This window comes from Streptomyces sp. NBC_01334 (assembly GCF_035983595.1).
GTDB classification, from domain to species: domain Bacteria; phylum Actinomycetota; class Actinomycetes; order Streptomycetales; family Streptomycetaceae; genus Streptomyces; species Streptomyces coriariae.
Genome location: NZ_CP130718.1, coordinates 5,486,947 through 5,543,524 on the forward strand (window position 1 = coordinate 5,486,947; position 56,578 = coordinate 5,543,524).

Genomic DNA, 56,578 nt, shown 5'->3' on the forward strand with positions numbered 1-56,578 from the left:
CAGGGGCTGCTGCGCGAGCACGAGACGGCCCCGTCCACCGCGGGCGGCCCGCCGCGCACCGAGTACGAGATCACCGAGGCCGGTACCGAGGAGTACTTCAGGCTGCTGCGCGACGCCCTGACCTCGTACGACCAGAAGACGGACGTGAAGTCGGCGGCCATCGGCTTCGTGGTCGACCTCCCGCGCGCGGAGGCCGTGTCGCTCCTGAAGGAGCGCATCCACGGCATCGAGGAGTGGCGCTCCGCCGTCACCGAGCACTACGTCCCCGAGGACGGGCCGGAGCAACTGGGCCACATCGGGGAGATCATGAACCTCTGGATCCACACGGCCGACGCCGAGGCCACGTGGACGCGGGGCCTGATCGCGCGGATCGAGCGCGGCGCGTACACCTTCGCGGGGGAGGGCGAGCCGTTCGTCGGCGTCCTCGCGGAGGGCGAGGAGAACCCGTACGCCACGGATGAGCGGCATCCGGGAGATGCCCGCTAATCAAGTTTGACGAGCCCGGCCCGTGGCGTTACCTTGCCTCAGTAGTCAAGTTTGATTAGCGGATGGGTTGGGGGACTTTCGTGGCCGACACGGCGATCACGGTCGAAGGCGTACGCAAGAGGTACGGCGACACACAGGCACTGGACGGGCTCGACCTCACGGTGGCCCGCGGCACCGTGCACGGGGTACTCGGGCCGAACGGCGCGGGCAAGACGACCCTGGTCAGGATCCTGTCCACGCTGCTGCGGCCGGACTCCGGACGCGTCGAGGTGGCCGGCCACGACGTCGTGCGCCAGGCCAGGGAGGTCCGCCTGCGCATCGGACTGCTCGGCCAGCACGCCGCCCTCGACGAGGAGCTGGGCGGCCGTCAGAACCTGGAGATGTTCGGCCGCCTCCACCACCTGGGCGCCCGCCACGCGCGCGTGCGCGCCGACGAACTCCTGGAGCGCTTCGACCTCACCGCCACCGGCCGCAAGCCGGTCCGCGCCTACAGCGGAGGCATGCGCCGCCGGCTCGACCTGGCCGCCTCCCTCATCGGGAACCGGCACGGCACCGACCCGGAGGTGCTCTTCCTGGACGAGCCGACCACCGGCCTCGACCCGCGCGGGCGCGCCGAGGTGTGGTCCGCGGTCCGCTCGCTGGTCGGCGGCGGCACGACGGTCGTGCTCACCACCCAGTACCTGGAGGAGGCCGACCAGCTCGCCGACCGGATCTCCGTCGTCGACCGGGGCCGCGTGATCGCCGACGGCACGGCGGACGAGCTGAAGGCGCTGACCGGCGGCGACCGCATCGACGTCGTCCTGCGCGACGCGGGCCTGCTGGGCGCGGCCCTCGCACTGCTGCCCCTGCCCAAGGAGGACGTCACCGTCGACCCCGACCGCCGCCTGCTCAGTGCCCCGGTCACCGACCGTATGGCCGCCCTCTCCGCCGTCGTCCGCGCCCTGGAGGAGGCCGGCGTCGAGGCGGAGGACGTGGCCCTGCGCCGCCCCACGCTGGACGAGGTGTTCCTGCACCTGACCGGGCAGGACGACCGTACGAAGGAGACCGTGTGAGTACGTACGCGCTGACCGATTCCTGGACCATGACCCGGCGTGAACTCGCCCACTGGGCACGGCAGCCGGGCCGCCTGGTCGTCGGGCTCGTCTTCCCCGTGATGCTGCTGCTGATGTTCGGCTACCTGGTCGGCGGCGGCCGCGGGGTGAGCGGCGACTACCTCGACTACCTGATGCCCGGCATGCTCGCGCTCACCATGGCCTTCGGCCTGGAGGGCACGATGCTCGCCGTCACCCAGGATCTCAACAAGGGTGTCATCGACCGGTTCCGCGCCATGCCGATGGCCGACGGCGCGGTCCTGGTGGGCCGTTCGGCGGCCGACATGCTCCAGTCGGCCGTGGGCCTGGCGGTGCTGATCGTCGTCGGCCTCGCGCTCGGCTGGCGGCCCCAGGGCGGGCCGGGCGCCTTCCTGGCCGCGGTGGGCCTGCTCCTCCTCTTCCGCTTCGCGATGCTGTGGATCGGCATCCATCTGGCGCTGGTGGCCGGCAAACCGGAGATGGTGCAGGCCGTGCAGATCCTGGTCTGGCCGGTCGGCTTCCTCTCCAACGCCCTCGCCGCCCCCGCCGCGATGCCCGGCTGGCTGGGCACCGCCGTCGAGTGGAACCCGATGTCCCGGACGGCGACCGCGGTACGCGACCTGTTCGGCGGCCTGGGCGCCGATCCGGCCCACCTGTGGGCGGCCACCGCCTGGCCCCTGGCCCTGCTGGCGGTCTTCTTCCCCCTGGCAGTCCGGAAGTTCGCCCGCATGAGCCACTGAGCGGGGTGGCCCGGGCAGGCCCTAGTGGTGGAACCCGGTCGCCGCGGTCTTGTCCCGGGTCCGCGGCGCCGACTGCCGGCGGAGCTCGGGCAGCAGCCGGGACAGGTCCTCCACGAACATGTCGGCGAGGTCCTCCGAGAAGCCGTTTCTGCACACGACCCGCAGGACGGACAGGTCCTCCCGGTTCGGCGGGAACGTGTACGCGGGCACCAGCCAGCCGCTCTCGCGCAGCCGCCGTGACACGTCGAAGACGTCGTACGAGTCCACGCCCGGGGCCGTCGTGAAGGCGAACACCGGCAGCTCGTCGCCCCGGGTGAGGAGCCGGAAGTCGCCGAGCGCCTCCACCCGCTCGGCGATGCCCCGGGCCACGTCCCGCGTGGTCTGCTGCACCGCCCGAAAGCCCGCGCGGCCCAGCCGCAGCAGCGTGTAGTACTGCGCGACGACCTGGGCGCCCGGCCGGGAGAAGTTGAGGGCGAAGGTCGGCATGTCGCCGCCCAGGTAGTTCACCCGGAAGACCAGCTCCTCCGGCAGGGCATCCTTGTCCCGCCACAGCGCCCAGCCGACGCCCGGGTACACCAGCCCGTACTTGTGCCCTGAGGTGTTGATCGAGGTCACCCTCGGGAGGCGGAAGTCCCACACCAGGTCCTCGTCGAGGAAGGGGGCGATCATCGCGCCGGACGCGCCGTCCACATGCACCGGGATGTCGAGTCCGGTGCGCTCCTCAAGGGCGTCGAGGGCAGCGCAGAGATCCGCGATCGGTTCGTAGGAGCCGTCGAAGGTGGAGCCGAGGATGCCGACGACGCCGATGGTGTTCTCGTCGCACAGCTCGGCCGCGGCCTGCGGATCGAGGTGGAAGCGCTCGCCCTCCATGGGAACCAGGCGGGCCTCCACCTCCCAGAAGTTGCAGAACTTGTCCCAACAGACCTGGACGTTGACGCCCATCACGAGGTTGGGCCGGGCACCCGGGTAGCGGTCGGCGTTGCGCTGCGCCCACCGCCGCTTCATCGCCATCCCGGCGAGCATGCACGCCTCGCTCGACCCGGTCGTCGAACAGCCCACGGCCGCCGACGGGTCGGGCGCGTTCCACAGGTCGGCGAGCATCGCCACGCAGCGCCGCTCCAGTTCCGCGGTGCGCGGGTACTCGTCCTTGTCGATCATGTTCTTGTCCCGGCACTCCGCCATCAGGATGCCGGCCTGCGGCTCCATCCAGGTGGTGACGAAGGTGGCCAGGTTGAGCCGTGAATTGCCGTCCAGCATCAGCTCGTCGTGCACCAGCTGGTACGCCGCCGACGGTGGCGTCGGGCCGTCCGGCAGCCGGTGCTTGGGCGGCGCCTCGATCATGCCGCTGACCGGATCGGCCTCACCGTAGAAGGGGTTCACGGACAGGGGACGCTCGTCGGACTTCTGGGGACCCTTGTGCAACGCCATGGGAGTGCCTCCTGATGGATCGAACGGGTGTCAGCGGACCGAAGTTCCGTCCGCGCGCAACTGCATCTGCGGCCGTCCCGTCACCAGCAGCCAGGCCGGCAGCGAGGCGATGCAGAGCAGGGCGATGATCGACGGCGAGGCGACCAGGACGGCGGCGACGAAAAGGCTCACCCAGCCCTGCCGGGTGATGGCCAGGAGGATGCCCAGCACGCCGGTGGCCACGCCCACCGCCGGATGGACGCCCGGCACGAGCGCATGGGCGGTGAGACCGAGGGCGGAGCCCACGAACACGGCAGGGAAGATCCGCCCGCCCCGGAATCCGGAGGTCGCGGCGACGACCAGCGCGGCCATCTTCACCACCGTCATCGTGGCGAACTGCCCGGCCGTCCAGCCGTCGGGGTCGGCGGCGAGCTCCGCGACCTCGTCCAGCCCCTTGAAGAGCGTCAGATGGCCGCCCAGGGCCGCCAGCAGCCCCAGCACGACCCCGCCGGCCGGGAGGATCAGCATCGGGTGCCGCAGCCGCGCGAAGGCGCCGTGCAGGTACGGGAAGGCGTACACGCCGCACATGCCGAGCACCGCGCCCGCCGACGCGACCACGATCGCCGCCAGCAGGTCGTCCCAACCGGGCTGTCCGAACGGGGGCAGGTGCATGTCGAAGCTCGGATGGGCCACCAAGGTGGTCGTCATCGCGCCGGCCGCGGCGGCGACCAGCGGTGTGAAGACGCTGTCCCACAGCGGCCCCTTGGTCTGCCGCCCCGCCAGCGCCTCGGAGATCAGCAGCGCCGCCGCCACCGGCGTACCGAACAGCGCGCCGATGGTCGCCGCCTCCGCGAGCATCACCCACACCGCGCCCGGCGCCTGCGGCCGGAACCGGTGGCCCAGCCAGAAGACGACCGCCACGTTCACGGCGATGATCGGGTTCTCCGGGCCCAGGCTGGGTCCGCCCGCCAGCATCAGCGCGGTCGCCACCAGCAGCCCGGGGAGGACCACCGGCGGAAGCACGCGCGCGTCCAGCCCCATCGTGGCCGGGTCGGGACCGGCGTGCCCCGGCACCTTCCACACCACCAGCCCCACCAGCACGCCCGTCATGGTGAGCATGACCATCATCCAGAGCACGGAGTACCGGCCCACGCCCAGCGCGTCCGGGAGGTTCTGCCACAGCACGTGCTGGAGTTGCTCGGCCGCACCCTCCACCAGCAGGAGCATCAGGCTCGCCAGCACTCCGATGGCGAGGGCGGGCAGGATCGACGGCAGCAGGACGCGTGCCGGGGTCGCCGGAACGCTGGGCGGCTGCTGTGCGGTGTCCTGGGCCACGGGCTCACGATAAGCGGGCAAACCGGACATGACATCCGGGCGGTGGCGGACGAGGCGGAATCCCCTTGCACCTCACGCGGCGTGAGGACGCACCGTGGAGCGCGTACGAGAAGGGAGCGGACGAAGTGAGCTACTCCGTAGGACAGGTCGCCGGATTCGCCGGTGTCACGGTGCGCACGCTGCACCACTACGACGACATCGGCCTGCTCGTCCCCGGCGGGCGCAGCCACGCGGGCCATCGGCGCTACGACGACGCCGACCTCGACCGGCTCCAGCGGATCCTGTTCTACCGCGAGCTCGGCTTCCCGCTCGAGGACGTCGCGGCCCTGCTCGACGATCCGGCGGCCGACCCGCGCGCGCACCTGCGCCGGCAGCACGAACTGCTGACCGCCCGGATCGAGCAGCTGCAGAAGATGGCCGCGGCCGTGGAACACGCGATGGAGGCACGCGAGATGGGCATCAACCTCACACCCGAGGAACGGTTCGAGGTCTTCGGCGACAAGGACCCGGAGCGGTACGCCGAAGAGGCGGAGCAGCGCTGGGGCGGCACCGAGGCCTACGCGGAGTCGCAGCGCCGCGCCGCCCGCTACACGAAGGACGACTGGAAGCGTCTCCAGGCCGAGGTCGACGACTGGAGCGAGCGCTACACGGACCTGATGGCCGCCGGAGAGCCGTCGGTCGGCGACGCGGCCATGAACATGGCCGAGGAACACCGGCAGCACATCAGTAAGTGGTTCTACGACTGCTCGTACGAGACGCACCGCTGTCTGGGGGAGATGTACGTCTCCGACGAGCGCTTCAAGGCGTTCTACGACGCGATGCGCCCGGGCCTCGCCGAGCACCTCAGGGAGGCGATCACGGCGAACGCGGCCCGGCACACGGCGTAGGGCGGCGTAGGGCGGCACAGGCCGCCGCAAGGCGCCTTGAGGCGGCGTGCGGGTGACGGCGCATCGGGTCCTGGTCCGGGCGCCCGGGAGCTCGAGGGCTCGGGGGCCGCTCCCGGACCGGCACCGCCTACTCCCGGACCAGCACCACCGCGGTTCCGTACGCGCACACCTCGGTGCCCACCTCCGCCGCCTCCGTCACGTCGAAGCGGAACATCAGCACGCCGTTGGCTCCACGCGCGCGTGCCTGCTCGACGAGGCGTTCCATGGCCTGGTTGCGGGTCTCGACGAGGGTCTTCGTCAGGCCCTTGAGCTCACCGCCGATCATCGACTTGAGGCCCGCGCCGATCTGGCTGCCCAGGTGCCGTGAGCGCACGGTCAGCCCGAAGACCTCGCCGATGACCTTCTCCACCCGGAAACCGGATACGTCGTTCGTGGTGACGACCAGTACGTCCGGCTCGGGGCCCTGCCCGCCGCCGTAGTCTTCGATGCCCATGGCTCACAGCTTCGTCCCAGCGGGCCCACAGTGCATCCCGGAGACATCCGTGGAACCTGGGGCGGACACATTGCGTTGATAGCTTTGTGCGGCTGCACCATGGACGCCGTACCCTTCCCCCACCCATCAGGAGCCCGGAACCGTGACGACGATCGCCCTCGGACCGAGCTGGCTGGACCCCAATTACCTGCTCGACAACTTCGGTCTCTGGGGCCTGTTGCTCATCGTCTTCGCGGAGTCCGGCCTGCTGATCGGGTTCTTCCTGCCCGGTGACTCCCTGCTGTTCACCGCCGGCCTGCTGATCACGTCGAACCAGCTGGACTTCCCGCTGTGGGGCGCGGTCGCGCTGATCTGCGTCGCCGCGATCCTGGGCGACCAGGCGGGTTACATGTTCGGCAAGAAGGTCGGGCCGTCGCTCTTCAACCGACCGGACTCCCGGCTCTTCAAGCAGGAGAACGTCACCAAGGCGCACGAGTTCTTCGAGAAGTACGGCCCGAAGTCCCTGGTCCTGGCCCGCTTCGTGCCCATCGTGCGCACCTTCACGCCGATCATCGCCGGCGTCAGCGGCATGCGGTACCGCTCCTTCCTGATCTTCAACGTCATCGGCGGTGTCCTGTGGGGCGCGGGCGTCACCCTGCTCGGCTCCTGGCTGGGCAACATCGACTTCGTCAAGAAGAACATCGAAGCGATCCTCATCCTGATCGTCCTCGTCTCCGTGGTCCCGATCATCATCGAGTTCCTGCGGGCCCGCTCGAAGGCCAAGAAGAACCCGCAGCAGACCCCGTCGCAGGCTCCCGGGCAGCAGCACCGGCCCCACCAGCAGCAGCCCCCGGTCATGGACGACGCGACGACCCAGCTCCGCCGGATCGACCAGCACGACCAGCAGTACCCGTACGGCAACCAGGGTCAGAACCAGGGCCACGGTCAGAACCAGGGCCAGAACCAGGGCCAGGCCGAACAGCACGACTACTACGGTCAGCAGCAGTACCCCCAGCAGCAGCCGTACCCGCAACAGCAGCAGTACCCCCAGGACTGGCAGCAGCAGCCCCGACAGCAGCCCCAGCAGCAGCAGTACGGCGCTCAGCAGAACGGCCAGTACCCCTACGACAACCAGGGCTACTAGAGGCTCAGAAGCCCCGCGTCCGCTTGGCGGCCCGCCGCTTCTCGGCGGAGCCGATCCGCAGGAACAGCCGCGAGATCTCGGACCCGAGGTTCACGCCGATCGCGATGGCCATCGCCAGTGCCGCGGCCTTGGTGATCGACACCAGCCCCGCGTCCACCTCGTTCTGCGCGATGGCCAGCAGCCCGAAGTAGGTCGCCGATCCCGGTAGCAGGGGCCCGATCGCGGCGGTCGTGTACGGCAGGGCGGAAGCGAACCGGTAGCGCGACAGCAACTGCCCGAACAGGCCCACCACACCCGCCGCGACGGCCGTGGAGGCGACCGGCGAGATCTCCCCGGCGTAGTGCATCGCGCCGTAGACCGACCACGCCACACCGCCGTTCAGGGTGACGGCCAGCACGGTGGATCGTTCCTGCTGAAGCAGCACCGCGAAGGTCAACGACAGCAGCATCGACGCGCCGATCTGCCACAGCGGCCGCTCGGTGATGCCCAGGGCCGCGTCGGGATTGAGATGCGCGCCGAGCTGCACACCGACGTAGAGCATCACCAGCACGCCCGCCACGATGCCCACGAAGAAGTACATGACCTCCAGCAGGCGCGCGGCAGCGGTGATGTAGAAACCGGTCAGGCCGTCCTGGACGCCCGCCACCAGCGCCCGTCCGGGCAGCAGCGCGAACAGCCCACCGGTGATCACCGCGGACGCCTTCACCTCGACGTGCGCCAGCGTCAGCGCGATGCCTATCGCGGCCGGCGGCATCGCGGCGACCAGGAACTGGTAGAACTCCGGCAGCCCGCGCCCCGCGCAGAGCCACGCCAGCCGGTCGCCGAGCATCGCGCCGAGCGCCGCCGCCACGAACACGACGAGGTCGCCGCCGACCAGCACCGAGGCCGCGCCCGCGAGCAGCCCGCTCGCCGAGGTCAGCACCCAGGTGGGGTACGGATGCCGGTTGCGGCGCATCTCCGCGAGCCGCCGGTAGGCCTCTTCCAGGGAGAGATGGCTCTCCGGGTCGCTCAGGTCGTCCACGAGCCGGAAGACGGCCGCCAGGCGCGTGTAGTCGGTGCCCCGGCGACGGACCGTCCGGGACGCCGTCACCGGGTCCTCCACCAGGGACGGCTGGTACGAGATCGACAGCAGCGTGAAGGTGACGTTCGGTTCGCAGCGGTCGAGCCCGTAGGAGCGGCAGACCGCGAACATCGCCGCCTCCACGTCCTCGGCGCCCTCCCCGCCCGCGAGCAGCAGCTCACCGATACGCAACGTCAGGTCGAGCACGCGCGGGACGGCCGGGCCGCCCTCCTCCGCCTTCGGCCCCGGCTCCGGCGCGGGCCGGTCGGCCACCGGCATCCGCAGCATCGTGCGCATCCGGTCCTGCCAGGGCAGGTCCTTGATCAGACTCACCACCGGCACGCCTTCGGCCGGCGTGAAGGCCGACGGGGCCTGCCGGGCGCTGTACGTGCTCGGCAGGCTGAACGCCGATCCCTCGCCCTCCGCGGCGGCGGGCGAGCCCACGTCCAAGCCGCTCGGGACGGCGAACTCCGACGTGGTCTCCGGCTCACCGCCGGTTCTGGGGACGGCGAGCCCCGCCGGGATCGCGAACTCGGACGTGATCTCGGGGTCGAAGCCACTCCTCGCCTCGTCCGACTGCGGTTTGCGGTCCTCCGCCTCCGACACTCAGCAACGCTCCCTGAACGACACCTTCCGTAGGCCTCAGTATGCGCACAGACGCGCGGAAGGGTCGCACGCGTACGCGTGCGACCCTTCCGACGGCATCAGGCGACAGAGACCTCAGTGGCCGCCCTGGTCCTTGAAACGCTTGTAGGACCGCTCGATCTCGGCCTCGGCGTCGGTGCGGCCCACCCAGTCGGCGCCCTCGACGGACTTGCCGGGCTCCAGGTCCTTGTAGACCTCGAAGAAGTGCTGGATCTCCAGACGGTCGAACTCCGACACGTGGTGGATGTCCCGCAGGTGCTCCACGCGCGGGTCGGTCGACGGGACGCACAGCAGCTTGTCGTCGCCGCCGGCCTCGTCCGTCATCCGGAACATGCCGATCGCGCGGCAGCGGATCAGACAGCCCGGGAACGTCGGCTCGTCCAGGATGACCAGCGCGTCCAGCGGGTCACCGTCCTCGCCGAGAGTGTTCTCGACGAATCCGTAGTCGGTCGGGTAGGCGGTCGAGGTGAAGAGTCGACGGTCCAGGCGGATCCGACCGGTCTCGTGGTCCACCTCGTACTTGTTCCGCGAACCCTTCGGGATCTCGATCGTGACGTCGAACTCCACCGGTGGCTCCTCCATGATCAGCACATAGTTCTGGTGGTTAAGTGTCCCTCACGCCGCAGTGTGATCGCGAAAGGGGCTGGTGTTCGTGCCAGAGCTGAGGCCTTGGCGGGCCGTGAGACCGCACGTGGTGCGGGTCACGGACGCCGTTCGACCGCGTCTGGCACGGGCCGCAGGGATCGTAAGGCCTCGTCTCGCACGTGTGGCGGCGGCCGCGAAGCCGCAGGTCGCACGGCTCACACAGGCGGCCAAGCCGCAGCTCGAGCGGATCACGAAGGCCGGTCCGAACACCAGGTCGTGGCAGTACACCGCGGGTGCGGCGACCGCCGGGCTGGCGCTGGCCGCCGGTGTGGTGACCGCCGCCGGCCCCTGGGACTCCACCGGTCAGCGTACGGCCGAGCGGGACCGGGCCGCCGCCCTGGAACAGCCGGGTGGCACAGATCACGGCCGTCCGGACGATTCGTCCGATACCTCCGACACGGCCGCCGGAGCGCCGCGGCCCGCGCCGAGCGCCGCCTCCGTCCTCGCGGGCCTCGGTGGCGCCACCAACACCGTGAAGTCCGCCCCGGACGCCCTTCCGACCGGCACGGGCCTCTCGGGCGTCCTGGACCCCCTCCTGGGCGATCCGGCCCTCGGTGCCCGGCGGACCGCCGTGGTCGTCGACGTGGCCACCGGCAAGCGGCTGTACGGCTCCGGGGCCGACGAGGCGCTGACCCCGGCGTCCACGACGAAGATCGCCACCGCGGTCGCCGCGCTCTCCGCGATGGGCGGAGAGCGCCGCCTCACCACCCGCGCCGCGTTGGAACCCGACACCAGGGAAGTCGTCCTCGTCGGCGGCGGCGACCCCACCCTCACGGCCCGCGCGGACGCCGAGGGCTGGGCCGACCTGCGCAGCCTCGCCGCTTCCACGGCGGCCGCCCTGAAGAAGCGCGGCCTCACCCAGGTGACGCTCTCGTACGACACGACGCTGTTCGCCGGAACCCAGGTTCACCCCATCGGGGTCAACCCCAACCTCGCCGCCGTCACCGCCCTGTCCGCCGACGAGGGCCGCACCGACGACTCCACCAGCGGCCCGACGACCCGCGTGAGCGACCCGGCGGCCGACGCGACCCGCAAGTTCGCCGAGTTCCTGAAGGCCGCCGGCATCAAGACCTCGGCCCCCGGACCGTCCAAGGCCACCACGCGCGCGACGACCCTCGCCACGGTCTCCTCGCCCCCGCTGTCCGTCCTGGTCGAACGGATGCTGACCAACAGCGACAACGACATCGCCGAGGCCCTCGCCCGCCAGACCGCCGTCGCGACCGGTGTCCGCGCCGACTTCGCCGGCGCCGGCAAGGCCGTCCGGGCACAACTGAAGAAGCTCGGACTGCCGTTGACCGGCGTCCGGATCAAGGACGGCAGCGGTCTCGACCGCGAGGACCGGCTCACGGCGAACCTCCTGACCGCCCTCCTGGTCAAGGCCGGCGACGCCGGCCGGCCCGACCTGCGCCCCGTCCTCACCGGCCTTCCCGTCGCCGGTTTCACCGGCACCCTCACCAGCCGCTACACGGAGGGCGCGGCCGGCGTCGTGCGCGCCAAGACCGGCACCCTGACCGGTGTGAACACCCTCGCCGGCACGGTCGTCGACCAGGACGGCCGCCTCCTCGCGTTCGCCCTCCTGGCCGCCGGCACGACCGACCCGGCGGCGGCCCAGGTGGCGCTGGACCGGGCGGCGACGGCACTGGCGGGGTGCGGCTGCCGCTGAGCGGCGCGGCCCGGCACCCCCGAGCCGCCCCCGGCCCCGACCCCGACATCTCCCTGACCGGTCTCCTGCGGCCTGCCCCCGACGGCGGCGCTCACGTACGGTTGACGCATGACGAGCATCGGTGGCGCTGCTTCTTCGGGGATGGTCGACTGGAATCTCGCGGTGGCGACCGCGACCCGGCTCGTGCGGCCGGGGCCCGAGGTCAGCCGCGACGAGGCGCGAGCCGTCGTCGCGGAACTGCGCCGACACGCCAAGGCCTCGGAGGGACACGTCCGGGGCTTCACTCGTATGGGCACCGAGGACATCCACGACACGCCGGTCCTCGTCGTCGACCGCCCGGGCTGGGTGGCGGCGAACGTGGCGGGCTTCCGCGAGATCCTCAAACCGCTCCTCGACAAGATGCAGGAACGGCGCGGCAACACCCCCGGCGGCGCGGTCCTCGGCGCCGTCGGCGGCAAGGTCACCGGTGTCGAACTGGGCATGCTGCTGTCCTTCCTGTCCTCGCGGGTCCTCGGCCAGTACGAGACCTTCGCCCCCGCCACCCGCGCGCTCCCCGCCGGGGCCAACGGCGGCGGCCGACTGCTGCTCGTCGCGCCGAACATCGTTCACGTGGAACGCGAACTCGACGTGGAGCCCCACGACTTCCGGCTGTGGGTGTGCCTCCACGAGGAGACCCACCGCACCCAGTTCTCGGCCGTGCCCTGGCTGCGGGACCACCTCGAGGGCGAAATCCAGTCGTTCTTGGGCGAGACCGACGTCGACCCCATGACGTTCCTGGAGCGGGTCAGGGAAGCGGCCCAGTCCCTCTCCGGCGGCCGGCCCGAGGGCGAGGAGGACGACGGCGGCCGTTCCCTGGTCGAGCTGGTGCAGACGCCCGCCCAGCGGGAGATCCTCGCCCGCCTCACCGCCGTGATGTCCCTCCTGGAGGGACACGCCGACTTCGTCATGGACGGAGTGGGCCCGGAAGTCGTGGCGTCCGTCGCCGAGATCCGCGAGAAGTTCCAGCAGCGCCGCGCCAAGGGCGCCTCCCGACTGGACATCGCCCTGCGGAAGTTGCTGGGCCTGGACGCCAAGCTCAAGCAGTACCGGGACGGCGAGCGCTTCGTACGGGCCGTCGTCGACCAGGTGGGCATGGACGGCTTCAACCGCGTATGGACCTCCCCGAACACACTTCCGACCAAGGCCGAGATCGCCAAGCCGGCGGAATGGGTCACGCGAGTGCACCGCAAGACCGAGTCATGAACCCGCCGGAACGGCGATGAACGAATCCGGCCGACGGCAGGCGAACGCCCCTTCAATCACCCGTCCGAGGGACCGTGAGCCCTGGGCAGGCGTGCAATGCTCGGGGAACGGCCCGGTTCTGTCACCATCTACACACTCTGCGTGACCGAACCTCGGGTTCACCCCCGACAACTTCATGAAGGGAACCGGACAGTGGGTCCCCATCCTGCGGTCGCGGCGATACGCCTGGCGGTCCGCCGCGTACTCCACGACATCCTCAACGACCACCCCACCCCCGAGACGGGCTCCCACGAGCGACCGGCACCGCCGCTCGTGCTCGTGGCGTGCTCCGGTGGCGCCGACTCCATGGCGCTCGCCTCCGCCCTCGCGTTCGAGGCGCCCCGGCTCGGCATCCGGGCCGGCGGTGTCACCGTCGACCACGGCCTCCAGCCCGGCTCCGACCTGCGCGCCGAGGAAGTCGTCCTGCGCCTGCGCGAACTCGGCCTCGATCCCGTGGAGGCCACGGCCGTGACCGTCGGCCGCGAAGGCGGGCCCGAGGCCGCGGCCCGCGACGCGCGCTACGCCGCCCTCGACGCCGCCGCCGTCCGCCACGGCGCCGCCGCGATCCTGCTCGGCCACACCCGCGACGACCAGGCCGAAACCGTCCTGCTCGGCCTCGCACGCGGCTCCGGCATCCGCTCGCTGTCCGGGATGGCGGCGGTCTCGGGGGCCGACGGCCGCTATCGCCGCCCCTTCCTCCAGCTCGACCGGCAGACCGCCCGCAAGGCCTGCATGGTCCAGTCCCTGCCCGTCTGGGACGACCCGCACAACGCCGACCCGGCCTACACCCGCTCCCGGCTGCGCCACGAGGGGCTGCCCGCCCTGGAGAAGGCCCTCGGCAAGGGCGTCGTCGAGGCGCTCGCCCGTACGGCCCAGCTCTCCCGCGACGACGCCGACGCCCTCGACGCCTGGGCGGGCCAGGCCGAGGCCTCCGTACGGGACGCCGCCGGTCTGCTGGAGTGCGCCAAGCTCTACGCCCTGCCGCCCGCCGTACGCCGTCGGATCCTGCGCCGCGCCGCCATCGAGGCGGGTGCTCCGGCCGGTTCCCTCTTCGCCCGGCACATCGAGGAGGTCGACCGGCTGATCACCGGTTGGCGCGGCCAGGGGGTCATCAATCTCCCCGGCAAAGTCGTCGCCCAGCGCCAGGGTGGCAGACTGGTGATTCGGCAAGGCTGAATCCGGGCCCTCCGGCAGGACCGCTTACGTGGTCGTGGGCGGTCCCGGTGGCCGGTGGGACAACCGAAAGTGATGCGGGTGGACGCGAAAGACATGGGCACCGACCTCAAAGAGGTGCTCATCACCAAGGAAGAGATCGACGCGAAGCTGGTAGAGCTGGCCGCGAAGATCGACGCGGAGTACGCGGGCAAGGACCTGCTCATCGTCGGTGTCCTCAAGGGCGCCGTGATGGTCATGGCCGACCTCGCCCGAGCCCTGTCCACCCCCGTCACCATGGACTGGATGGCCGTGTCGTCCTACGGCGCGGGCACCCAGTCCTCCGGAGTGGTGCGGATCCTCAAGGACCTCGACACCGACATCAAGGGCAAGCACGTCCTGATCGTCGAGGACATCATCGACTCCGGCCTGACCCTGTCCTGGCTGCTCTCCAACCTCGGCTCGCGCGAGCCCGCCTCCCTCAAGGTGTGCACGCTGCTGCGCAAGCCCGAGGCCGCCAAGGTAGCCATCGACGTCGAGTGGGTCGGCTTCGACATCCCCAACGAGTTCGTCGTCGGCTACGGCCTCGACTACGCCGAGAAGTACCGCAACCTCCCGTTCGTCGGTACGCTCGCGCCCCACGTCTACGGCGGCTGAAACCCGAAGGGCCCAAGCCCCGTACGAAGATCGGGAACCTCGGCGGGCCTTTCGCCGTTGGAGCATGCAGACGGGTGCGCCAGCCGTCCCGTGCGGCTCCGCGCGACAAAGCTGGGGTACCGTCAGAAGAACTGTCTTATCAAACTCACTATGGCAGGAGGGACGGGGCGACACCGCTCCGTATGGATGGACGTGAAGCGATACTTCCGTGGGCCGGTCATGTGGATCGTGCTGGCCGTCCTTGCCGTGGTCGTGTTGATGCAGGTCGTCGGCTCGTCCGGCGGCTACAAGACGGTGGACACCGGCCAGGTCATTGCAGCGATCAACGACAACAAGGTCGAGTCGGCCAAGCTCACCACCGGTGACGAGCAGACCATCAAGGTCACGCTCAAGGACGGCGAAAAGGTCAAGGACAGCTCGAAGATCCAGGCGAGCTACATCGGCGACCAAGGCGTGACCATTGCCAACACGCTGCAGACCAAGTACCAGGACAAGCAGATCCCGGACGGATACACAGTCTCGCCGACGAAGCAGAACGCCTTCGTCGGGATCCTGCTGTCCCTGCTCCCCTTCGTCCTCATCGTGGTCGTCTTCCTGTTCCTGATGAATCAGATGCAGGGCGGCGGCTCCCGAGTCATGAACTTCGGGAAGTCCAAGGCCAAGCTCATCACCAAGGACACCCCGAAGACGACCTTCGCCGACGTCGCGGGCTCGGACGAGGCCGTCGAGGAACTCCACGAGATCAAGGAGTTCCTCCAGGAACCGGCGAAGTTCCAGGCCGTCGGCGCCAAGATCCCCAAGGGCGTACTCCTGTACGGCCCGCCCGGTACCGGCAAGACGCTCCTCGCGCGCGCCGTCGCCGGCGAGGCGGGCGTTCCCTTCTACTCGATCTCCGGTTCCGACTTCGTCGAGATGTTCGTCGGTGTCGGTGCCTCCCGGGTCCGTGACCTCTTCGAGCAGGCCAAGGCGAACGCCCCGGCGATCGTCTTCGTCGACGAGATCGACGCGGTCGGCCGCCATCGCGGCGCCGGCCTCGGCGGTGGCCACGACGAGCGCGAGCAGACGCTGAACCAGCTGCTCGTCGAGATGGACGGCTTCGACGTGAAGGGTGGCGTGATCCTCATCGCCGCCACGAACCGTCCCGACATCCTCGACCCCGCGCTGCTGCGTCCCGGCCGCTTCGACCGCCAGATCGCGGTCGACCGTCCGGACATGCAGGGCCGTCTGGAGATCCTCAAGGTTCACCAGAAGGGCAAGCCGGTCGCTCCGGACGTCGACCTGTCGGCCGTCGCCCGCCGTACCCCGGGCTTCACCGGCGCGGACCTGTCGAACGTGCTGAACGAAGCGGCGCTCCTCACGGCGCGCAGCGACAAGAAGCTCATCGACAACCACTCGCTGGACGAGGCCATCGACCGCGTCGTGGCGGGCCCGCAGAAGCGGACCCGGATCATGTCGGACAAGGAAAAGAAGATCACCGCGTACCACGAGGGCGGACACGCCCTGGTCGCGGCGGCCTCCCCGAACTCCGACCCGGTCCACAAGATCACGATCCTGTCGCGCGGACGGGCCCTCGGCTACACGATGGTCCTGCCGGACGAGGACAAGTACTCGACCACGCGCAACGAGATGCTCGACCAGCTGGCCTACATGCTGGGCGGTCGCGCTGCCGAGGAACTGGTCTTCCACGACCCGACCACCGGCGCCGCGAACGACATCGAGAAGGCCACCGCCACGGCCCGCGCGATGGTCACCCAGTACGGCATGACCGAGCGACTGGGCGCGATCAAGTTCGGCGGCGACAACACCGAGCCGTTCCTCGGCCGTGAGATGGCTCACCAGCGCGACTACTCGGAAGAGGTCGCCGCGCTGGTGGACGAGGAAGTCAAGAAGCTCATCGAGACGGCGCACAACGAGGCCTGGGAGATCCTGGTCGAGAACCGCGACGTCCTCGACAACCTGGTGCTTCAGCTGCTCGAGAAGGAGACGCTGAACAAGGAGCAGATCGCCGAGGTCTTCTCCGCCATCGTCAAGCGCCCGGCCCGGCCCGCCTGGACCGGTTCCTCGCGGCGCACGCCGTCCACCCGTCCGCCGGTGCTCTCCCCCCGGGAGCTCGCACTGACGAACGGCGCCAACGGCGCGACGCCGGCGATCTCCACGGCGAAGTCCACCGCGGTGGAGCCCACCCCGGTGACCGAGCCGGCCCCGGAGGACCGCCCCGAGAGCTGATCCGGCTCCCGGGAGCCCCACCAGGCCCGGAATGGATGCCGCGCCCCCCAGGTTCTAGCCTGGGGGGCGCGGCATTTTTCGTCTGATGTCATCCACGCCGCGATGAGGCGCGTGACCCACACGCGTGACCCGCACAGGAACGAGGCACCACATGACCGACCCCGTGACGCTGGACGGCGAGGGCGCCATCGGCGAGTTCGACGAGAAGCGCGCCGAGAACGCCGTACGCGAGCTGCTGATCGCGGTCGGCGAGGACCCGGACCGCGAGGGTCTCCGGGAGACGCCGGCTCGGGTGGCGCGGGCGTACAAGGAGATATTCGCGGGGTTGTGGCAGCAGCCCGAGGACGTGCTGACGACCACCTTCGACCTCGGACACGATGAGATGGTGCTCGTGAAGGACATCGAGGTGTTCAGTACTTGCGAACACCATCTGGTGCCGTTCAGGGGTGTCGCCCATGTCGGCTACATCCCGTCCGCCACCGGGAAGATCACCGGCCTGTCCAAACTGGCCCGTCTCGTGGACGTCTACGCGCGCCGTCCCCAGGTGCAGGAACGTCTCACCACGCAGATCGCCGACTCCCTGATGGAGATCCTGGAGCCGCGAGGCGTGATCGTCGTCATCGAGTGCGAGCACATGTGCATGTCCATGCGGGGCATCCGCAAGCCCGGCGCCAAGACCATCACCTCGGCGGTGCGGGGACAGCTGCGGGACGCGGCGACGCGCAACGAGGCGATGAGCCTGATCATGGCGCGCTGACGGGACCTGCGCTCACCCGGGAGGCGTCACGCCGGTGACGCCACCCCTTTGTCGTGATCGTCGTCCTCGGGCAGCTTGCAGACGCGCTCCAGGAAGATGGCCGCCGCTATGACCGCGATGCCCGCCAGGACCGAGAAACCGGCGTAGATGGCCTGGTCGCGGCGGGCGGGGATGTCCAGGGACTCCAGCAGGAAGACGCCCGTCCCGCCGTACATGCCGGAGACGAGGGCGGCCACCAGGGCGCTGGACTGGGCGAACACGACCGCGCGGGCCGCCATCAGCGGGTCGACGCCCTTGGCCTCGGGGCGGCGCTCACGCTGGGCCTTGAGCCGGGCGCGCAGCGACAGTGCGGTGGCCACGAGCACCACGGCGATCAGGGCGAGGACGATGGGCGCGGCCAGCGGGACGCTGGGGAGGGTCCCGATCGAGTTCCACAGGCGGGCTCCGGCCCAGGACAGGATCGCGGCCACGCCGAACACGCCGGCCAGCACCCTGATGCGCAGCTCTCTCACGGTGTCCCTTCAACTCCCCCGAGCCCGCGGGCATGGACATCCCGCGGGCAGTGGTCCTGTCGACCTTAACGACTACTCGGGCAGGTGGAGTTCCAGGTCCTTGCGTGCCGCGACGCCCTCGCGGGTCACGGTGTCGAGCAGACCGGCGACCGTGCCGCGGCCGGGCAGTTGGGCCTCGGGCTCCACGTCGTACCAGGGGGCGAGGACGAAGGCCCGTTCATGGGCGCGGGGGTGGGGGAGGGTGAGGTGCGGATCGTCGTCGACGACGTCGGCGTACGCGACGATGTCGACGTCGAGCGTGCGCGCGCCCCAGCGCTCGTCGCGCACCCGGTGGAAGGCCTCCTCGACCGCGTGCGCCCGCTCCAGCAGGGAGGACGGCGGGAGGGTCGTCTTCAGCACGACCACCGCGTTGAAGTACGAGGGCTGGCTGCCGGGCTCGACGCCCCACGGCTCCGTCTCGTACACCGGGGACACGGCCTTGATGCGTACGCCCGGGGTGTCCTCGAGGGCGTCGATGGCGCCCTGGAGGGTCTCCAGGCGGTTGCCCAGGTTGGAGCCGAGGGCGATCACGGCCCGCTGGGGGTTGTGCAGCGTGGTGTCGGCGGCGTCGACCTTCTCCACGACGGAGGCGGGTACCGGCTGTACGGTCGGGTCGCTCTGACCCTCGGTGAAGAACGCGGTCATACTCGGCTCCGGATGATGGTGACGGTCACGTCGTCGAAGGGGACCGTGATCGGCGCGTCCGGTTTGTGGACGCAGACCTCGACCTCCTGGACCCCTTCGTGCTTCAGACAGGCCTGGGCGATGCGCTCGGCGAGCGTCTCGATGAGGTCGACGGGATCGCCCTGGACGACGGCGACGACCTCCTCCGCCACGATGCCGTAGTGGACGGTCTTCGCCAGGTCGTCGTCGGCCGCGGCCGGTCGGGTGTCCAGGCCCAGGACGAGGTCCACGATGAAGGTCTGGCCCTCCTCGCGTTCCTTGGGGAACACGCCGTGGTACCCGCGGGCCTTCAGGCCGCGCAGCGCGACACGATCCACGCGAATCACTCCTGCAGTCGTCGGTTTCGGCCGGTGCGTCCGGGTGCGGGCGGCACCCCGGCCTCGAACGAATCTACCCGCGAGCACCGACAGACCCGGGCTCCGGCCACGGTGGCCCGGGCCGGAGTCAGGACTTTTCACCGGGTGTTTCCCTGCGGGAACCCGGCTGCTCACAGGCTGGTAGCCGCCCCTACCCACGGTTCGTGATTCCAACCACTTCTTGGTCCCTGTGGGCCATCCGAGGGCCTCCTGCCCCGTTCCTGTGGTCCGCCTACCCGCTCAGGAGGGGTTCTCGTCACTCTCGGGGTCATCGGGACCGTCGTCCTCGTCGTTCTCCGTCAGCACCGGGGAGGCGTGGTGCGACCACAGCTTCCATCCGTCGGAGGTGCGACGGAACACGTTCGTGGCGACCACCAGCTGGCCGACGAGCGGCCCGAGCTCCTCGCCGTCCTCCGGCGCCGGGCCGCCGCTGAGGATGTTCTCGGTGCAGTTCACCAGCGCGGTGTCGCCGGTGACGGAGACATGCACGTCGGTGAGGAAGAACTGGATGTAGTCGGTGTTCGCCATGATCAGCGCGTACGACCGCAGCACGTCGCCCCGGCCGGTGAGCACGGGCCAGCCGGGGTGCACGCAGGAGATCACGCCGACGTCCGCCGGGTCGTGGTACGTCTCGTCCACGCCCAGGTCGGCCGGGGTGAGCCAGAGCGCGGACACCCCGTCGAAGTCGCCTTGCTCCAGTGCCTCGTAGAAGGCGGTGTTGGCGGCCTCGACCTGCTCGACGTCGGTGTGGGGGGCGCTCACCGGACTCCTTCTGTGCCGCTCGGGCCGTGCCCGCCGCGGTGTGCGTCCGGGGTCGCGGTCGCGGGTTCGCCCGTGGCGGTGTGCGCCGGGCGTGGTGCGCCCGCGCCCGGCGCGCTGCCTTCCGCGCGCGCTCCCTCCACGGCACGGGCGACCCGTACCGCGTCCGCCGTCGCGCGCACCTCGTGCACGCGGACCGCCCAGGCGCCCGCCTCCGCCGCGAGGGCCGAGACGGCGGCGGTGGCGGCGTCGCGCTCGCGCGCGGGCGGCGGCGCGCCCTCCGGGCCGGCCAGGACACGGCCGAGGAACCGCTTGCGGGAAGCCGCGACGAGCAGCGGGTGACCGAGGGCGTGCAGCCGGTCGAGATGGGCCAGCAGGGAGAGGTCCTGATCGGCCTCCTTGGAGAAGCCGAGACCCGGGTCGACGACGATGCGGTCGGGGGAGACGCCGCCCGCCAGGACGGCTTCCACGCGCGCGTGGAGCTCGTCCACCACCTCGGCGACGACATCGGTGTAGACGCCTCTGACGTTGCCGCCCTCGAGGAAGCCGCGCCAGTGCATGACGACGAAGGGGGCGCCCGTGTCCGCGACGGCCGGGATCATCGCCGGGTCGGCGAGGCCGCCGCTGACGTCGTTGACGAGGGCGGCACCGGCCGCGAGGGCCTGGGCGGCGACGGAGGCGCGCATCGTGTCGACGGAGACGACGACACCCTCGGAGGCGAGGCCGCGGACCACGGGGATGACCCGGCGGAGCTCCTCGGCCTCGTCGACCCGGCTGGCGCCGGGGCGGGTGGACTCGCCGCCGACGTCCACGAGGTCCGCGCCCTCGGCGACGAGCTGGAGGCCGTGCTTGACGGCGGCCGTCGTGTCGAACCAGCGGCCGCCGTCGGAGAAGGAGTCGGGGGTCACGTTGACGACTCCCATGACCGCGCAGCGGTCCCATTCCGGAAGGCCGACGACGCGCCCGCGTCCGCTCTGCTTGCTCATGCGTTCAGCGTAGGCCCAGCAGGGTGCCGGGCCGCGGTGCGGCCCGGGTGGAAGCCCGCGGAGCCGGGAGGGGGCGGGGCCTGCACCCGGGCCGGACTCGTGGCGCGGGCCCGCTGCCCGCCGGCCGGCATCGCCGCTCCTAGGCCGCGCGTACGTCTCTCTCCGCCACCGCGTGCGTACACACGCGTGCCGCTGCGGAGCGGCGGCGCAGGAAGCGCGGCAGCGGGAGGGCGAGGCTGACGAAGCCCTCGGCCTGCATGGCGGCGAAGCCGATGCGGGGAAGGTCGCCGGACGCCCGGTAGACGACGAAGCGGGGCTCCCAGCGCGGCTGGAACTTGGCATTGAACTTGTACAGCGACTCGATCTGGAACCAGCGGGACAGGAACACCAGCAGCCCGCGCCAGGCCCGCAGGACCGGGCCCGCGCCGATCTTCTCGCCGCGCGCCAGGGCCGAGCGGAACATGGCGAAGTTCAGCGACACGCGCGCGATGCCGAACTTCGGGGCGGCCTGGAGAGCGGCGACGATCAGGAGTTCGTTCATGCCCGGGTCGGCCGAGCGGTCGCGCCGCATCAGGTCCAGGGAGGCGCCGTCCGGGCCCCAGGGCACGAAGTGCAGGATCGCCTTCAGGTCGCCGTACTCGCCGGGGACCTCGTCGGCCTTGTGCGCGGTGGCGATGAGGCAGTCCCCGTCGGCGGCGTCGCCGACACGCCCCAGGGCCATCGAGAAGCCGCGCTCGGTGTCGGTGCCGCGCCAGTCCTCGGAGGCCCGCCGGATGCGCTCCAGTTCGGCCTCGCCGAGGTCACGGACGCGCCGTACCCGGGTCTCGTAACCGGCGCGTTCGATGCGTTTGACCATTTGGCGCACGTTGCGCATCGCGCGGCCGGCCAGGGAGAAATCCGCCACGTCCACCACCGCCTCGTCACCCAGCTCGAGCGCGTCGAGGCCGGTCTCACGGGTCCAGACCTCGCCGCCCGTCTCCGAGCAGCCCATGACGGCGGGCGTCCAGGAGTGGGCCTTGGCCTCGTCCATGAAGCGTTCGATGGCGCCGGGCCAGGCCTCGACGTCGCCGATGGGGTCGCCGCTGGCGAGCATCACGCCGGAGACGACGCGGTAGGTCACCGCCGCCTTGCCGCTGGGCGAGAAGACCACGGCCTTGTCGCGGCGCAGCGCGAAGTGGCCCAGGGAGTCGCGGCGGCCGTGCTTGTCCAGCAGGGCACGCAGGCGCACCTCGTCCTCCTCCGTGAGGCGGGCGGCCGGGTGCTCGGGGCGGAAGGCGAGGTAGATCGTGGTGACCGCGGTGATCCAGCCGAGGGCGCCCAGGGAGAAGGCGACGGTCCAGGAGGTGTTGCCCTGGTAGTCGACCGGGCCCTCGAAGCCGAAGAGGCCGTACAGGACGTGCGTAATGCGATCGGCCAGGCTCGGGTCGCCGATCAGACGCCGCGGGTGGACGCTGACGATGATCAGACCCAGACCGAGGGAACCGGCGCCCATGAGGACGAAGTTGGCGAGCGCGCGCCAGCGGCTGCGCGGGTCGGGCAGTGCCGCGAACTGGTCGCGGTGCAACAGCAGCGGAGCCAGGAGCGCGACCGAGATGAGCGCGCCCACGATCGAGTGCCGGTACACGAACTGGGCCACCGCGCCGGCCGGGAGCAGCACCACTGCCGCGCGCCACGCGCGCCGCTTGCCGCGCCTGAGGCCGTGGGCGAGCAGCAGCAACAGGACGCCGGCGCTGAGCGACAGCGCCGCCGCGAACGGCCCGAACGAGCCGGGCAACACCTCGGCGAAGGTGTGCATACGGCTGTGCCTGAACCGCGGGAAGACGCCTCCGGCGACATCCAGCAGGCCCACGAGGGCACAGGCGCGGGCGACCAGGGCAGGGACGGACTCGGGGCGCGGACCTCGCACTATCTGCCGCACCCGGCTTGATCGGTGCGGAACCCCGCCCGACATTTCCCCATCTTGAGTGACAGACATCGCATCCCGTAGTTCCGCGAGAGACCTTGGACCCGGGCCCGATTCGGGCATCCGGCGACATTGCGCCCTCTAGGACGGTGTCTTGAGGAGAGAGGTTCACTCGTCTCCTCAAAGCCACTGAAAAGGCCAAGGAAAGTCCGGGACAAGCCCTCGCGAAGGAGTCGGGGGGAGCGGGCGGGATCCCGGACGGAGAGCAGGCAGGAAACCACCGCATGGGGCTCACGAGCGACAAAACGCTGCTGCTGTCAGTGCTGTTCGCCTTACTGCTGTTCGTCGGCACGGTATGGCTGTGGCCGCGCCTTGCCCGCACCGGCTGGCGGGCCGTCAGTGGGCGGGTCGGGCTGCTGCTCGCCACCCAGTTGGCGCTGTTCGTGGCGGTGGGGCTGACCGCCAACCAGGCGTTCGGCTTCTACGCCAGCTGGGCGGATCTGTTCGGCCGGGAGACGGACCAGGGCGTGGTCGTCGACCACGCGGCGGGTGGCGCCCCGGCGGGGCCGCTGCGGGTGGTCGACACCCGGCGCGTGGACGGCGGCGGCAGCCCGCGTCCGCAGTACGGCGGACAGATCCAGAAGATCGCCGTCAACGGACGTACGACACACATAGCCACGCCGGCGTACGTGTACCTGCCGCCGGAGTACTTCGACCCGCAGTACCGCACGCGTACGTTCCCCGCGGCTGTCGTCCTCACGGGCTACCCCGGAACGGCGGAGGCGCTGGTGGACAAACTGCACTACCCGCGTACCGCGCGGCAGCTCGCCAAGGACGGGCGCATGCAACCGATGATCCTGGTGATGATGCGGCCGACGGTGGCGCCGCCGCGGGACACCGAGTGCGTGGACATCCCGGGCGGCCCGCAGACCGAGTCGTTCTTCGCCAAGGACCTGCCGGACGCCGTGACGGCCCACTACCGGGTGGGCCGGAAACCCGGCAGCTGGGGCATCATCGGCGACTCCACGGGCGGCTACTGCGCGCTGAAGCTGGCGATGCACCACCCGGAGGTCTACGGGGCGGGCGCGGGCCTGTCGGCCTACTACAAGGCGCCGAACGACCCGACCACGGGCGACCTCTTCCACGGGAACGCGACCCTGCGCAACGAGGCGGATCTGCACTGGTTTCTGAAGAATCGTTCCGCTCCCGACACCTCGTTGCTCGTCACCAGCAGCAAGGTCGGAGAATCCAACTTCAAGGCCACGCAGAAGTTCATAGGGCTGGCGAAGGCCACGGGCAAGACCAGGATCTCGTCGATCATCCTGGAAAGCGGCGGGCACAACTTCAACACCTGGCGGCGGGAGATCCCGCCCACGCTCGAGTGGATCAGTGGGCGGTTGAGCGACCGGTGAGCGGCACCCGACGGCGGGGGCCGGGCGGCGGGCGCCGAATGCCGAATGCCGGAGGCGGGGTGGCGGGCGTCGAATGCCGGGACGGGGCGACGGTCGTCGAGCAGGCGGGGTCGCGGTCGTCGAGCAGGGGGTCGACGGTCCTCGAGGAGGAGGCCGACGGACGCCGAAGAGGGGGCTGACGGGTGGCGGAGGCCGGGGGTGCCGGGTGGCTCGGCCGGGGTTCATGAGGGCTGTTCGGGGCACCCCGGCAGGAAATGATCTTGCTTCTTGTCGAATTCCGTGACCGCGTTGTTTCCTGATGCCCTGTGAAGACTTCGGTATGGCCGTGTTTTTGCGGGGCGGGGCGCCAACATTCGCCTACGCGCGGTAAGTTTCTGGCCATGCCACGTGGACGTCACCGCCATTCCCCGCCTTTGCACAGGCTGCTGCCTCCCTCGGCAATCGCAGGCGTCTCCCTTGTCTGCGCCCTCGGCCCCTGGGTGTTCACGGAGCCGATGGCGCTCCGTGGTCTGGCCGCGGCCGCCGCGGCGACGGCGATCCTCGGCGCGTACGTGATGCGCCGCTGGGACATGCAGGCCGGCAAACAGGTCGCCGATCTGGCACGCGCGCGTGCCAGCGACGAGTGGCGTTACGAGGAACGGGTCGCCGAACTCGAGAGCGACCTCGACGAATCACGTGAGCTGCGCGTCAAGCTGGAGCAGCGCCTGCGGTCCAAGCGCACCGAACTGGCGGGCCTGCGCAACGAGCACGCCGCGCTGCTGCGCCGCTATGCCACGGCCGAGACCGAGCGGGCCAGCGCCCTGGAGGGCCGCCGACTGCTCGAGATAGAGGCCGCGCCCACGCCCGCGCTGCCCGCCGCGCGCGCGGCGCAGGACGCGGAGCCGGCCGACGCGGTCGTCGCGCGGGAGGCCGACGACACCGAGGACACCGAAGGCGCGGATGCCGTCGAGGCGTCGGCCGAGGAGGCCGGGCTCGACGACTCTGCCGACTCTGCCGAGTCCGGCGACGCCACCGCCGAGTCGGGCGCGGAGGCCGAGAAGGCCGAAACGGCCGCGGAGACCGCGGAGGCCGAGGAGGAGCCGACGGCTTCGGCGGTCTTCTCTCCCGAGGGGTCCAAGCTGTTCCTGCGGGCCCAGGCGGCCCTGGCCCGGTTCGACACCGACGGCGTCAAGGTCACGAAGATCGAGGACCACGCCGAGGAGGAGCCCGCGCGGGCGACTTCCGCGGACGTCGGCGCCACAGCCGCCGGCGGCGACGCGGAGGCCGCGCAGGAGGACGAAGCACAGGGGAAGCCCGAGGCGGTCGACGAGCACGCGCGCGCGGCCGCCCCCCACACGGCCGCCGAGGCCGACACGGTCTCGGACGACCGGAGCGCGGACGACGAGAGTGCGGAGGACCAGGCCCCGGGCGACCAGACCCCGGGCGACCAGGCTCCCGCCGCCGCGGACGCGGACGACGCGGAGGAGAACGCCCCGGAAGCGGCCGTGGCGGGCGAGCACCTGGTCCACGCGGAGCCCGTGCGGCCCGCGCCGCCGGTGTACTCCGCCCCCACCGGCGCCCCCACCGACACCTCCCTCCCGTCCGCCACCGGAGCCGGTGCGCTCGTCCCCCGTCCCGCCGGCGCCGTGCAGCGCCGCCCCTCCGGCCACTTCGCCGTGCCGACCGCCGTGGCCGTCGTACCGGCCGCGCAGCCGGTGCGGCGTCCGACGGCCGAGGGAGGCTTCGACTTCTTCGGTACGAAGAGCGCGTCGGCGCCCTACGCCCTGGAGGCGGTGCAGAACGAGGATCTGGCCGATGTCGTCGGCCAGGAGGCCCTCGCCCTGCACAAGGCCGAGTCCGAGGCGGAGTTCAAGCCGCTGGACGAGGCGGCGCGCGGTGTGGGTCAGGTGATCGACCTGACCGCCCACGACGAGACGGAGCACATCGACCTTCAGGGACTGCGCAGCGCCGTCTCCTGACGCCGTCTCCCGAGATGTCCTATGCCATCCACCGGTCGGACCGGGCGTCCAGGCGCCCGGTCCGAGACCGTTCGGCCTGGCTCCGGAGCAGCTCCGCGGCCTCCTGTACGTCCCGCAGCCGGGCTGTGACGGTCTTGTCGGCCCCCGTGTCCACATGGACGTCCGCGAGCCGCCAGAGGCGCTGCCAGGGCCCTTGTGTCAGTCGCACGCTCTGCACCTTGGCGTGCGGGACGAGCGCCAGGCTGCGGCGCAGCAGTCCGTGCCGGGTGGCGAACACCGCGTCCGTGACGGCGATCCCGTAGCCCCGCCACCACAGCGGAACACAGCGCCCGGCCCGTCGCGGAGGCCGCGACAGCGAGGTCCCGGCCGGGACGCTCACCCCGGGCAGCACGCACGCGACGACGGCCTCCGCGGCCTCGCGCGGGGCGACCGGCACGAGTACGGAGTTGGCCGAGCCGGCCACGTCGAGCTCGACCCTGACCCAACCGCGCCGCCGCCACAGCAGCGGCTGCACGATCCGCACGGTCTGCACCCGCCCGGGCGGCACCGTCTCGTGCGTACGGTCCAGCAGCCCATGATCGATCCGCAGCCCGTCCGGCGACTCGCCGACCGTCCAGTCGTACTCGCCGACGAACCGTCCCACGCTGCTCGCGCCCGCCGCGCCGAGCAGCGGCACGCCGGTCGCGAGGACCGTCCACACGCTGTGGGTGGCCAGCCACAGCACCGGCGGCACGACGAGCGCGGCGACCAGCGCGCCCCAGGTCGCGCCGGTCAGCACCAGCGCGATCGCGAGCTCGCGCGGCGGTACGCGCAGCAGCTCGCGCGCGGGCGCCTCGCCCACCTCGTGCGCCGTCTCCGGCGCGAAACCGGCCGCCCGCGCGAGCAGCTCCGCCCGCAGGACCCGGGCCTCCTCCTCGCCCAGGAAGGCCAGTTCGTCCTTCTTCTCGGCGCCGACCACGTCGAGCCGGAGCTTCGCGACGCCCGCGATCCGCGCGAGCAGCGGCTGACTGACGTCGATCGCCTGGATGCGCTCCAGCCGGATGTGCGCGGCGCGCCGGAACAGCAGGCCGGTCCGGATGCGCAGTTCGCTGTCGGTCACCGAGAAATGGGTGAACCACCAGGTCAGAAAGCCGTAGAGGGAGGCCGCGGGGACGAGGACGGCGAGCGCGATCAGCAGGGTCGTGGTGGTCAGCCGGGTCAGCTGCTCCTGCGCCTGGTTGGGGTCGTGCACGGCCCACCCGACGAGGACCGCGATCGGCGCCCACGCCCGCCGGAACGGCGTGACGGGATGCAGTCGGCGCTCGGTGACGGGACGTTCGGGGTGGGTGCGGGGAGTGTCCGGTGTTCCCGGTGTCTCAGGTGTCTCCGGGGTGTCCGCAGTGTTCGTGGTGTCCGCCGTGGCGGGTACGTCGGGTACATCGTCCTCGACGCCCGGGGTCGTCACAGCCCCGCCGATCGGGCCTCGCCGAGTTGGGTGAGCCGGTCGCGCAGCCGTTCCGCCTCGGCCGGGTCCAGGCCCGGGATGGTCGCGTCGGTCGCGGCCGCCGCGGTGTGCAGCTGGACGCTGGCCAGCCCGAAGTGCCGCTCGACGGGCCCGGAGGTGACCTCGACGAGCTGCATGCGCCCGTACGGCACGACGGTCTCCTCGCGCCACAGCACGCCCCGGCTGATCAGCAGGTCGTCGGCCCGCTCGGCGTACCGCCAGGAGTGCCAGTTGCGGCCGAGCAGCACCCAGCCCCATCCGATGCCGGCCAGGGGCAGTAGCGCGAACGCGGCCCACGCGGGGCCGACGAGCAGCCCGAGCAGCAGCCCGGCGCCGACTGCCGCAAGCCCCAGCCACACCACCAGCAGCAGCCGCCGCATCCGCAACAGTCCCGGCGGCAGTCCGATCCACTCCGGTCCGGCCGCCGTCGTCCCCGCGCCACCCGGGCTCCCCGTTTCCATACCGTCAGCGTACGTAGCGGAGCACGTAGGGGAGACTGTGCCCATGACTCCTACGACGGAGACCACGGTCGGGATCGGCGGTGCCGCGGAGAGCACCGACATGGTGCTCAACATCGGCCCCCAGCACCCCTCCACGCACGGTGTGCTGCGGCTGCGGCTCGTCCTGGACGGCGAGCGCATCCGGCAGGCGGAGCCGGTGATCGGCTATATGCACCGCGGCGCGGAGAAGCTGTTCGAGGCACGCGACTACCGCCAGATCATCATGCTGGCCAACCGCCACGACTGGCTGTCGGCGTTCTCGAACGAGCTGGGCGTGGTCCTCGCGGTGGAGCGGATGCTCGGCATGGAGGTCCCCCCGCGCGCGGTGTGGACCCGTACCCTGCTCGCCGAGCTGAACCGGGTGCTGAACCACCTGATGTTCCTGGGGTCCTACCCCCTGGAGCTGGGCGGCATCACGCCGGTCTTCTACGCCTTCCGTGAGCGCGAAGTGCTCCAGAACGTGATGGAGGAGGTCTCCGGCGGGCGCATGCACTACATGTTCAACCGCGTCGGCGGCCTCAAGGAGGACCTGCCGGCCGGATGGGCCGCACGCGCGCGTGCCGCCGTCGCCGCCGTGCGCTCGCGCATGGACGTCTTCGACGATCTGGTGATCGGCAACGAGATCTTCCGGGGGCGCACGCGGGACGTGGGAACGCTCGCGCCGGAGTACGTGCACGCGTACGGCGTGAGCGGGCCGATCGCGCGTGCCTCGGGTGTCGACTTCGACCTGCGCCGGGACGAGCCCTATCTCGCGTACGGGGAGCTGCGGGACACCCTCAAGGTGGTGACCCGGACCGAGGGCGACTGCCTCGCGCGCTTCGAGTGCCTCCTGGAGCAGACGTACAACGCGCTCGACCTCGCGGACGCCTGCCTGGACCGTCTCGCGGAGCTGCCGCCCGGTCCGATCAACCAGCGGCTCCCGAAGGTCCTCAAGGCGCCCGAGGGGCACACGTACGCGTGGACCGAGAACCCCCTCGGCATCAACGGCTATTACCTCGTCAGCAAGGGCGAGAAGACCCCGTACCGGCTGAAGCTCCGTTCGGCCTCGTACAACAACATCCAGGCGCTCACCGAACTGCTGCCGGGCACGCTGGTCTCGGACATGGTGGCGATCCTCGGGTCGATGTTCTTCGTGGTGGGGGACATCGACAAGTAGGCCGGGCGGCGGCCGGGGCATGCCGCGGACGGTCAGCCCGTTTCGGCTTCCGGGGCGAGCGGGTGGGGAATTCCGACCGGCTGGAGCAGCCATCCGAAGTCGCCCAGCCCTCCCGGCGCGAGGAGCTCGGCGGCCTCTCCGGCGCCCGCGAGGGCGCGCACGTACGCGGAGGGGTTCGTGGACGCCAGCGCCAGCGGGGGGCGTGCGCCGGCGATGCCCAGGGCGCGCAGTGCGGCGCGTTGTGTGAGCAGGCGCGCGCCGACGGCAGCCCGCGCCGCGCCCTTCGCCGCCGTCGCTCCCGCCTCCGCGCACGCGTCCAGCGCGACGTGGGCCGTGATGTCGCAGGAACCGTCCGGCACGGGTGGCGTCTCACGCCCCTCCCGGAAGCCGGTGAGCGTCCCGAACGGGGGGCGCGCGGCCGCCGTGTGCGCGTAGTCCACCGCCACCGCGAGCCCGCCCTCGAGGCATGAGACGGCGGACGCCCAGGCCGTGTCCCGGGGCAGCCCGATCTCCGCCCGCAGCCCCTCCTCGCCCGCCGTCGGCCACCACCGCGCGAGCCACTCCGCCTCCGCGCCGGACACCCGCTCGCCGAGCCGCTCGGTCCCGGTGTCCCGGACGAGCACCAGCCGAGCCACGCCCGCGGAGTCGACCTCCGCGACCTCGACGGGCACGTTGTCCAGCCACTCGTTGGCGAACAGCAGCCCGGTGAGCTGCCGTGGAGGCTCGGGCAGCCACTCGATCCGGTGAGCGAGGCCGGCAGGGCGGTCGGCGAGTTCGACGGCGTACGCGCGTGTGCGTGCCGCCACATCGGCGGGGAGCGCGGCCAGCACTCCGGTGACCAGTTCGCCCCGCCCGGCAGCCATGTCGACGAAGTCGAGCGACGAGGGCCGGCCCAGCGCCTCGTCGACCCGGCACAGCAGCCGGGCCACGGCCGCGGCGAACAGCGGCGACGCGTGGACGGACGTACGGAAGTGCCCGGCAGGACCCTCGGAGCGCCGGTAGAAGCCGCCCGTTCCGTCCACGCCGTACAGCGCCGCCTGCGTCGCCGCCCGCCAGCCGCGCCACCCGCCCGAGCCCGTCGCCTTGTCCACCACCCGGTCAGACTAGGCGTACAGGTGATCACGGCATCCACCTTGCGGAGTACGCGCGCCCGGACCGGATCGGCCCTCCGGTTGACCCCTGCACGCATCGGGCTTCCCTACGCTGGGTTACGTGCAGCGCCTCTATGACTTCCTCCGCAGACACCCGACCGGGGTCGACGGCTTCTGGGCCCTCGTCCTGTTCGGGATCTCCGCGGCTGCCGGAACCGCGGGCCAGGACCGCGGCGGCACCGACTCCATGGTGCTGCTGGTGCCGGTCGTGTTCCTGTTGTGCCTGGTCATCGCGTTGCGTCGGCGCATGCCCGAGCAGATGCTCGTGCTCGCCGCGGCGCTCGGACTGGCCCAGCTGGTGCTGAACGTCGGGGTCACGGCGGCCGACTTCTCCCTGCTGGTGATCGTCTACACGGTCGCCGCGACCGGCGCCCGCTGGGCCTCCCGCCTCGCACTGGTCATGGCGCTGGGCGCGGCCACCCTGGCGCAGCTGCGCTGGCCGCACGAGAACGCGAGCGTGCCGGGCCAGGTCGCGGTCATCGTCTTCCAGACGGTGCCGTTCGCCCTCGCCTGGGTGCTGGGCGACTCCATCCGTACCCGTCGCGCGTACTTCGCGCAGCTGGAGGAGCGCGCGGCCCGCCTGGAGAAGGAGCGCGAGGCGCAGGCGAAGGTCGCGGTCGCCGCCGAGCGCGCCCGCATCGCGCGGGAGCTGCACGACGTCGTCGCGCACAACGTGTCGGTGATGGTCGTGCAGGCCGACGGTGCCGCCTATGTCCTCGACGCCGCGCCCGACCAGGCGAAGAAGGCCCTGGAGACGATCTCCTCCACGGGCCGTCAGGCCCTCGCCGAGATGCGCCGCCTGCTGGGTGTCCTGCGCACCGGCGAGCACCAGGAGGGCGGCGAGTACGTGCCGCAGCCCGACGTCGAGCAGATCGAGGACCTCGTCGAGCAGTGCCGCGGCTCGGGCCTGCCCGTGGACTTCAAGGTCGAGGGCACGCCGCGGCCGCTGCCCAGCGGCGTCGAGCTGACGGCGTACCGGATCGTGCAGGAGGCGCTGACCAACACGCGCAAGCACGGGGGGCCCAACACGGGCGCGAGCGTGCGCCTGGTCTACTTCGACGACGGTCTCGGCCTGCTCGTCGAGGACGACGGCAAGGGCGCCCCGCACGAGCTGTACGAGGAGGGCGGCGCCGACGGCGCGGGTCACGGCCTGATCGGCATGCGCGAGCGCGTCGGCATGGTGGGCGGAACGCTGGACGCGGGCCCGCGGCCCGGCGGAGGATTCCGCATCAGCGCCCTGCTCCCGCTCAAACCCGCGCACTGAAGCCGACGCACGCCCCTGGTGACACCTGTCACGCCCCCGATGCCACGCGCACCGGCTGACCAAAACAGCTGACCGAAACAGCTCAGAAGCAACAGAAGCAACAGAAGCAACGAAGAGACAGAAGAGACGGAAGAGGACTCGATGACGATCCGCGTGATGCTCGTCGACGACCAGGTGCTGCTGCGCACCGGGTTCCGGATGGTGCTCGCCGCCCAGCCGGACATGGAGGTCGTGGCGGAGGCGGGCGACGGCGTCGAGGCCCTCCAGGTGGTGCGTTCCACGGCGGTCGACGTCGTGCTCATGGACGTCCGTATGCCGAAGCTGGACGGCGTGGAGGCCACCCGGCGCATCTGCGCCGAGGCCGAACCGCCCAAGGTGCTGATCCTGACCACCTTCGACCTGGACGAGTACGCCTTCTCCGGGCTGAAGGCGGGCGCCTCCGGGTTCATGCTCAAGGACGTGCCGCCGGGCGAGCTCCTCGCCGCCATCCGCTCCGTGCACAGCGGCGACGCGGTGGTCGCCCCGTCCACCACCCGACGCCTTCTCGACCGGTTCGCGCCGATGCTGCCCACCACCGGCAAGGAGCCCCGCCACAAGGAGCTGGAGCGGCTCACGGAGCGGGAGCGCGAGGTCATGGTGCTGGTCGCCCAGGGGCTGTCCAACGGGGAGATCGCGGCCCGGCTGGTGCTCTCCGAGGCGACCGTGAAGACCCACGTGGGCCGCATCCTGACCAAGCTGGGGCTGCGCGACCGGGTCCAGGTGGTGGTCCTCGCGTACGAGACGGGGATCGTCCGGGCCGGCGGTCACGGCTGACGCGCACGGACCCGTGCGGCCGCTGCGGCCTCCGCGGGGCGCCGACGGCTAGCGGAGCATCCCTTCCAGGAAGTCGCTGCCCAGCCGGGCCACCACCGTCACGTCGAGCTGGTGCAGCACATAGCGACCGCGCCGGCGGGTGGTGAGCAGGCCCGCCTTCTTCAGGACGGCGAGGTGCCGGGATATCTCGGGGGCCGTCATGCCGTGCACCTGGGCCAGCTCGGTCGTGGTGTACGCACTGCGGGCCAGCAGGCGGCAGATCCGCATCCGCACGGGATGGGACAGCGCTTTCATCCGCAGGGTCAGCTGTTCCACCGAGGGCGGTGAGGCCAGCTCCGGCGAGCCGACGGGGTAGTGCAGCACCGGCTGCCAGCCGTACCGGTGCAGCACCATCAGGTGCGGCCAGCCGAGGCTCGTCGGCACCAGCAGCAGGCCGCCGTCCCCGGTGGTGCTGCGGCCCTGGACCAGCTTGTCCACGGTGATCCGCGCGGCGTCGACGTCGAGCGTCACCGCGGAGGACACCGAGGCGAGGGCCTCCGCCAGGCCCTTACGGCGCAGAAGATCCGTCTTGTAGCGGGCGTCCGTGGCGAGCGGGAGGCGCACCCGGGCCCAGACATCGGCGAAGAACGCCTCGTCGCAGTCCTCCAGGAACTGCCTCAGCCAGGCACGCACGCGGGGCGGGTCGTCGAGCAGCCGCTGGGTGAACCGCACCTGCCGCGGCCCGCGCGTGGCGGCCAGTTCGAAGGCGCGTCGGCGCAGCTTCGGGTCGGCGAGTACGTTGGGGCTCGGCACGTCGTACCCGGGCGCGCAGGTGAACTCCAGGGCGGAGTCCACGAACTGCTCGTCCGTCAGCTTGTCCAGGAGGTCGAGCTCCTCGGCGAGCGTGGCCCCGGGGAGCGTGCTTCTGCCCGGGATGCCCGCGTACGGCAGGAAGATGTCCGAGAACGTCGTCCGCCACAGGAAGTCGGCCTCGCACATCTGGTCCGCCAGATGCGAGTCGAGCCCGGCGGTCACGCCGGTGACCCAGCCCTGAAGGCCGGGATGGTGCCCCGGCTCGGACAGCGCGTGCAGCGCCATGCCGAGCTCGGCCAGGGGCGAGGGCACGACCGCGACCCTCTCCGGCCGCAGCCCCGCGATGTCGATGCTCAGGCTCATGCCCTCATGGTGCACCGCGCCGCTGACAACGCGGTCCTCGATTGACGGCCGTCGTCAATCGACGCGACGCCGGGCATCGGCCGGGCGCAGCCTGAGGAGGCCGGGGCAGCCGCGCAACTGCCCTCCCGGGCTCTCGTCCGCACGTCCTCCCCTGCCCGGACCACGTCCGGACCACGTCCGGGCCGCGTCCGGACCAGAGTTCGTCCGCATCCGAACCACGTTCGTTCCGAGAGGGATCAGCCATGAGCATGACGCAGCAGTACGCCCTCGACGCCTACCGGGCCCGGCAGCACGGCGACCCCGTCGTGCCCGCGCCCGGAGCCCACGACTGGCGGGTGATGCGCGAGCTGCGGGACTACCAGCAGTTCCGCGCGGCTCTCGCGGGCCGACCCGCCCACGGGCGGCTGCGGCAGGCCCTGGCCCGCCGGCTGCGCCCGCGTCCTAGCTGCTGACCACCTCGGCCACCCGGCCCACGAAGTCCACGCCCGCCGCCCTCACGTCGTCCGCCGTCCACGTCAGTCCGGCGGAGCTGACGGTGACCTCGGTGTACGACAGCCCCGGCCCTCCGCGGCTCCAGGCGCCGACGAAGAGCATCGCCTTCGTCTGCTCGGCCTGGAGAGCCGCCGCTTCGGCGAGCACATCGGCCTCGTACGGCAGCCAGACCTGGAACTCGTGCGTGTGCGGTACCTCGGGGTGCACGCGTGCCCACGGCACGCCCGCTTCGGCGAACCCCTCGCGCAGCGCGGCGGCCACCACGCGCGCGTGGGTCACGTACTCCGGCAGCCGGGGCAGTTCCCGCTCCAGGCCGACGAGTGCCGCCAGGGCGGTGGGGAACTGCTGGAAGACCATCCCGCCGTAGCGGTGCCGCCACGTCTTCGCCTCGTCCACCAGCGTCTTCGGCCCGGCGAGCGCGGCGCCGCCGAAGCCGTCGAGGGACTTGTAGAACGACACGTAGACGCTGTCGGCCAGGTCCGCTATCTCCCGCAGGGGTCGGCCGAAGTGGTGGGTCGTCTCCCACAGGCGCGCGCCGTCGAAGTGCACCACCGCGTCGCGCTCGCGTGCCGCCTCCACGATCTCGGTCAGCTCCTCCCAGGAGGGCAGCACATAGCCGGCGTCCCTGAGAGGCAGCTCCAGCATCAGCGCCCCGAAGGGCTCCTCGAAGGCGCGCACCTCCTCGGCCGTGGGCAGCCGTGGTTCGCGCGTCAGCCGGACCGTGCGCAGTTCGCTGACGGTGCCGAACGCGCCCCGCTCCCACACCTCGGGATGGCTCAGCGCGTGCAGCGCGACCGTGGGGTTGCCGGTGCGTCCCGCCCAGCAGCGCAGGGCGACCTGCTGGGCCATCGTGCCGGTCGGGAAGAACGCTGCGGCCTCCGTGCCCAGCAGCCCGGCGACCCGCTCCTCCAGCGCCGCCACGACCCCGTCGCCGTAGAGGTCCGCGGGCTCGTCCAGGTCGTGGACCTGCGGCGCGGCCTCGTGCAGCAGCGCGAGCCGGTCCCGCAGCGTGCCCCGCGCGCCGTCGCGCGACAGGACGCGTTCCGCCGTCCGGTAGGCGGCCGCCCGCCGCTCCCGCAGGCGCTGCTGCGCCGACTTCTCCTCGCCGTGTTCCGCCGTGTTCGTCATGCACCGGATGATGCCGTGCGACGGCCCGCGGAGCCACGGGCGTTTCCGGCCCCTGGCCGCCCCCCTGGGGCGCAGGTCGGGAACGGGTGGGATAACCCACAGCCTGTGGACAACCGGACGCTCCCCGGACGGATAGCGTTAACATGACGAGAAATCGTCCGGTACCCGGAGCGGACTGGAACGGAAGGCCTCCGTCGCGTGAGTACAGCCCAACAGCCAGACCCCAGGGACCGCCCCGCGCGGCTCGCCGTCGGCGTCGTCGGCGCCGGCCGGGTGGGCCCCGCCCTGGCCGCGTCCCTCCAGCTCGCCGGACACCGCCCGGTCGCCGTCTCCGGTGTCTCCGACGCCTCCAGGCGGCGAGCCGCGCTGCTGCTGCCCGACGTGCCCCTCCTCCCGCCCGCCGAGGTCCTCCAGCGCGCCGACCTGGTGCTGCTGACCGTCCCCGACGACGCCCTGCCCGGGCTCGTGGAAGGCCTCGCCGAGACCGGCGCCGTACGGCCCGGCCAGCTGATCGTGCACACCTCGGGGCGCTACGGCGCGAAGGTCCTCGACCCGGCCCTGCGCGCGGGCGGGCTCCCGCTGGCCCTGCACCCGGCGATGACCTTCACGGGCAGCCCCGTCGACGTCCAGCGCCTGGCGGGCTGCTCCTTCGGCGTCACCGCGCCCGAGGAGTTGCGGCTGGCCGCCGAGGCCCTGGTGATCGAGATGGGCGGCGAGCCGGAGTGGATCGCCGAGGAGAACCGGCCGCTCTACCACGCGGCCCTCGCCCTGGGCGCGAACCACCTGGTCACCCTGGTCGCCCAGTCCATGGAGCTGCTGCGGACGGCGGGCGTCGAGGCCCCCGACCGAATGCTCGGCCCGCTGCTCGGCGCGGCCCTGGACAACGCGCTGCGCTCCGGCGACGGCGCGCTCACCGGCCCCGTCGCGCGCGGCGACGCGGGCACGGTCGCCGCGCACGTCGCCGAGCTGCGCGAGCACGCCCCGCAGACCGTGGCCGGCTACCTGGCGATGGCCCGCGCGACCGCCGACCGCGCGCTCGCCCACGGGCTCCTCAAGCCCGAGCTCGCCGAGGACCTCCTCGGGGTACTCGCCGACGAGGCCCACGGCACTCCCGGAAGCCCCGGTGCCCCGGGCACGCACGGCGCCGAAGGAGATGCCGGATGACCACCACCCTGCTGCGCACCGCCGCCGAACTGCACGCACGCACGCGTGGCGGCCGCCGGGCCGTCGTGATGACCATGGGAGCCCTGCACGAGGGCCACGCCACTCTCGTCCGCACCGCCCGGGAGCTCGCCGGGCCGGACGGCGAGGTCGTCGTCACGGTCTTCGTCAACCCGCTCCAGTTCGGCCAGGGCGAGGACCTCGACCGCTACCCGCGCACCCTGGACGCCGATCTCAAGCTCGCCGAGCAGGCCGGCGCGGACGTCGTGTTCGCCCCCTCCGTGGACGAGGTCTACCCGGGCGGCGAGCCCCAGGTCCGCGTCACCGCGGGACCCATGGGGGAGCGGCTCGAGGGCAGCTCCCGCCCGGGACACTTCGACGGCATGCTCACCGTCGTCGCCAAGCTGCTGCACCTCACCCGGCCCGACATCGCCCTCTTCGGACAGAAGGACGCCCAGCAGCTCGCCCTGATCCGGCGCATGACGCGGGACCTGAACTTCGGCGTGGAGATCGTCGCCGTGCCCACCGTGCGCGAGGAGGACGGGCTGGCCCTGTCCAGCCGCAACCGCTATCTGTCCGCCGCGGGCCGGCGCACCGCGCTGGCGCTCTCCCAGGCCCTGTTCGCGGGCCGCGACCGGCACGCCGCGCAGGAGGCGCTGCGGGCACGCGCGCGTCAGGTGCCCGCCACGCGCGCGCGTGCCGAGGCGCTCAGCGCCATAGGGGAGTCCCGCGCGGCGGCCGACGCGCACGCCGTCGCCAAGGCCGCCCCCGGCAACCCGGCGGCCATCCGCGCGGCGGCCCGTCTGGTCCTCGACGAGGCCGCCCGGCTGGACCCGCCGCTGGAACTGGACTACCTCGCGCTGGTCGACCCCTCGGACTTCACGGAGATCACCGAGATCGAGGACGACTTCACCGGCGAGGCCGTCCTCGCCGTCGCCGCCAGGGTCGGGACGACCCGGCTGATCGACAACCTCCCCCTCACCTTCGGAGCCGCCTCGTGACCAGCACAGGCATACAACTGCACGCACCCGCGCCCGGGTGGAGCATCGCCGCGGACGTGGTGGTCGTGGGCTCCGGCGTCGCCGGCCTGACCGCGGCCCTGCGCTGCGAGGCCGCCGGCCTGACGACGGTCGTCGTCACCAAGGCCCGGCTCGACGACGGCTCCACCCGATGGGCGCAGGGCGGCATAGCCGCGGCCCTGGGCGAGGGGGACACACCCGAGCAGCACCTGGACGATACGCTGGTTGCGGGCGCGGGCCTGTGCGACGAGGGCGCCGTACGGATCCTCGTCACCGAGGGCCCCGACGCCGTGCGCCGGCTGATCGAGACCGGCGCCCACTTCGACGAGTCCGAGGAAGGCGGCCTGGAGCTCACCCGCGAGGGCGGGCACCACCGCCGCCGTATCGCCCACGCGGGCGGCGACGCGACCGGTGCGGAGATCTCCCGGGCGCTCGTCGAGGCGGTACGCGCGCGGGGCCTGCGCACGATCGAGAACGCGCTCGTGCTGGACCTGCTCACGGACGCCGACGGCCGTACCGCCGGCGTGACCCTGCACGTCATGGGTGAGGGCCAGCACGACGGTGTGGGCGCCGTGCACGCCCCCGCGGTCGTCCTCGCGACCGGCGGCATGGGCCAGGTGTTCTCCGCCACCACCAACCCGTCGGTGTCCACCGGCGACGGCGTGGCGCTCGCCCTGCGCGCGGGTGCGGAGGTCTCCGACCTGGAGTTCGTCCAGTTCCACCCGACCGTGCTGTTCCTCGGCGCGGACGCCGAGGGTCAGCAGCCCCTCGTCTCCGAGGCCGTACGCGGCGAGGGCGCGCATCTGGTCGACGCGGACGGCGTGCGCTTCATGGTCGGGCAGCACGAGCTGGCCGAGCTGGCGCCCCGCGACATCGTCGCCAAGGGCATCATGCGCCGCATGCAGGAGCAGGACGCCGAGCACATGTTCCTCGACGCCCGCCACTTCGGCGCCGACATGTGGGAGCACCGCTTCCCGACGATCCTGGCCGCCTGCCGCGTCCACGGCATCGACCCGGTCACCGAGCCCGTCCCGGTCGCCCCGGCCGCCCACTACGCCTCCGGAGGCGTGCGCACCGACTCCCGCGGCCGGACGACCGTGCCGGGCCTGTACGCGTGCGGCGAGGTCGCCTGCACCGGCGTGCACGGTGCGAACCGGCTCGCGTCGAACTCGCTCCTGGAGGGCCTCGTCTACGCCGAGCGCATCGTCACCGACATCGTGGAGAGCCGGACGGACGACGGCCTGCACGCGCGGGTGCCCGCGCCGGTCGAGCGCCCGGAGAAGCCGGCACACCCGCTCCTCGCCCCGGAGGCCCGGTTCGCCATCCAGCGGATCATGACCGACGGCGCGGGCGTCCTGCGCTCCGCCGAGTCCCTGGAGAAGGCGGCCGACCAGCTGGTGCGGCTGCACGCCGAGGCCCGCGACGCCCTCGACGAGAACGGCAAGACGGCCGAGCCCGGCGTCGACACCTGGGAGGCCACCAACCTCCTGTGCGTGGCGCGGGTCCTGGTCGCCGCCGCCCGGCAGCGCGAGGAGACCCGCGGCTGTCACTGGCGTGAGGACCATGCCGACCGCGACGACGCCAACTGGCACCGCCACATCGTGGTCCGGCTGAATCCGGACCGCACGCTCGCCGTACACACCACCGATACCGCAGACTTCCCCCCGACCCGGCAGCACCTCCAGGAGCAGTGACAGACGTGAGCACCCCCGACCTTCCCCTCGCCCAGAGCGGCGGCTGCGGCGACGGCTGTGCCTGTGGCGCCGACGCAGACACCGATTTCGCCGGCGAGGGTTACGCCGAATACGCGGAGTGCGGGCTCGACCCCGCGCTCGCCCAGCTGCTGTCCGACGCCGGTCTCGACCCCGTGGAGGTCGAGGACATCGCCAACGTCGCCATCCAGGAGGACCTGGCGCACGGCGTCGACGTGACCACCGTCGCGACCATCCCCGAGGAGGCGGTCGCCACCGCCGACTTCACCGCGCGCGAGGCGGGCGTGGTGGCGGGCCTCAGGATCGCCGAGGCGGTCGTCTCGGTCGTCTGCACGGACGAGTTCGAGGTCGAGCGGCACGTGGAGGACGGCGACCGCGTGGAGGCCGGCCAGAAGCTGCTGTCCGTCACCACGCGCACGCGTGACCTTCTCACCGCCGAGCGCAGCGCGCTCAACCTGCTGTGCCGGCTGTCCGGCATCGCCACCGCCACGCGCGCGTGGGCGGACGCCCTGGACGGCACCAAGGCACGCGTGCGTGACACCCGCAAGACGACGCCGGGACTGCGCTCCCTGGAGAAGTTCGCCGTCCGCTGCGGCGGAGGCGTCAACCACCGCATGTCGCTGTCCGACGCGGCTCTGGTCAAGGACAACCACGTGGTCGCCGCGGGCGGCGTCGCCCAGGCCTTCGAGGCCGTGCGGGAGACGTTCCCGGACGTCGCGATCGAGGTCGAGGTCGACACCCTGCACCAGTTGCGCGAGGTGGTCGACGCCGGCGCGGACCTGATCCTGCTGGACAACTTCACGCCCGGGGAGTGCGCGGAGGCCGTCGGCGTCGTCGGAGGGCGCGCCCTGCTGGAGGCGTCGGGCCGGCTGACCCTGGACAACGCCAAGGCGTACGCCGACACCGGCGTCGACTTCCTCGCCGTCGGCGCCCTGACGCACTCCTCGCCGATCCTGGACATCGGTCTGGATCTGCGAGCGGCTGAGTAGGGAACGGGGACCGGCCATGCTGCTGACGATCGACGTGGGCAACACGCACACCGTGCTCGGCCTCTTCGACGGTGAGGACATCGTCGAGCACTGGCGGATCTCCACCGACGCTCGCCGGACCGCGGACGAACTGGCCGTGCTGCTCCATGGCCTCATGGGCATGCACCCGCTCCTCGGGGACGACCTGGGCGACGGCATCGACGGGATCGCGATCTGCGCGACCGTGCCCTCCGTGCTGCACGAACTGCGCGAGGTGACACGGCGCTACTACGGCGACGTGCCCGCCGTGCTCGTCGAACCCGGCGTGAAGACGGGCGTGCCGATCCTGTTCGACAACCCCAAGGAGGTCGGCGCCGACCGCATCATCAACGCGGTCGCGGCGAACGAGCTCTACGGCGGCCCGGCGATCGTCGTCGACTTCGGCACGGCGACGACGTTCGACGCGGTCTCCGCGCGCGGGGAGTACGTCGGGGGGGTCATCGCCCCCGGCATCGAGATCTCGGTCGAGGCGCTGGGCGTCAGGGCCGCGATGCTGCGCAAGATCGAGGTGGCCCGGCCGCGGAGTGTGATCGGCAAGAACACGGTCGAGGCGATGCAGTCCGGGATCGTCTACGGCTTCGCCGGCCAGGTCGACGGCGTGGTGACCCGGATGGCCCGCGAGCTGGCGGACGACCCGGACGAGGTCACCGTGATCGCGACGGGCGGGCTGGCACCGACGGTGCTCGGCGAGTCCTCCGTGATCGACGAGCACGAGCCGTGGCTGACGCTGATCGGGCTGCGCCTGGTGTACGAGCGGAACGTGTCCCGCATGTGAGAGGGAACGCCTCCGCGGGCCCGCGCGGGGGCGGGCGAACCAGGACCGACGGGCGGGTGGAGGCGGACGGGCGGAGGCGGGTGATCCGGCAGGCGGGGCCACCAGGGCGGATCACGGACGCGCCACGCCCGTCCCTTATGTCGAATTTGTCTGATTAGCGCGTATCGTCGCGGCATGCCCACGCCCTACGGATCTCGCGGCGGCATGGCGTTCGGCACGGAGGAGTTGCGTGTGCTCCGCCGCGCCCTTGCCCTCGCCCTTCACCCCGGCCCTGTCTCCGCCGAGGACATCCAGGACTGCCATCGCCTCGCCGAGTCCCTCGACGAGGCGACGCGCGAGGCCGCCCGCCTGCGGGCCTTCCTGGTGGCCGACCTCGCCCGGTACCGCGCCGCCCTTCCCGGCACCGCCGCCGGCTACCTCACCCTCCTCGAGGAGGTACTGCCGACCGGCTACCGGCCCGAGCCCGACGACCTCGCCGCCCTGCGCGCCCTGCGCGGCAACCCCACGGCCGCCGCCCTCCTGGACCGCTGCCAGGTGCTCGCCGAACGGGACGTGCGCGCCCGTCTGGCCCGCCGGACGGTCCGCAGGGCCCCGGAGGCCGCTCCCACCGTCCCGGCGTCCCGTACCCGGCTTCTGGCCCTTCCCGGGGGCCTCTCCGAGGACGGCCGCGCCTGTCCGTCCGTCCTCGCCGGTGATCCGGGCGGGCGCCCGGGCGAGGAGCCGCGCAGGAAACCCGCCGGGAAGCCCGCCACGCCCGCTCCCGGTCCGGTGCCCGCTGAGCCCGCCCCGGAGCCTGCCCGGCGGCCCGTCCCGACGCCGGGCGAGGTCTTCCCGCGCCGCAGACCGGCCCCGCCGCCCGCCAACCCGGAACAGCAGCGGCTGGCCGCCGGCTGACACGGGCGACCCCGCCCCGATGTCCCGTTCCGCCCTGGCTACCCTGGATCCATGGACTATGTCTCCGCGCTCGTGCCTCCCGTCGTCATGGCCGTGTTCTTCATCGGTGTGATCAGGGTGATCGTGAAGACCCAGGGCGGAGCCAACAAGGCCAAGGAGGACGCGGCCGTCGACGCCGTTCTCGCGCGCGCGGACGGCGCCCGTCAGGCCTCCGCGGGCCCCGACGCCTGACCGACCCGCGACGCTTCCGCATCGCCCGGGGCGTGCGGCTCTTTTCGGAGCCGCACGCCCTTTTTGTTCCCGTTTGCCGATGAAAGCGCACGTCCGGCACGCGATTGGTGAGATCTCCCACTATTGTTCTGAGCTGTGCCTCGCCCATTGGGAGAACTCGAAGACGCGGTCATGACGCGGGTGTGGAAGTGGAACCGCCCGGTGACCGTTCGAGAAGTCCTGGAAGACCTTCAGCAGGAACGGTCCATCGCCTACACCACGGTGATGACCGTTTTGGACAATCTCCATCAGAAGGGCTGGGTGCGCCGGGAAGCCGAAGGCCGGGCCTATCGATATGAGGCGGTCTCGACCCGGGCCGCCTACGCGGCCGCCCTGATGAACGACGCCTGGGCACAGAGCGACAACCCCGCCGCCGCTCTCGTCGCCTTCTTCGGGATGATGAGCGAGGAACAGCGGCTCGCGCTGCGCGACGCCGTACGCATGGTCCAGGGCCCGGAAACTGCCGAACCCGCAACTCCGGGGAGTCCGGGGAGTACGGGGAGTACCGGTGAGAACCCCGGCTCGGCGACGGAGTCCGACGGGCGATAGCGTCCGCACATGTCAGCAGAGAGTCCCTCGGCCGAGAACCCCGAAGTCACCGCTAAAGCCATCACCGTCCGCCGGGCCCGGACCGGCGATGTCTCCGCCGTGCGCCGTCTCCTTGACGCCCACGTCCGCGGTGGCATCCTGCTCGACAAAGCGACGGTGACGCTTTACGAGGACATCCAGGAGTTCTGGGTCGCCGAACGCGACGACAACGCCGAGGTGGTCGGCTGCGGCGCCCTGCACGTGATGTGGGAAGACCTGGCGGAAGTCCGCACTCTCGCGGTGAAGCCCGGGCTGAAGGGCGCGGGCATCGGCCACCAGTTGTTGGAGAAGTTGCTCCACACCGCACGCTGGCTCGGGGTTCGACGCGTTTTCTGCCTGACCTTCGAAGTCGACTTCTTCGGCAAGCACGGCTTCGTGGAGATCGGTGAGACGCCGGTCGACACCGATGTGTACGCGGAGCTGCTGCGTTCCTATGACGAGGGCGTCGCGGAGTTCCTCGGACTCGAACGAGTGAAACCGAACACCTTGGGCAACAGTCGGATGCTTCTGCATCTGTGATCGTCGACGTCCATTCACAGTGACCCGCCTTGCCCGGGTTCCCTATGTCCGAAACGCGCACGTTTCCGGGCTGGGGGCGGGCTGTGGGCCCTCGCCGGGGGTTTGTGTTTTCCCAGCAAAAGCGGTTTGCTTTCCGACGTACTGCTGTACTGCATATAACAGGGCGCGGCTAAACGGCGGACGCCGCGGACCCCCGGCCCTCACGTTTTCGATGAAAGGAAATCCGGTGGCACAGAAGGTTCAGGTCCTTCTTGTGGACGACCTCGACGGCGGCGAGGCGGACGAGACCGTCACGTTCGCGCTGGACGGCAAGACCTACGAGATCGACCTCACGACTACCAATGCGGACAAGCTCCGTGGACTTCTCGAGCCCTACGTGAAGGGTGGCCGTCGTACCGGTGGCCGTGCTTCGGGCGGACGCGGAAAGGCGCGCGCCGCTACCGGTGGCAGCCAGGACACCGCCCAGATCCGCGCGTGGGCCAAGGAGAACGGTCACGAGGTCAATGACCGCGGCCGCGTTCCCGCGTCCATTCGCGAGGCTTACGAGAAGGCCAACGGCTGAGCGCTCGCGCGCCGCAGCCGGACACGGTGACAGTGCGTCGCCAGCGTGTCCACAAGCCGTACGAGATCGGGGGCGCCCCCAACGCCCCCCAGTGCCGACATCGTCGGCAGCGAGGCCTCGGCCTCGCGCCCTGCCACGGGGGGCCGCAGCCAGACAGCGGCCCCCTGCACCGGCCCGGGACGGTTCAGGCCCCGATCGCGGCCCTGGCTCCCGCCGGGGGGTGGCAGGGGCGCCTCGATGAGTTCGCCCGCGCCGATCGCCGTCAGATCCAGTGGCAGCGTGCCCCACTCCAGCCACTGAAGGATCCCCGGCACCTCCTCCGCGCCGCCCGCCGCCACCAGGAGCCGCATCCGGTCGCCCCGCACGGCCACCGGCGAGCCCGGCGCGAGTCGCCGCAGCGCCGCGAGGCCCGCCTCGGCCGGCACGTCCAGCACGTCGAAGCGCTCGCCGACCAAAAGTCGTACCGGCTCCCCGGGCACCGTCGGCCAACCCAGTTCGTTCTCGTACCAGCCGCGGATCCGGTCGGCCGGATCGTCCGGGTCGAGCGGCCGTCGGGGGAGAGGGACCGTGAGGATCGCAGCGGCGGCCGAGCAGACAGCCGGCGGGACGGAGCCAACCATGCCAAGTGCAACCGTCGAAAAGGCCCGCGAGTTACGCTGGGTGTTTGAACGGATGCGCCCTGTGTCGACAAACAGGGCGTGTGGGGGTGTCGGGACACGCAAGGTTGTTCGCCCATAGCGGAGGGGACCGGTGCGCACGGCATGGACTGTCGGTTGCAGCGGGTAAGACATCCCTAGTGGGAGGGGGCGACACGCAGGAAAGGCTGTCTCACGTTCGCCATCGGCGTACTGGCGACTGGGGTAACTGCCTGGCCTGCGGGAACATCGTCTCGCACCATCGGGTTGGAGCAGATGTCGGCGTTCGGGGTCAGGAGGCCATCGACGGTGTCGGCAGTTGGAATGAGCGGTCCCCGCTTGCGGGACTAAGCTGCGGAAGGACAGGGAGGGGAAGTTCCCCCCACTGCCTGACCGCTCTGAGGAGCGATTAACGATGTTCGAGAGGTTCACCGACCGCGCGCGGCGGGTTGTCGTCCTGGCTCAGGAAGAAGCCCGGATGCTCAACCACAACTACATCGGCACCGAGCACATCCTCCTGGGCCTGATCCACGAGGGTGAGGGTGTCGCCGCCAAGGCCCTTGAGAGCCTCGGGATTTCGCTCGAGGCGGTCCGCCAGCAGGTGGAGGAGATCATCGGCCAGGGCCAGCAGGCCCCGTCCGGGCACATCCCCTTCACCCCCCGTGCCAAGAAGGTCCTGGAGCTGTCGCTCCGCGAGGCCCTTCAGCTGGGACACAACTACATCGGCACGGAGCACATCCTGCTCGGCCTGATCCGCGAGGGCGAGGGCGTCGCCGCCCAGGTCCTCGTCAAGCTGGGCGCAGATCTCAACCGGGTGCGGCAGCAGGTCATCCAGCTGCTCTCCGGTTACCAGGGCAAGGAGACCGCCGGTGCCAGCGGCGGTCCTGCCGAGGGCACCCCCTCCACGTCCCTGGTCCTCGACCAGTTCGGCCGGAACCTCACCCAGGCCGCTCGTGAGTCCAAGCTCGACCCGGTCATCGGGCGCGAGAAGGAGATCGAGCGGGTCATGCAGGTGCTGTCCCGCCGCACCAAGAACAACCCGGTCCTGATCGGTGAGCCCGGCGTCGGCAAGACCGCCGTCGTCGAAGGCCTCGCCCAGGCCATCGTCAAGGGCGAGGTGCCCGAGACCCTCAAGGACAAGCACCTCTACACCCTGGACCTCGGCGCCCTGGTCGCCGGTTCCCGCTACCGCGGTGACTTCGAGGAACGCCTGAAGAAGGTCCTCAAGGAGATCCGCACCCGCGGCGACATCATCCTGTTCATCGACGAGCTGCACACGCTGGTCGGTGCGGGTGCCGCCGAGGGCGCCATCGACGCCGCTTCGATCCTGAAGCCGATGCTGGCCCGCGGTGAGCTCCAGACCATCGGTGCGACCACGCTGGACGAGTACCGCAAGCACCTGGAGAAGGACGCGGCCCTCGAGCGCCGCTTCCAGCCCATCCAGGTCGCGGAGCCGTCCCTGCCGCACACGATCGAGATCCTCAAGGGTCTGCGTGACCGGTACGAGGCGCACCACCGTGTCTCGATCACCGACGAGGCGCTGGTCCAGGCCGCCACCCTGGCCGACCGGTACATCTCGGACCGCTTCCTGCCGGACAAGGCGATCGACCTGATCGACGAGGCCGGTTCGCGGATGCGCATCCGCCGGATGACCGCGCCGCCGGACCTGCGCGAGTTCGACGAGAAGATCGCCGGCGTCCGCCGCGACAAGGAGTCCGCGATCGACTCGCAGGACTTCGAGAAGGCCGCCTCCCTCCGCGACAAGGAGAAGCAGCTCCTGGCGGCCAAGGCCAAGCGGGAGAAGGAGTGGAAGGCCGGCGACATGGACGTCGTCGCCGAGGTCGACGGCGAGCTGATCGCCGAGGTCCTCGCGACCGCCACCGGCATCCCGGTCTTCAAGCTGACCGAGGAGGAGTCGAGCCGCCTGCTGCGCATGGAGGACGAGCTCCACAAGCGGGTCATCGGCCAGGTCGACGCCGTCAAGGCGCTGTCGAAGGCGATCCGTCGTACGCGTGCGGGCCTCAAGGACCCGAAGCGTCCCGGTGGTTCGTTCATCTTCGCCGGTCCGTCCGGTGTCGGTAAGACCGAGCTGTCCAAGGCGCTCGCCGAGTTCCTCTTCGGCGACGAGGACGCGCTGATCTCCCTCGACATGTCGGAGTTCAGCGAGAAGCACACGGTGTCGCGGCTCTTCGGCTCGCCCCCCGGATACGTGGGCTACGAAGAGGGCGGCCAGCTGACCGAGAAGGTCCGCCGCAAGCCGTTCTCCGTCGTCCTCTTCGACGAGGTCGAGAAGGCCCACCCGGACATCTTCAACTCGCTGCTCCAGATCCTGGAGGACGGTCGTCTGACCGACTCCCAGGGCCGGGTCGTGGACTTCAAGAACACGGTCATCATCATGACGACCAACCTCGGCACCCGGGACATCTCCAAGGGCTTCAACCTGGGCTTCGCGGCCTCGGGTGACAAGAAGTCGAACTACGAGCGCATGAAGAACAAGGTCTCGGACGAGCTCAAGCAGCACTTCCGCCCCGAGTTCCTCAACCGCGTCGACGACGTCGTCGTCTTCCCGCAGCTGACGCAGGAGGACATCCTGCGGATCGTCGACCTGATGATCGGCAAGGTCGACGAGCGCCTGAAGGACCGGGACATGGGCATCGAGCTCTCCCAGTCCGCCAAGGAGCTGCTGTCCACCAAGGGTTACGACCCGGTGCTGGGTGCGCGTCCGCTGCGTCGCACCATCCAGCGCGAGATCGAGGACACGCTCTCGGAGAAGATCCTCTTCGGCGAGCTGCGCCCCGGTCACATCGTGGTCGTGGACACCGAGGGCGAGGGTGAGACCAAGACCTTCACCTTCCGCGGCGAGGAGAAGTCGGCTCTGCCCGACGTCCCGCCGATCGAGCAGGCGGCCGGCGGCGCCGGACCGAACCTGAGCAAGGACGCCTGACCCTTCGGGGGCTGAGCGCAGAAAGGGGCCGGTGCTTCACAGCACCGGCCCCTTTCGCATGCGTTCCGCGGGCACCACACACGCGTTCCGCGGGCACCACACGCGTTCTGCGGGACCAGCGCGTTCCGCGGCTCCGCACGGCCAGGCAGGGGCCTACGACAGCTGGCCGTCGTAGTCCGGCAGCTTGTACGTCGTCTCGGCGTGGCCGCCCGAGAGGTCGGTGGCGCTGTTGCCGATGTTCGCGATGATCGTGTAGCCCTTGGACTCGATGGCGACGCGCTGGGCGGTCTTGTAGGCGGCGACGTCCTTGAAGAGGTCCAGGAAGCCGCGCACGTAGAGGCCGGAGACCTTGTAGCCGACGTACTTGAGGTTGTAGTCGGTCACCCCGGAGATGATGCCCGGGCGGGCGGTGACGAAGAACAGGGAGACGCCGTGCTCCTGGGCGTACCTGGCCACGTCGAGAACGGGCTTGTTGGCCGGCTGGGGGTAGCTGAAGCCGAAGTCGGTCTCCAGGGTGGTGTTGTCGATGTCGAAGACGATCGCCTGCTTCTCACCCGGCTTGGTGGCGGCGATGCGCTGCTTCAGTGCCGGCAGGGCCTGGTCGACCACGGCCTGGCAGTCCTGCTGCCAGGTGGCGTAGTCGACGTCCTCGGCGGCGGCCGCGGCCGCGGTGGCGACGGTGGAGGTGCCGGTGGCCGTCGCGGCCTGGGCGCCGACCGGTACGGCCATCGCCGTGACGGCTGCCGTCGCCACGGCGGTCATGGCGATGCGGCGCGTCCAGCTGCCTCTGGTCATGTGTGGGGTCCTCTCGCGTCCTTGCACTGCCGGTGTCGTGAGCATGCTGATCGCTGGGGGTGGCCTGAGGGGAACCAGCGGGTTACTGGACGGTAGAGGCCGATGAGAGCCCGATCACAGACCCGTGCACGCGACGTGAGCGGGGTCACAAGTGCCCTGCGGGGTACGGGAGTAGTCGCCGTCACATTCCGAAGTCCCTTGCAGGGGACGGCCGGTGACATGGCGCACAGGCGATCCGGACCTTACTAGGGTGGGTAGTAGTAACCCAAATCGGACTAAAAAGGACGAACGCCACGGAGGTCTCGATTCTCGCTCAGGCCTCCGGCGTGGGCGAGCGTCGCATGTGTCCGTAAAAGGTGTTCTGTCAAGAAGTGGGAAGTTTTGGGGTGAAGTACTAGGTTCCGTCGTAGATCACACGTTTGGGGGTCTGTGGGCCTCGGGGTTACCAAGGGATGGCCACTCCGGCGGAGGTTCACGCCGGGTGGTTTCCTCTGTCCCCGTCCCCATGAGGTCTTCGATGTTCCAGCGCGTCACGTTCCGTTCTTCCCGTACGTCCCAGCTCCGCACTCGCGTGGCCGTCGGCGCCGCCGCCCTGGGCGCCTCGGTCGTGCTGGGGAGCGGAGTGGCGTCCGCCGCTGCGCCGGCCGCCGCGCCCACCGCCGCCAAGACGGCCGCCTCGGCCGCTTCCTGGATCGACCCGGTGAAGAAGTACACGCTGTCCGCCGGCTACGCCCAGGCCGGCGCGATGTGGCAGTCCACCCACAGCGGTCAGGACTTCGCCGTGCCGAGCGGCACCAAGGTCATGGCCGCGCACGGCGGCACCGTGGTCAAGGCCGGTGGCAACGGCGCCGGTGACGGCCCCGCCTACGGCAACGCCGTCGTGATCAAGCACGCCAACGGCGTCTACTCGCAGTACGCCCACCTCTCGAGCATCCACGTGAAGGTCGGCCAGATCGTCAAGACGGGCCAGAAGATCGCCCTGTCCGGCAACACCGGCAACTCCAGCGGTCCCCACCTGCACTTCGAGATCCGTACGACCGCGAACTACGGTTCGGCGATCAACCCGGTCACCTTCCTGCACAGCAAGGGCGTGAAGGTCTGACGCCCAGGTGATCAGGTGCCCTGGTGCGCCTGCGTCACCAGATCGATGGCGACCTCGAGGACGGCTGCACGCTTGTCCTCGGGGTCGCCTTCGAGGTCCTGCAGGAAGAACATGCCGGCGTGCAGCGTGAAGATGGCGCTCACGCAGCGGACCTGGTCGGCGAGGGGGGCGTCCGGGTCGATGACGATGTCGCGCAGACCTCGCATGCGGTCCTTGAACGAGTCGCCGATCTGGAGTTCCCGCACCGTCGCCTGGTTCTCCTGCATGAAGCGGAAGAGCGGGGTCGCCTCGGAGAGGGCCCGGCTGTAGCGCCGTATGAGTTCCTGCTTGGTTTCCAGGGTGTGCGGCTGGTTCGCGCCCCACTCGATCAGGTCCTCGATCGGCTTCGTCAGATCCGTGAAGATGCCGACGATGATCTCTTCCTTGGTCTTGAAGTGGTAGTACAGGGCCGCCTTGGTGACCTCCAGACGCTCCGCGATCTCGCGGAGGGAGGTCTTCTCGTAGCCCTGCTCGGCGAAGAGTTCGAGTGCGACGTCCTGGATGCGCTGGCGGGTGTTGCCGCGCCGCTGCTGCTTCGTGCCGTCCATGGTGACGTCCATTCTCGTGGGCCTCGTGTCCCCGTGAAACTTACTTGCCGTCCGGCTAGTTAGATGCGGAAACTTACTTGACGCCCGGCTAGTTGCAGGTCTACCTTCCCAGTGTAGTCAACTAGCCGGGCGGCAAGTAAGTGGCCGACCGGGGGGAAGCCCAGGGGAGTGGCAATCATGGCGGACACGAAGACGGTCGAGACCGAGGCGGAGAAACCACCGAGGAGCGTGCGGGTCGTCCTGCTCGCGCTGATGATCACGATGATGCTCGCGATGCTCGACAACATGATCGTGGGCACGGCGATGCCGACGATCGTCGGCGAACTCGGCGGGCTCGAGCACCTGTCGTGGGTCGTGACCGCGTACACCCTCGCGACCGCGGCCTCCACCCCGATCTGGGGCAAGATCGGCGACATGTACGGGCGCAAGGGCGCCTTCATGACGTCGATCGTGATCTTCCTGATCGGCTCCGCGCTGAGCGGCATGGCCCAGAACATGGGCGAACTGATCGGCTTCCGCGCGATCCAGGGCCTCGGTGCCGGTGGTCTGATGGTCGGCGTCATGGCGATCATCGGTGACCTCATCCCGCCGCGGGAGCGCGGCAAGTACCAGGGCATGATGGCCGGCGTCATGGCGCTCGCGATGATCGGTGGCCCGCTGGTCGGCGGCACCATCACCGACAACTGGGGCTGGCGCTGGTCCTTCTACATCAACCTGCCGCTCGGCGTGGTGTCGCTGGCCCTCATCAGCGCCGTTCTGCACCTGCCGAAGAAGCGCTCGCAGTCGCGGATCGACTACCTGGGCGCCACCCTGCTGACCGTCGGCATCACCTCCATCGTCCTCGTCACCACCTGGGGCGGCTCGGAGTACGCCTGGTCGTCCGCGCGGATCATGGAGCTCATCGGGATCGGCGTCGCCTCGCTCATCGGGTTCGTGTTCTGGCAGACCAGGGCCGCCGAGCCGATCGTGCCGCTGCACATCTTCCGCAGCCGCAACTTCACCCTGATGTCGATCATCGGCTTCGTCACCGGCTTCGTGATGTTCGGCGCCACCCTCTTCCTGCCGCTGTACCAGCAGTCGGTGCAGGGCGCCTCCGCGACCAACTCCGGTCTGCTGCTCCTGCCGATGCTCGGCGCCATGCTGGTCACCTCGATGGTGGCGGGCCGGGTGACCACGAACAGCGGCAAGTACAAGATCTTCCCGCTGGTCGGCAGCGTCGCGATGGTCATCGGCCTGTACCTGCTGTCCACCATGGACACCGGGACCAGCCGCCTCACCTCCGGTGTGTTCATGGCCGTCGTCGGTCTCGGCATGGGCTGCCTCATGCAGATCACGATGCTGGTCGCCCAGAACAGCGTCGAGATGAAGGACATGGGCGTCGCGTCCTCGTCCACCACCCTCTTCCGTACGCTCGGCTCCTCCTTCGGTGTCGCAATCATGGGCGCGCTGTTCAACAACCGAGTCCAGGACGTCATGTCCGAGCGGGCCGGCGCGCTGGGTTCGAAGATCACCGAGCAGTCCGCGCAACTGGACGCGGCCAGCCTGGCCAAGCTGCCCGTCGCGGCCCGGGAGGCCTACCAGCACGCGGTGTCGTCCGGCACCCACTCGGCGTTCCTGCTGGGCGCCGTGGTGGCGGTGACCGCACTGGTGGCGGCGGTGTTCGTCAAGGAGGTCCCGCTCAAGGGAGCGGGTCCGCAGAAGGACGGCGAGTCGGCCGACGACGCGGCCGCGACGCAGCCGCCCCTGGTCGAGGCCGTCTGACCGCGCTGTTGTCAGCGCAGGCCCCCCGGCGGTGTCCGCCCCGGGGGGCCTGCGCTTTTCGTACGCCCGAGCCGGCGCCGCTCTCCCGGTGCCGAGGGACGGACCGGACCGCCCACGTCGGCTGCAGTGCTCCCTGATCCGGGGGTACCACCCGATGCCATGGGCCGGCGGCTTCCCCGCGACGGGAGCAACTTCGAAGAAGCGCCCCGACCCCGACCCTGCCCATCGAGTCCTCCGCGGCGCTGAAAGCTCGTCGGCGAGGGTGCTACGAGACCTTCAGGGCGGGGGAGTTCCTTCAGGAGCCGAAGGAGCGGCCGTACGGCATCGAGGCGAGCTTCCGCGACGGCAACGGCAACGGGTACTCACTGACCCGGCGCGGCGAGGAGCCCGACCTCTCGAAGGACTTCGGCTGAGCGTCCGGCCTTCATCCCCGCGCCGCGTGCCACCGACGTGCCACGAGCCGTACGGTGTCCGCCGTCACGGCATCACCGGGTAGCTTCCCGTGTTCGTCGGCGCGTGTTCGGGCAGCCACAGGACGGCGACGGCACCCTCGGCGGCTATGTGCTCAGGGGCCCCCGCGGGCCGTACGTTGCGGAAGGTCAGCCGGGCGCCGAGTACCCGGGCCTGGCCTGCCGCGATGGTGAGCCCGAGACCGTGTCCGTGCCCGGCCCGGTCGGCGCTGCCGGTGCGGAAGCGGCTGGGTCCCTCGGCGAGCAGGTCCTCGGGGAAGCCGGGGCCGTGGTCGCGGACCCGGATGACCCGGCCCTCGACGGTGACCTGGATCGGCTGCTTGCCGTGCCGGGCGGCGTTGGCCAGCAGGTTGAACAGCACGCGCTCCAGGCGCCGGGGGTCGGTCGTGACCATCGACTCGTGCACCACCCGCACCTCGACGTCCGGATCCTTGGCCGCGACCCGTCGGGCCACGAACTCGCCCAGCACGATGTCCTGCAGTTCGGCGCGCTCCGAGGCGCCGTCGAGACGGGCCACCTCCAGCACGTCCTCGACCAGGGTGCGCATGGCCTTGGCCCGGTCCAGGACCAGTTCGGTCGGCCGGCCCGGAGGCAGCAGCTCGGCGGCCGTCAGCAGTCCCGTCACCGGGGTGCGCAGTTCGTGCGCGATGTCCGCGGTGACCCGGCGCTCGGCCTCCAGCCGCTCCTGGAGCGTGTCCGCCATGGCGTCCACCGCGCTCGCCAGATCGTCGGTCTCGTCCCGGACGACCCCGCCTATGGCATCCCGCACCCGCACGTTCGACTCGCCGCTGGCGACCTGGTTCGCCGCGGCCGCCGCCTTGCGCAGCCGGCGCGAGAGCTGCCCGCCGATGAGCACGCCGAGCGCGCTGCCGCCTAGCACGACCGCGATGGAGCCGATCACCAGGGCCTGGTCGAGATCGTTGAGGATGTCCGTGCTGCGGTCGGTGAAGCCGGTGTGCAGGGACAGCACGTGCCCGTCCTTGACCGGCACGGCCGCCCAGATGTCCGGTACCCCGCCCGTACGGTCGGAGACGAAGGTGGCCCGGCGGCCCTCCTGGACCTTCTCCCGCAACGACGGCGGCAGGCGGGAGTCGTCGATCTTGATGTTGGGGAAGTGGAAGTTGAGCGGTCCCGACTGCTCGTAGTTGCGCTGGGCGATCTGGACGCGCTCGTCCGCGAGGTCGCGCGCGTTGTCCAGCATGGACACGCGGGCGGCGTTGTGCACGACCAGACTGAGCGCGATCGCCACCAGCGCGCCGACCAGCGCGATCGCCGCGCTCAGCTTCCACCGCAGCCCCGTGCGGATGCCCACGCGCTTCCTGCGAGCCGGAACCAGCTGCCGGATCATCCCCCGCATCCTCCTGCCCCTGCCCCGCTCAGGCTTTCAACTTGTAGCCGAAACCGCGGACCGTCTCGATACGGTCCTGGCCGATCTTCGTCCGCAGCCGCTGCACATGGACGTCGACGACCCGGGTGTCGCCGCCCCAGCCGTAGTCCCACACCCGCTCCAGCAGTTTGTCGCGCGAGAGGACCGTGCCCGGAGCCGAGGAGAACTCCAGCAGCAGGCGCATCTCGGTCGGGGTCAGCGCCACCGGCTGCCCGGCCCGGCGCACCTCCATCCCCTCCGTGTCTATCTCCAGATCGCCGAACGACAGCACACCACCGGCCGTGGAGGCGGCGGGCTCGGCGCGGTCGCCTCCGCCCGCGTGACCGAAGCGGCGCAGCACGGCGCGGATCCGGGCGACCAGCACGGCGCCGTCGAAGGGCTTGGTCACGTAGTCGTCGGCACCGGCCTCCAGACCGAGGACGACATCGATGGAGTCGGCACGCGCCGACAGCATGATCACCGGCACGGTCGACTCGTCCCGGATGCGCCGGCACAGGCTCACGCCGTCCAGGCCGGGCACCATGACGTCCAGCAGCGCGATGTCGGGGCGGTCGGCACGGAACGCCTCCAGGCCCGACAGGCCGTCGGGCATCGCGGTGACCACGAAGCCGTCCCGCTCGAGGGCGAGCTGGGTGGCCTCGCGGATGACGTCGTCGTCCTCGACGAACAGGACGTGGGTCTGGTCTGCCATCCCGGTGCTCTCAGTTCTCGTATGCGGTCTCGTGTGCGTGCGCGGGTCGTCAGTCTGACGGGCTTCCGCCTGCGTCCTGTCGCTCACCTGTCGGTGAACTGTCGGGTGTGCCCCTTGCTTGGACGCGTGGAGCACGGCGAGCGTTCACTTCGCGCGCGATCCATGTCCGTTCTCCGTGCGGTCCGTCCTTGCCCGTGCCTGCCCCTCCCGACCGTCCTTGCCCGTCCACCCATTGATCGGAACGAGCGGCCCGATCGGTTCACGCTGCCGGGGATTCTTTCGGCAGATCGCGTCGGGGCAGGTCAGCCGGCCTCCGGGGCCACCGTCGGGAGGTCGCCGACGACGCTGCTGTAGTCGTTGTGCCAGCTGTACTCCTTCACGAAGCGGCCCGAGGTCCAGCGGTACGTGATCACGTTCTCACCGGACGGGTCGGAGACCGGGTCGCCCTTCTCGTACGCCTGCTTGGTCACCACCAGGTCGCCCCGGTCCATCTCCGCGTACACGGGGGGCTCCTCGGCCTGGAAGACGTTCCGGTAGCCGCCGGCGTCCTTCCGGTACACGTACGAGCCCACGCCGACGGCGTCACCGCAGGTGAGGACGTTGACGATGATGTCGTCGCCGGAGCCGCCGGTGAGGTCGCCGTACGACACGTCCACCGGGTACTCGTCGCCGACGCAGGGCTGCAACTCGCGCTTGACCTCGGCCGAGACCTGCGGGTCGTCCTTGATCAGCCGGACCGCCTCCGCCCGGTCGGGGGGGCCGGTGGAGACGGACGACGGGGAAGCGGTGGCGCCCGCCACCGCGTCGGCGTGGGCCGGACCCTCGTCACGGGCGCCGGTGCCACCGGTGGCGCAGGCGGAGACGGAAAGGGCGAGGGCGGCGAGCACGGACATCGCCGTGATCGCCGCCTGGATGGTGCTTCGGGCCGGTGTGGGCCCGGCCTCGGTCAGGCCGCCGCGCAACGCTCCCGCTCCTCACGCTCCAGCGCGCGTGCGTCCAGATCGCGGGCCTCCAGCTCCTCGCGGAGCCGGGCGAGCGCCCGGTGCAGCGTGCTCTTGACCGTTCCGGCCGACATGCCGAGGGCGGCGGCCGTCTCCTCCGTGGACATCTGCTCCCAGTGTCGCAGCACCACGACACTGCGCTGCTTCGGAGCGAGCACCTTCATCGCGTCCATCAGCAGGGCGCGGTCGGCGTGCTGCTCGGTGGAGTCGTCGACACGGGCGTCCGGGAGCTGCTCGGTCGGAACCTCCTCGAGCTTGCGGGCCCGCCACCACTCCGTACGTGTGTTGATCATGACCCGGCGCAGGTAGGCGTCCGCGAGTCGCTTGTCCGCGATGCCGTCCCAGCGGCCGTACGTCCGGGCCAGCGCGGTCTGGAGGAGGTCCTGCGCGTCGACCGGGTCCGGGACCAGGCGGCGGGCGCTGCGCAGCAGCGCGTCCTGCCGCGTGCGGACGTATTCCTCGAACTCGAGCACCTCGCCCTGTGCCATGGTCAACCGCCTCCGAATTCCCCGTACCGGCGGACTGCCGCCGCCGGTTCACTGCCTGTGGTCTGTAGCCCTCGTGGTCCTGCCGGGTACGCGAATGAAGCTACGGAGGTGTTGTCACGGCGTTGTCCGAGGCAGCCTGCGGCCAGCGCTCAGCTGTCCGTCGGTTGTGTAACGGAAAGAGGTTCGGGGTAGAGACACAGGCCGAATGGCTCGGCTATGAGGTGATTTGCACAGCCGCCGGGCGTGACAAAAGCCCGACGGCGGTTGTGATGAAGCCGCACAGCTGTGAAATGACCGTGCGTCAGGTCAGCGGCAGGCGGTACAGCCCGCCCGGGAGCGGCTCCACGAGTCCGTCCGCGACGAGACCGTCCAGCGCACGCGCGCGTTGCACCGGCTCGTGCCACACCCGGTCGAGGTCGGCCTGCGGCACGGGGGTGTGCGCGTCCCGCAGGACGGCGAGCAGCTTGCCCCTGACCTGCCGGTCGGTGCCCGCGTACGTCTGGCCCCGGCGCGGCGGGCCGTCGTGCTCCGGCTTGCCCGCGAGCCGCCAGGCGCACTGTGCCGCGATCGGGCAGCGCACGCACGTCTCGTTCTTCGCCGTGCAGACGAGCGCGCCGAGTTCCATGGACGCGGCGGCCCAGCGCGCGGCGGTCGGCTCGTCGTCGGGCAGCAGGGCGCGGGCCAGCTTGCGCTCGGCGGCCGTGGTGGCGTTCGGCGGGTACCGCACACCCGTGACGGCGCGCGCGAAGACGCGGCGGACGTTGGTGTCCAGGACGGCGTGCCGCTGCCCGTAGGCGAAGGAGGCGACGGC

Annotated in this window: 55 protein-coding genes (2 of these 55 running past the window's edge); 31 read left to right on the forward strand and 24 right to left on the reverse strand. The window is 71.1% G+C overall.

Translation table 11 applies throughout. The features are described from left to right. From OG736_RS24625 to OG736_RS24635, 3 genes are all read left to right on the forward strand, one after another. Positions 1-486, forward strand: partial view of a PadR family transcriptional regulator gene (locus tag OG736_RS24625; protein ID WP_327184366.1) — the 3' portion only. The gene continues 156 nt to the left of window position 1, outside the view; 486 of the gene's 642 nt are visible here — the last part of the coding sequence; its start codon lies beyond the left edge, outside the window; it ends in the stop codon at positions 484-486. Between the two features lie 80 nt (positions 487-566). Beyond that, complete coding sequence (locus tag OG736_RS24630; protein WP_327187700.1) at positions 567-1,538, forward strand: ATP-binding cassette domain-containing protein; 972 nt, start codon at positions 567-569, stop codon at positions 1,536-1,538. Continuing rightward, positions 1,535-2,296 carry an ABC transporter permease gene (locus OG736_RS24635; protein WP_327184367.1) on the forward strand — a complete coding sequence of 254 codons (762 nt, stop codon included), beginning with the start codon at positions 1,535-1,537 and terminating at the stop codon, positions 2,294-2,296. The genes OG736_RS24630 and OG736_RS24635 overlap by 4 nt, the downstream gene beginning before the upstream one ends. Positions 2,297-2,317: 21 nt before the next feature. On the opposite strand, the gene OG736_RS24640 is transcribed toward OG736_RS24635, so the two are convergent. Together OG736_RS24640 and OG736_RS24645 are read right to left on the reverse strand one after the other, a co-directional pair. Beyond that, positions 2,318-3,724, reverse strand: coding sequence for a glutamate decarboxylase (locus tag OG736_RS24640; protein ID WP_327184368.1), 1,407 nt, complete (start codon positions 3,722-3,724; stop codon positions 2,318-2,320). A 30-nt stretch (positions 3,725-3,754) separates the two neighbouring features. Continuing rightward, positions 3,755-5,038, reverse strand: coding sequence for an ion channel protein (locus OG736_RS24645; RefSeq protein WP_327184369.1), 1,284 nt, complete (start codon positions 5,036-5,038; stop codon positions 3,755-3,757). 125 nt (positions 5,039-5,163) lie between these two features. Here OG736_RS24645 and OG736_RS24650 point away from each other — a divergent pair, with 125 nt between their 5' ends. Continuing rightward, positions 5,164-5,925 (forward strand): MerR family transcriptional regulator, encoded by a 762-nt coding sequence (locus tag OG736_RS24650; protein WP_327184370.1) that lies wholly within the window; start codon positions 5,164-5,166, stop codon positions 5,923-5,925. Between the two features lie 127 nt (positions 5,926-6,052). On the opposite strand, the gene OG736_RS24655 is transcribed toward OG736_RS24650, so the two are convergent. Next, entirely contained in the window at positions 6,053-6,418 is a 366-nt protein-coding gene (locus tag OG736_RS24655) for a YbjQ family protein (RefSeq protein WP_314225696.1), read from the reverse strand. A 142-nt stretch (positions 6,419-6,560) separates the two neighbouring features. Between OG736_RS24655 and OG736_RS24660 the strand changes: the two genes are divergently transcribed. Continuing rightward, positions 6,561-7,541 carry a DedA family protein gene (locus OG736_RS24660; protein ID WP_327184371.1) on the forward strand — a complete coding sequence of 327 codons (981 nt, stop codon included), beginning with the start codon at positions 6,561-6,563 and terminating at the stop codon, positions 7,539-7,541. Positions 7,542-7,545: 4 nt separating this feature from the next. Here the strand turns inward: OG736_RS24660 and OG736_RS24665 are convergent, their stop codons facing one another. Both OG736_RS24665 and OG736_RS24670 read right to left on the reverse strand, forming a co-directional pair. After that, positions 7,546-9,207: a threonine/serine exporter family protein gene (locus tag OG736_RS24665; protein ID WP_327184372.1), complete on the reverse strand. Its 1,662-nt coding sequence runs from the start codon at positions 9,205-9,207 to the stop codon at positions 7,546-7,548. A gap of 114 nt (positions 9,208-9,321) precedes the next feature. Beyond that, positions 9,322-9,813 carry an inorganic diphosphatase gene (locus tag OG736_RS24670; RefSeq protein ID WP_007452023.1) on the reverse strand — a complete coding sequence of 164 codons (492 nt, stop codon included), beginning with the start codon at positions 9,811-9,813 and terminating at the stop codon, positions 9,322-9,324. Between the two features lie 79 nt (positions 9,814-9,892). Between OG736_RS24670 and dacB the strand changes: the two genes are divergently transcribed. The 6 genes from dacB (at position 9,893) to folE (ending at position 17,627) form a co-directional block, all read left to right on the forward strand. Further along, a complete protein-coding gene (dacB, locus tag OG736_RS24675; protein WP_327184373.1) occupies positions 9,893-11,554 on the forward strand; it encodes a D-alanyl-D-alanine carboxypeptidase/D-alanyl-D-alanine endopeptidase in 1,662 nt (553 codons plus the stop codon). A gap of 108 nt (positions 11,555-11,662) precedes the next feature. Beyond that, positions 11,663-12,796 carry an Rv3626c family coenzyme F420 biosynthesis-associated protein gene (locus OG736_RS24680; protein WP_327184374.1) on the forward strand — a complete coding sequence of 378 codons (1,134 nt, stop codon included), beginning with the start codon at positions 11,663-11,665 and terminating at the stop codon, positions 12,794-12,796. A gap of 192 nt (positions 12,797-12,988) precedes the next feature. Further along, positions 12,989-14,011 (forward strand): tRNA lysidine(34) synthetase TilS, encoded by a 1,023-nt coding sequence (gene tilS / locus OG736_RS24685; RefSeq protein ID WP_327184375.1) that lies wholly within the window; start codon positions 12,989-12,991, stop codon positions 14,009-14,011. Between the two features lie 72 nt (positions 14,012-14,083). Then, positions 14,084-14,644, forward strand: coding sequence for a hypoxanthine phosphoribosyltransferase (hpt, locus tag OG736_RS24690; RefSeq protein ID WP_093780137.1), 561 nt, complete (start codon positions 14,084-14,086; stop codon positions 14,642-14,644). A gap of 186 nt (positions 14,645-14,830) precedes the next feature. Continuing rightward, entirely contained in the window at positions 14,831-16,870 is a 2,040-nt protein-coding gene (gene ftsH, locus OG736_RS24695) for an ATP-dependent zinc metalloprotease FtsH (protein ID WP_020132504.1), read from the forward strand. 151 nt (positions 16,871-17,021) lie between these two features. After that, on the forward strand, positions 17,022-17,627 hold the full coding sequence (gene folE, locus OG736_RS24700; RefSeq protein WP_327184376.1) for a GTP cyclohydrolase I FolE: 606 nt from the start codon (positions 17,022-17,024) through the stop codon (positions 17,625-17,627). Positions 17,628-17,653: 26 nt separating this feature from the next. Here folE and OG736_RS24705 read toward each other — a convergent pair whose 3' ends face one another. From OG736_RS24705 to OG736_RS24730, 6 genes are all read right to left on the reverse strand, one after another. Continuing rightward, on the reverse strand, positions 17,654-18,139 hold the full coding sequence (locus OG736_RS24705) for a DUF3180 domain-containing protein (protein WP_327184377.1): 486 nt from the start codon (positions 18,137-18,139) through the stop codon (positions 17,654-17,656). A 72-nt stretch (positions 18,140-18,211) separates the two neighbouring features. Then, positions 18,212-18,823 (reverse strand): 2-amino-4-hydroxy-6-hydroxymethyldihydropteridine diphosphokinase, encoded by a 612-nt coding sequence (gene folK, locus OG736_RS24710; protein WP_054241751.1) that lies wholly within the window; start codon positions 18,821-18,823, stop codon positions 18,212-18,214. Then, positions 18,820-19,179, reverse strand: a complete 360-nt coding sequence (gene folB / locus OG736_RS24715) for a dihydroneopterin aldolase (protein ID WP_020132500.1) — start codon at positions 19,177-19,179, stop codon at positions 18,820-18,822. Before folB ends, folK begins: the two co-directional genes overlap by 4 nt. A gap of 279 nt (positions 19,180-19,458) precedes the next feature. Continuing rightward, positions 19,459-19,980: a nuclear transport factor 2 family protein gene (locus OG736_RS24720; protein WP_327184378.1), complete on the reverse strand. Its 522-nt coding sequence runs from the start codon at positions 19,978-19,980 to the stop codon at positions 19,459-19,461. Beyond that, positions 19,977-20,963, reverse strand: coding sequence for a dihydropteroate synthase (folP, locus tag OG736_RS24725; protein ID WP_327184379.1), 987 nt, complete (start codon positions 20,961-20,963; stop codon positions 19,977-19,979). The genes OG736_RS24720 and folP overlap by 4 nt, the downstream gene beginning before the upstream one ends. Positions 20,964-21,102: 139 nt before the next feature. Next, positions 21,103-22,812 (reverse strand): phosphatidylglycerol lysyltransferase domain-containing protein, encoded by a 1,710-nt coding sequence (locus tag OG736_RS24730; protein WP_327187701.1) that lies wholly within the window; start codon positions 22,810-22,812, stop codon positions 21,103-21,105. Here OG736_RS24730 and OG736_RS24735 point away from each other — a divergent pair. The 3 genes from OG736_RS24735 (at position 22,765) to OG736_RS24745 (ending at position 26,236) form a co-directional block, all read left to right on the forward strand. Beyond that, positions 22,765-22,890 carry a hypothetical protein gene (locus OG736_RS24735; protein ID WP_282438183.1) on the forward strand — a complete coding sequence of 42 codons (126 nt, stop codon included), beginning with the start codon at positions 22,765-22,767 and terminating at the stop codon, positions 22,888-22,890. The two genes, OG736_RS24730 and OG736_RS24735, sit on opposite strands and share 48 nt — an antisense overlap. Before the next feature lie 260 nt (positions 22,891-23,150). Continuing rightward, positions 23,151-24,278 carry an alpha/beta hydrolase gene (locus OG736_RS24740; RefSeq protein ID WP_327184380.1) on the forward strand — a complete coding sequence of 376 codons (1,128 nt, stop codon included), beginning with the start codon at positions 23,151-23,153 and terminating at the stop codon, positions 24,276-24,278. A 380-nt stretch (positions 24,279-24,658) separates the two neighbouring features. After that, positions 24,659-26,236, forward strand: a complete 1,578-nt coding sequence (locus OG736_RS24745) for a hypothetical protein (protein WP_327184381.1) — start codon at positions 24,659-24,661, stop codon at positions 26,234-26,236. A 19-nt stretch (positions 26,237-26,255) separates the two neighbouring features. On the opposite strand, the gene OG736_RS24750 is transcribed toward OG736_RS24745, so the two are convergent. Continuing rightward, positions 26,256-27,680 carry a PH domain-containing protein gene (locus OG736_RS24750; RefSeq protein ID WP_442817070.1) on the reverse strand — a complete coding sequence of 475 codons (1,425 nt, stop codon included), beginning with the start codon at positions 27,678-27,680 and terminating at the stop codon, positions 26,256-26,258. Continuing rightward, a complete protein-coding gene (locus OG736_RS24755; protein WP_327184382.1) occupies positions 27,677-28,180 on the reverse strand; it encodes a PH domain-containing protein in 504 nt (167 codons plus the stop codon). The genes OG736_RS24750 and OG736_RS24755 overlap by 4 nt, the downstream gene beginning before the upstream one ends. A gap of 43 nt (positions 28,181-28,223) precedes the next feature. Between OG736_RS24755 and OG736_RS24760 the strand changes: the two genes are divergently transcribed. Further along, complete coding sequence (locus OG736_RS24760; protein WP_327184383.1) at positions 28,224-29,375, forward strand: NADH-quinone oxidoreductase subunit D; 1,152 nt, start codon at positions 28,224-28,226, stop codon at positions 29,373-29,375. Positions 29,376-29,407: 32 nt separating this feature from the next. Here OG736_RS24760 and OG736_RS24765 read toward each other — a convergent pair whose 3' ends face one another. Next, positions 29,408-30,469: an SAM-dependent methyltransferase gene (locus OG736_RS24765; RefSeq protein ID WP_327184384.1), complete on the reverse strand. Its 1,062-nt coding sequence runs from the start codon at positions 30,467-30,469 to the stop codon at positions 29,408-29,410. 118 nt (positions 30,470-30,587) lie between these two features. Between OG736_RS24765 and OG736_RS24770 the strand changes: the two genes are divergently transcribed. Both OG736_RS24770 and OG736_RS24775 read left to right on the forward strand, forming a co-directional pair. Beyond that, positions 30,588-31,790 (forward strand): sensor histidine kinase, encoded by a 1,203-nt coding sequence (locus OG736_RS24770; RefSeq protein WP_327184385.1) that lies wholly within the window; start codon positions 30,588-30,590, stop codon positions 31,788-31,790. Positions 31,791-31,931: 141 nt separating this feature from the next. After that, on the forward strand, positions 31,932-32,603 hold the full coding sequence (locus tag OG736_RS24775) for a response regulator (RefSeq protein ID WP_020132489.1): 672 nt from the start codon (positions 31,932-31,934) through the stop codon (positions 32,601-32,603). A 48-nt stretch (positions 32,604-32,651) separates the two neighbouring features. Here OG736_RS24775 and OG736_RS24780 read toward each other — a convergent pair whose 3' ends face one another. After that, positions 32,652-33,758, reverse strand: a complete 1,107-nt coding sequence (locus OG736_RS24780) for a DUF5937 family protein (protein ID WP_327184386.1) — start codon at positions 33,756-33,758, stop codon at positions 32,652-32,654. 242 nt (positions 33,759-34,000) lie between these two features. Between OG736_RS24780 and OG736_RS24785 the strand changes: the two genes are divergently transcribed. After that, the gene (locus OG736_RS24785; RefSeq protein ID WP_327184387.1) at positions 34,001-34,210 is read left to right on the forward strand and encodes a hypothetical protein; all 210 of its coding nucleotides are present in this window, start codon (positions 34,001-34,003) and stop codon (positions 34,208-34,210) included. On the opposite strand, the gene OG736_RS24790 is transcribed toward OG736_RS24785, so the two are convergent. Continuing rightward, positions 34,200-35,378, reverse strand: coding sequence for a threonine aldolase family protein (locus tag OG736_RS24790; RefSeq protein ID WP_327184388.1), 1,179 nt, complete (start codon positions 35,376-35,378; stop codon positions 34,200-34,202). The two genes, OG736_RS24785 and OG736_RS24790, sit on opposite strands and share 11 nt — an antisense overlap. 198 nt (positions 35,379-35,576) lie before the next feature. On the opposite strand from OG736_RS24790, the gene OG736_RS24795 reads away from it, so the two are divergent. The 10 genes from OG736_RS24795 to OG736_RS24840 all read left to right on the forward strand — a co-directional run bounded on the left by OG736_RS24795 (position 35,577) and on the right by OG736_RS24840 (position 43,906). Beyond that, positions 35,577-36,542, forward strand: coding sequence for a Rossmann-like and DUF2520 domain-containing protein (locus tag OG736_RS24795; protein WP_327184389.1), 966 nt, complete (start codon positions 35,577-35,579; stop codon positions 36,540-36,542). Beyond that, positions 36,539-37,540 carry a pantoate--beta-alanine ligase gene (panC, locus tag OG736_RS24800; RefSeq protein WP_327184390.1) on the forward strand — a complete coding sequence of 334 codons (1,002 nt, stop codon included), beginning with the start codon at positions 36,539-36,541 and terminating at the stop codon, positions 37,538-37,540. Before OG736_RS24795 ends, panC begins: the two co-directional genes overlap by 4 nt. Then, a complete protein-coding gene (locus OG736_RS24805) occupies positions 37,537-39,252 on the forward strand; it encodes an L-aspartate oxidase (protein ID WP_327184391.1) in 1,716 nt (571 codons plus the stop codon). The genes panC and OG736_RS24805 overlap by 4 nt, the downstream gene beginning before the upstream one ends. Before the next feature lie 5 nt (positions 39,253-39,257). After that, complete coding sequence (nadC, locus tag OG736_RS24810) at positions 39,258-40,259, forward strand: carboxylating nicotinate-nucleotide diphosphorylase (RefSeq protein WP_327184392.1); 1,002 nt, start codon at positions 39,258-39,260, stop codon at positions 40,257-40,259. A gap of 16 nt (positions 40,260-40,275) precedes the next feature. After that, positions 40,276-41,073 carry a type III pantothenate kinase gene (locus OG736_RS24815; protein ID WP_327184393.1) on the forward strand — a complete coding sequence of 266 codons (798 nt, stop codon included), beginning with the start codon at positions 40,276-40,278 and terminating at the stop codon, positions 41,071-41,073. Positions 41,074-41,277: 204 nt separating this feature from the next. Beyond that, the gene (locus OG736_RS24820) at positions 41,278-41,967 is read left to right on the forward strand and encodes a hypothetical protein (RefSeq protein WP_327187703.1); all 690 of its coding nucleotides are present in this window, start codon (positions 41,278-41,280) and stop codon (positions 41,965-41,967) included. A gap of 51 nt (positions 41,968-42,018) precedes the next feature. Next, positions 42,019-42,198, forward strand: coding sequence for a hypothetical protein (locus tag OG736_RS24825; protein WP_327184394.1), 180 nt, complete (start codon positions 42,019-42,021; stop codon positions 42,196-42,198). A gap of 147 nt (positions 42,199-42,345) precedes the next feature. Next, positions 42,346-42,786 (forward strand): BlaI/MecI/CopY family transcriptional regulator, encoded by a 441-nt coding sequence (locus OG736_RS24830; protein ID WP_327184395.1) that lies wholly within the window; start codon positions 42,346-42,348, stop codon positions 42,784-42,786. A 9-nt stretch (positions 42,787-42,795) separates the two neighbouring features. Next, positions 42,796-43,344: an amino-acid N-acetyltransferase gene (locus tag OG736_RS24835; protein ID WP_020132477.1), complete on the forward strand. Its 549-nt coding sequence runs from the start codon at positions 42,796-42,798 to the stop codon at positions 43,342-43,344. A gap of 226 nt (positions 43,345-43,570) precedes the next feature. Beyond that, positions 43,571-43,906 carry a histone-like nucleoid-structuring protein Lsr2 gene (locus tag OG736_RS24840; RefSeq protein WP_020132476.1) on the forward strand — a complete coding sequence of 112 codons (336 nt, stop codon included), beginning with the start codon at positions 43,571-43,573 and terminating at the stop codon, positions 43,904-43,906. On the opposite strand, the gene OG736_RS24845 is transcribed toward OG736_RS24840, so the two are convergent. Then, a complete protein-coding gene (locus OG736_RS24845) occupies positions 43,885-44,526 on the reverse strand; it encodes an SCO3374 family protein (protein WP_327184396.1) in 642 nt (213 codons plus the stop codon). The two genes, OG736_RS24840 and OG736_RS24845, sit on opposite strands and share 22 nt — an antisense overlap. 430 nt (positions 44,527-44,956) lie before the next feature. On the opposite strand from OG736_RS24845, the gene OG736_RS24850 reads away from it, so the two are divergent. Beyond that, positions 44,957-47,485, forward strand: coding sequence for an ATP-dependent Clp protease ATP-binding subunit (locus tag OG736_RS24850; RefSeq protein WP_327184397.1), 2,529 nt, complete (start codon positions 44,957-44,959; stop codon positions 47,483-47,485). 153 nt (positions 47,486-47,638) lie between these two features. Here OG736_RS24850 and OG736_RS24855 read toward each other — a convergent pair whose 3' ends face one another. Beyond that, positions 47,639-48,280, reverse strand: coding sequence for an HAD family acid phosphatase (locus OG736_RS24855; RefSeq protein WP_327184398.1), 642 nt, complete (start codon positions 48,278-48,280; stop codon positions 47,639-47,641). 517 nt (positions 48,281-48,797) lie between these two features. Between OG736_RS24855 and OG736_RS24860 the strand changes: the two genes are divergently transcribed. Beyond that, positions 48,798-49,382: a M23 family metallopeptidase gene (locus OG736_RS24860; RefSeq protein WP_327184399.1), complete on the forward strand. Its 585-nt coding sequence runs from the start codon at positions 48,798-48,800 to the stop codon at positions 49,380-49,382. Positions 49,383-49,393: 11 nt separating this feature from the next. Here the strand turns inward: OG736_RS24860 and OG736_RS24865 are convergent, their stop codons facing one another. Further along, on the reverse strand, positions 49,394-49,981 hold the full coding sequence (locus OG736_RS24865; protein WP_327184400.1) for a TetR/AcrR family transcriptional regulator: 588 nt from the start codon (positions 49,979-49,981) through the stop codon (positions 49,394-49,396). 165 nt (positions 49,982-50,146) lie between these two features. Between OG736_RS24865 and OG736_RS24870 the strand changes: the two genes are divergently transcribed. Then, complete coding sequence (locus tag OG736_RS24870; protein ID WP_327184401.1) at positions 50,147-51,730, forward strand: MDR family MFS transporter; 1,584 nt, start codon at positions 50,147-50,149, stop codon at positions 51,728-51,730. A 477-nt stretch (positions 51,731-52,207) separates the two neighbouring features. Here the strand turns inward: OG736_RS24870 and cseC are convergent, their stop codons facing one another. From cseC to OG736_RS24900, 5 genes are all read right to left on the reverse strand, one after another. Then, a complete protein-coding gene (gene cseC / locus OG736_RS24880; RefSeq protein WP_327184402.1) occupies positions 52,208-53,557 on the reverse strand; it encodes a two-component system sensor histidine kinase CseC in 1,350 nt (449 codons plus the stop codon). Positions 53,558-53,576: 19 nt separating this feature from the next. Next, positions 53,577-54,278 carry a two-component system response regulator CseB gene (gene cseB / locus OG736_RS24885; RefSeq protein ID WP_327184403.1) on the reverse strand — a complete coding sequence of 234 codons (702 nt, stop codon included), beginning with the start codon at positions 54,276-54,278 and terminating at the stop codon, positions 53,577-53,579. Between the two features lie 302 nt (positions 54,279-54,580). Further along, on the reverse strand, positions 54,581-55,240 hold the full coding sequence (locus OG736_RS24890) for a hypothetical protein (protein WP_327184404.1): 660 nt from the start codon (positions 55,238-55,240) through the stop codon (positions 54,581-54,583). Continuing rightward, a complete protein-coding gene (locus OG736_RS24895) occupies positions 55,225-55,767 on the reverse strand; it encodes a SigE family RNA polymerase sigma factor (RefSeq protein WP_020132466.1) in 543 nt (180 codons plus the stop codon). The genes OG736_RS24890 and OG736_RS24895 overlap by 16 nt, the downstream gene beginning before the upstream one ends. 301 nt (positions 55,768-56,068) lie before the next feature. Further along, on the reverse strand, positions 56,069-56,578 hold the 3' portion of the coding sequence (locus OG736_RS24900) for an HhH-GPD family protein (RefSeq protein WP_327184405.1). The gene runs 423 nt beyond the window's last position; 510 of the gene's 933 nt are visible here — the last part of the coding sequence; the start codon falls outside the window, past its right edge — the gene reads right to left on this strand; its stop codon occupies positions 56,069-56,071.

Coding starts and splice junctions, on each gene's coding strand:
- OG736_RS24640 (WP_327184368.1), bottom strand. CDS start 3,724: ATGGCGTTGCACAAGGGTCCCCAGAAGTCCGACGAGCGTCCCCTGTCC.
- OG736_RS24655 (WP_314225696.1), bottom strand. CDS start 6,418: ATGGGCATCGAAGACTACGGCGGCGGGCAGGGCCCCGAGCCGGACGTA.
- OG736_RS24680 (WP_327184374.1), top strand. CDS start 11,663: ATGACGAGCATCGGTGGCGCTGCTTCTTCGGGGATGGTCGACTGGAAT.
- hpt (WP_093780137.1), top strand. CDS start 14,084: ATGCGGGTGGACGCGAAAGACATGGGCACCGACCTCAAAGAGGTGCTC.
- ftsH (WP_020132504.1), top strand. CDS start 14,831: ATGGACGTGAAGCGATACTTCCGTGGGCCGGTCATGTGGATCGTGCTG.
- folE (WP_327184376.1), top strand. CDS start 17,022: ATGACCGACCCCGTGACGCTGGACGGCGAGGGCGCCATCGGCGAGTTC.
- folK (WP_054241751.1), bottom strand. CDS start 18,823: ATGACCGCGTTCTTCACCGAGGGTCAGAGCGACCCGACCGTACAGCCG.
- folP (WP_327184379.1), bottom strand. CDS start 20,963: ATGAGCAAGCAGAGCGGACGCGGGCGCGTCGTCGGCCTTCCGGAATGG.
- OG736_RS24740 (WP_327184380.1), top strand. CDS start 23,151: ATGGGGCTCACGAGCGACAAAACGCTGCTGCTGTCAGTGCTGTTCGCC.
- OG736_RS24745 (WP_327184381.1), top strand. CDS start 24,659: ATGCCACGTGGACGTCACCGCCATTCCCCGCCTTTGCACAGGCTGCTG.
- OG736_RS24755 (WP_327184382.1), bottom strand. CDS start 28,180: ATGGAAACGGGGAGCCCGGGTGGCGCGGGGACGACGGCGGCCGGACCG.
- OG736_RS24760 (WP_327184383.1), top strand. CDS start 28,224: ATGACTCCTACGACGGAGACCACGGTCGGGATCGGCGGTGCCGCGGAG.
- OG736_RS24775 (WP_020132489.1), top strand. CDS start 31,932: ATGACGATCCGCGTGATGCTCGTCGACGACCAGGTGCTGCTGCGCACC.
- OG736_RS24780 (WP_327184386.1), bottom strand. CDS start 33,758: ATGAGCCTGAGCATCGACATCGCGGGGCTGCGGCCGGAGAGGGTCGCG.
- OG736_RS24785 (WP_327184387.1), top strand. CDS start 34,001: ATGAGCATGACGCAGCAGTACGCCCTCGACGCCTACCGGGCCCGGCAG.
- OG736_RS24790 (WP_327184388.1), bottom strand. CDS start 35,378: ATGACGAACACGGCGGAACACGGCGAGGAGAAGTCGGCGCAGCAGCGC.
- panC (WP_327184390.1), top strand. CDS start 36,539: ATGACCACCACCCTGCTGCGCACCGCCGCCGAACTGCACGCACGCACG.
- OG736_RS24815 (WP_327184393.1), top strand. CDS start 40,276: ATGCTGCTGACGATCGACGTGGGCAACACGCACACCGTGCTCGGCCTC.
- OG736_RS24820 (WP_327187703.1), top strand. CDS start 41,278: ATGGCGTTCGGCACGGAGGAGTTGCGTGTGCTCCGCCGCGCCCTTGCC.
- OG736_RS24825 (WP_327184394.1), top strand. CDS start 42,019: ATGGACTATGTCTCCGCGCTCGTGCCTCCCGTCGTCATGGCCGTGTTC.
- OG736_RS24835 (WP_020132477.1), top strand. CDS start 42,796: ATGTCAGCAGAGAGTCCCTCGGCCGAGAACCCCGAAGTCACCGCTAAA.
- OG736_RS24845 (WP_327184396.1), bottom strand. CDS start 44,526: ATGGTTGGCTCCGTCCCGCCGGCTGTCTGCTCGGCCGCCGCTGCGATC.
- OG736_RS24850 (WP_327184397.1), top strand. CDS start 44,957: ATGTTCGAGAGGTTCACCGACCGCGCGCGGCGGGTTGTCGTCCTGGCT.
- OG736_RS24855 (WP_327184398.1), bottom strand. CDS start 48,280: ATGACCAGAGGCAGCTGGACGCGCCGCATCGCCATGACCGCCGTGGCG.
- OG736_RS24860 (WP_327184399.1), top strand. CDS start 48,798: ATGTTCCAGCGCGTCACGTTCCGTTCTTCCCGTACGTCCCAGCTCCGC.
- OG736_RS24865 (WP_327184400.1), bottom strand. CDS start 49,981: ATGGACGTCACCATGGACGGCACGAAGCAGCAGCGGCGCGGCAACACC.
- OG736_RS24870 (WP_327184401.1), top strand. CDS start 50,147: ATGGCGGACACGAAGACGGTCGAGACCGAGGCGGAGAAACCACCGAGG.
- cseC (WP_327184402.1), bottom strand. CDS start 53,557: ATGCGGGGGATGATCCGGCAGCTGGTTCCGGCTCGCAGGAAGCGCGTG.
- cseB (WP_327184403.1), bottom strand. CDS start 54,278: ATGGCAGACCAGACCCACGTCCTGTTCGTCGAGGACGACGACGTCATC.
- OG736_RS24895 (WP_020132466.1), bottom strand. CDS start 55,767: ATGGCACAGGGCGAGGTGCTCGAGTTCGAGGAATACGTCCGCACGCGG.